Source organism: Streptomyces sp. NPDC107498 (assembly GCF_055582805.1).
The window spans coordinates 1-57671 of sequence record NZ_JBVJPE010000012.1; the positions used below are offsets into that span (position 1 = coordinate 1).

The 57671-nt window shown below is 73.2% G+C and carries 47 protein-coding genes, 1 tRNA gene and 1 rRNA gene (1 of these 49 running past the window's edge); 34 read left to right on the plus strand and 15 right to left on the minus strand.

Annotated features, from left to right (window positions below):
• Positions 1–94: ribosomal RNA gene (rrf, locus tag ACZ66Z_RS21575) — 5S ribosomal RNA — on the plus strand; the annotation flags it as partial.
• Between the two features lie 4 nt (positions 95–98).
• A tRNA-Thr gene (locus ACZ66Z_RS21580) sits at positions 99–171 on the plus strand.
• A 97-nt stretch (positions 172–268) separates the two neighbouring features.
• Here ACZ66Z_RS21580 and ACZ66Z_RS21585 read toward each other — a convergent pair.
• Complete coding sequence (locus ACZ66Z_RS21585) at positions 269–2914, minus strand: SpoIIE family protein phosphatase (RefSeq protein ID WP_469936264.1); 2646 nt, start codon at positions 2912–2914, stop codon at positions 269–271.
• Between the two features lie 270 nt (positions 2915–3184).
• Here ACZ66Z_RS21585 and ACZ66Z_RS21590 point away from each other — a divergent pair, with 270 nt between their 5' ends.
• The 9 genes from ACZ66Z_RS21590 (at position 3185) to ACZ66Z_RS21630 (ending at position 17521) form a co-directional block, all read left to right on the plus strand.
• Complete coding sequence (locus ACZ66Z_RS21590) at positions 3185–8668, plus strand: HAMP domain-containing protein (protein WP_469936266.1); 5484 nt, start codon at positions 3185–3187, stop codon at positions 8666–8668.
• Positions 8669–8972: 304 nt separating this feature from the next.
• Complete coding sequence (locus ACZ66Z_RS21595; RefSeq protein WP_469936268.1) at positions 8973–9647, plus strand: response regulator; 675 nt, start codon at positions 8973–8975, stop codon at positions 9645–9647.
• 139 nt (positions 9648–9786) lie between these two features.
• On the plus strand, positions 9787–12591 hold the full coding sequence (locus tag ACZ66Z_RS21600) for a DNA translocase FtsK (protein ID WP_469936270.1): 2805 nt from the start codon (positions 9787–9789) through the stop codon (positions 12589–12591).
• A 256-nt stretch (positions 12592–12847) separates the two neighbouring features.
• A complete protein-coding gene (locus ACZ66Z_RS21605) occupies positions 12848–13675 on the plus strand; it encodes a helix-turn-helix domain-containing protein (protein WP_469936272.1) in 828 nt (275 codons plus the stop codon).
• A 78-nt stretch (positions 13676–13753) separates the two neighbouring features.
• Positions 13754–15247 carry a 30S ribosomal protein S12 methylthiotransferase RimO gene (gene rimO, locus ACZ66Z_RS21610; RefSeq protein ID WP_469936274.1) on the plus strand — a complete coding sequence of 498 codons (1494 nt, stop codon included), beginning with the start codon at positions 13754–13756 and terminating at the stop codon, positions 15245–15247.
• Positions 15244–15921 (plus strand): CDP-diacylglycerol--glycerol-3-phosphate 3-phosphatidyltransferase, encoded by a 678-nt coding sequence (pgsA, locus tag ACZ66Z_RS21615; RefSeq protein ID WP_469936276.1) that lies wholly within the window; start codon positions 15244–15246, stop codon positions 15919–15921. The genes rimO and pgsA overlap by 4 nt, the downstream gene beginning before the upstream one ends.
• Positions 15918–16439: a CinA family protein gene (locus tag ACZ66Z_RS21620; protein ID WP_469936278.1), complete on the plus strand. Its 522-nt coding sequence runs from the start codon at positions 15918–15920 to the stop codon at positions 16437–16439. The genes pgsA and ACZ66Z_RS21620 overlap by 4 nt, the downstream gene beginning before the upstream one ends.
• Before the next feature lie 109 nt (positions 16440–16548).
• On the plus strand, positions 16549–16932 hold the full coding sequence (locus tag ACZ66Z_RS21625; protein ID WP_093873780.1) for a helix-turn-helix domain-containing protein: 384 nt from the start codon (positions 16549–16551) through the stop codon (positions 16930–16932).
• A 235-nt stretch (positions 16933–17167) separates the two neighbouring features.
• On the plus strand, positions 17168–17521 hold the full coding sequence (locus ACZ66Z_RS21630) for a hypothetical protein (protein ID WP_469936280.1): 354 nt from the start codon (positions 17168–17170) through the stop codon (positions 17519–17521).
• Here the strand turns inward: ACZ66Z_RS21630 and ACZ66Z_RS21635 are convergent.
• The 3 genes from ACZ66Z_RS21635 to ACZ66Z_RS21645 all read right to left on the minus strand — a co-directional run bounded on the left by ACZ66Z_RS21635 (position 17469) and on the right by ACZ66Z_RS21645 (position 23971).
• Complete coding sequence (locus tag ACZ66Z_RS21635) at positions 17469–18239, minus strand: SDR family NAD(P)-dependent oxidoreductase (RefSeq protein ID WP_469936282.1); 771 nt, start codon at positions 18237–18239, stop codon at positions 17469–17471. The genes ACZ66Z_RS21630 and ACZ66Z_RS21635 overlap by 53 nt on opposite strands.
• A 32-nt stretch (positions 18240–18271) precedes the next feature.
• Positions 18272–19099, minus strand: coding sequence for a DNA-formamidopyrimidine glycosylase family protein (locus tag ACZ66Z_RS21640; RefSeq protein ID WP_469936284.1), 828 nt, complete (start codon positions 19097–19099; stop codon positions 18272–18274).
• 222 nt (positions 19100–19321) lie between these two features.
• Positions 19322–23971 (minus strand): ATP-dependent helicase, encoded by a 4650-nt coding sequence (locus ACZ66Z_RS21645; RefSeq protein ID WP_469936286.1) that lies wholly within the window; start codon positions 23969–23971, stop codon positions 19322–19324.
• A 91-nt stretch (positions 23972–24062) separates the two neighbouring features.
• Here ACZ66Z_RS21645 and ACZ66Z_RS21650 point away from each other — a divergent pair, with 91 nt between their 5' ends.
• From ACZ66Z_RS21650 to ACZ66Z_RS21660, 3 genes are all read left to right on the plus strand, one after another.
• Positions 24063–24935, plus strand: coding sequence for an AraC family transcriptional regulator (locus ACZ66Z_RS21650; RefSeq protein ID WP_469936288.1), 873 nt, complete (start codon positions 24063–24065; stop codon positions 24933–24935).
• 178 nt (positions 24936–25113) lie between these two features.
• Positions 25114–25854 (plus strand): AzlC family ABC transporter permease, encoded by a 741-nt coding sequence (locus ACZ66Z_RS21655; protein WP_469936290.1) that lies wholly within the window; start codon positions 25114–25116, stop codon positions 25852–25854.
• Positions 25851–26159 carry an AzlD domain-containing protein gene (locus ACZ66Z_RS21660; protein ID WP_469936292.1) on the plus strand — a complete coding sequence of 103 codons (309 nt, stop codon included), beginning with the start codon at positions 25851–25853 and terminating at the stop codon, positions 26157–26159. Before ACZ66Z_RS21655 ends, ACZ66Z_RS21660 begins: the two co-directional genes overlap by 4 nt.
• Before the next feature lie 66 nt (positions 26160–26225).
• Here ACZ66Z_RS21660 and ACZ66Z_RS21665 read toward each other — a convergent pair whose 3' ends face one another.
• A complete protein-coding gene (locus ACZ66Z_RS21665; RefSeq protein ID WP_469936294.1) occupies positions 26226–27155 on the minus strand; it encodes a hypothetical protein in 930 nt (309 codons plus the stop codon).
• A 79-nt stretch (positions 27156–27234) separates the two neighbouring features.
• On the opposite strand from ACZ66Z_RS21665, the gene ACZ66Z_RS21670 reads away from it, so the two are divergent.
• From ACZ66Z_RS21670 to recX, 5 genes are all read left to right on the plus strand, one after another.
• Positions 27235–27429: a DUF3046 domain-containing protein gene (locus tag ACZ66Z_RS21670; RefSeq protein WP_041662943.1), complete on the plus strand. Its 195-nt coding sequence runs from the start codon at positions 27235–27237 to the stop codon at positions 27427–27429.
• Positions 27430–27726: 297 nt separating this feature from the next.
• Positions 27727–28842 (plus strand): AI-2E family transporter, encoded by a 1116-nt coding sequence (locus ACZ66Z_RS21675; RefSeq protein WP_469936603.1) that lies wholly within the window; start codon positions 27727–27729, stop codon positions 28840–28842.
• A 335-nt stretch (positions 28843–29177) separates the two neighbouring features.
• Entirely contained in the window at positions 29178–29984 is an 807-nt protein-coding gene (locus tag ACZ66Z_RS21680) for an SGNH/GDSL hydrolase family protein (RefSeq protein ID WP_469936296.1), read from the plus strand.
• Positions 29985–30256: 272 nt separating this feature from the next.
• Positions 30257–31393, plus strand: a complete 1137-nt coding sequence (gene recA / locus ACZ66Z_RS21685; RefSeq protein WP_469936298.1) for a recombinase RecA — start codon at positions 30257–30259, stop codon at positions 31391–31393.
• A gap of 4 nt (positions 31394–31397) precedes the next feature.
• A complete protein-coding gene (gene recX / locus ACZ66Z_RS21690; RefSeq protein WP_469936300.1) occupies positions 31398–31964 on the plus strand; it encodes a recombination regulator RecX in 567 nt (188 codons plus the stop codon).
• Positions 31965–32163: 199 nt separating this feature from the next.
• On the opposite strand, the gene ACZ66Z_RS21695 is transcribed toward recX, so the two are convergent.
• The 8 genes from ACZ66Z_RS21695 to ACZ66Z_RS21730 all read right to left on the minus strand — a co-directional run bounded on the left by ACZ66Z_RS21695 (position 32164) and on the right by ACZ66Z_RS21730 (position 38598).
• The gene (locus tag ACZ66Z_RS21695; RefSeq protein WP_469936302.1) at positions 32164–32571 is read right to left on the minus strand and encodes a rhodanese-like domain-containing protein; all 408 of its coding nucleotides are present in this window, start codon (positions 32569–32571) and stop codon (positions 32164–32166) included.
• Positions 32568–33128 carry a cupin domain-containing protein gene (locus ACZ66Z_RS21700; protein ID WP_469936304.1) on the minus strand — a complete coding sequence of 187 codons (561 nt, stop codon included), beginning with the start codon at positions 33126–33128 and terminating at the stop codon, positions 32568–32570. Before ACZ66Z_RS21700 ends, ACZ66Z_RS21695 begins: the two co-directional genes overlap by 4 nt.
• 107 nt (positions 33129–33235) lie before the next feature.
• Complete coding sequence (locus ACZ66Z_RS21705; RefSeq protein WP_311307652.1) at positions 33236–33322, minus strand: putative leader peptide; 87 nt, start codon at positions 33320–33322, stop codon at positions 33236–33238.
• A 32-nt stretch (positions 33323–33354) separates the two neighbouring features.
• A complete protein-coding gene (locus ACZ66Z_RS21710) occupies positions 33355–35031 on the minus strand; it encodes an FAD-dependent monooxygenase (protein ID WP_469936306.1) in 1677 nt (558 codons plus the stop codon).
• Positions 35032–35253: 222 nt separating this feature from the next.
• A complete protein-coding gene (locus ACZ66Z_RS21715) occupies positions 35254–36144 on the minus strand; it encodes an amino acid ABC transporter permease (RefSeq protein WP_469936308.1) in 891 nt (296 codons plus the stop codon).
• Entirely contained in the window at positions 36141–36815 is a 675-nt protein-coding gene (locus ACZ66Z_RS21720) for an amino acid ABC transporter permease (RefSeq protein WP_469936310.1), read from the minus strand. The genes ACZ66Z_RS21715 and ACZ66Z_RS21720 overlap by 4 nt, the downstream gene beginning before the upstream one ends.
• A 121-nt stretch (positions 36816–36936) precedes the next feature.
• The gene (locus tag ACZ66Z_RS21725) at positions 36937–37758 is read right to left on the minus strand and encodes a glutamate ABC transporter substrate-binding protein (protein WP_469936312.1); all 822 of its coding nucleotides are present in this window, start codon (positions 37756–37758) and stop codon (positions 36937–36939) included.
• A 54-nt stretch (positions 37759–37812) separates the two neighbouring features.
• The gene (locus ACZ66Z_RS21730; RefSeq protein WP_469936314.1) at positions 37813–38598 is read right to left on the minus strand and encodes an amino acid ABC transporter ATP-binding protein; all 786 of its coding nucleotides are present in this window, start codon (positions 38596–38598) and stop codon (positions 37813–37815) included.
• 283 nt (positions 38599–38881) lie between these two features.
• Between ACZ66Z_RS21730 and ACZ66Z_RS21735 the strand changes: the two genes are divergently transcribed.
• Together ACZ66Z_RS21735 and ACZ66Z_RS21740 are read left to right on the plus strand one after the other, a co-directional pair.
• The gene (locus tag ACZ66Z_RS21735) at positions 38882–39595 is read left to right on the plus strand and encodes a response regulator transcription factor (RefSeq protein ID WP_469936316.1); all 714 of its coding nucleotides are present in this window, start codon (positions 38882–38884) and stop codon (positions 39593–39595) included.
• Between the two features lie 21 nt (positions 39596–39616).
• On the plus strand, positions 39617–41023 hold the full coding sequence (locus ACZ66Z_RS21740; RefSeq protein WP_469936318.1) for a sensor histidine kinase: 1407 nt from the start codon (positions 39617–39619) through the stop codon (positions 41021–41023).
• A gap of 10 nt (positions 41024–41033) precedes the next feature.
• Here the strand turns inward: ACZ66Z_RS21740 and ACZ66Z_RS21745 are convergent, their stop codons facing one another.
• Positions 41034–42032 (minus strand): TAXI family TRAP transporter solute-binding subunit, encoded by a 999-nt coding sequence (locus ACZ66Z_RS21745; RefSeq protein ID WP_469936320.1) that lies wholly within the window; start codon positions 42030–42032, stop codon positions 41034–41036.
• A gap of 309 nt (positions 42033–42341) precedes the next feature.
• Complete coding sequence (locus ACZ66Z_RS21750; RefSeq protein WP_469936322.1) at positions 42342–43976, minus strand: glutamate--tRNA ligase; 1635 nt, start codon at positions 43974–43976, stop codon at positions 42342–42344.
• Positions 43977–44132: 156 nt separating this feature from the next.
• Here ACZ66Z_RS21750 and ACZ66Z_RS21755 point away from each other — a divergent pair, with 156 nt between their 5' ends.
• From ACZ66Z_RS21755 to hemL, 13 genes are all read left to right on the plus strand, one after another.
• Positions 44133–45467, plus strand: a complete 1335-nt coding sequence (locus tag ACZ66Z_RS21755; RefSeq protein WP_469936324.1) for an MFS transporter — start codon at positions 44133–44135, stop codon at positions 45465–45467.
• On the plus strand, positions 45464–46381 hold the full coding sequence (locus ACZ66Z_RS21760) for a TIGR03619 family F420-dependent LLM class oxidoreductase (protein ID WP_469936326.1): 918 nt from the start codon (positions 45464–45466) through the stop codon (positions 46379–46381). Before ACZ66Z_RS21755 ends, ACZ66Z_RS21760 begins: the two co-directional genes overlap by 4 nt.
• Before the next feature lie 37 nt (positions 46382–46418).
• Positions 46419–47351 carry a LysR family transcriptional regulator gene (locus ACZ66Z_RS21765; protein WP_469936328.1) on the plus strand — a complete coding sequence of 311 codons (933 nt, stop codon included), beginning with the start codon at positions 46419–46421 and terminating at the stop codon, positions 47349–47351.
• Between the two features lie 236 nt (positions 47352–47587).
• Positions 47588–48517, plus strand: coding sequence for a DMT family transporter (locus ACZ66Z_RS21770; RefSeq protein WP_469936330.1), 930 nt, complete (start codon positions 47588–47590; stop codon positions 48515–48517).
• A gap of 182 nt (positions 48518–48699) precedes the next feature.
• Positions 48700–49254 (plus strand): LuxR C-terminal-related transcriptional regulator, encoded by a 555-nt coding sequence (locus tag ACZ66Z_RS21775; protein WP_469936332.1) that lies wholly within the window; start codon positions 48700–48702, stop codon positions 49252–49254.
• Positions 49255–49290: 36 nt separating this feature from the next.
• A complete protein-coding gene (locus tag ACZ66Z_RS21780) occupies positions 49291–49710 on the plus strand; it encodes a tautomerase family protein (RefSeq protein ID WP_469936334.1) in 420 nt (139 codons plus the stop codon).
• A 163-nt stretch (positions 49711–49873) separates the two neighbouring features.
• Entirely contained in the window at positions 49874–50653 is a 780-nt protein-coding gene (locus ACZ66Z_RS21785) for a maleate cis-trans isomerase family protein (protein ID WP_469936336.1), read from the plus strand.
• Complete coding sequence (locus ACZ66Z_RS21790; protein WP_469936337.1) at positions 50650–51900, plus strand: FAD-dependent oxidoreductase; 1251 nt, start codon at positions 50650–50652, stop codon at positions 51898–51900. Before ACZ66Z_RS21785 ends, ACZ66Z_RS21790 begins: the two co-directional genes overlap by 4 nt.
• Positions 51869–52669 (plus strand): aspartate/glutamate racemase family protein, encoded by an 801-nt coding sequence (locus tag ACZ66Z_RS21795; protein ID WP_469936339.1) that lies wholly within the window; start codon positions 51869–51871, stop codon positions 52667–52669. The genes ACZ66Z_RS21790 and ACZ66Z_RS21795 overlap by 32 nt, the downstream gene beginning before the upstream one ends.
• 109 nt (positions 52670–52778) lie before the next feature.
• Positions 52779–53798: a porphobilinogen synthase gene (gene hemB / locus ACZ66Z_RS21800; protein ID WP_469936341.1), complete on the plus strand. Its 1020-nt coding sequence runs from the start codon at positions 52779–52781 to the stop codon at positions 53796–53798.
• A gap of 4 nt (positions 53799–53802) precedes the next feature.
• On the plus strand, positions 53803–55143 hold the full coding sequence (gene hemA, locus ACZ66Z_RS21805) for a glutamyl-tRNA reductase (protein ID WP_469936343.1): 1341 nt from the start codon (positions 53803–53805) through the stop codon (positions 55141–55143).
• Positions 55140–57185, plus strand: coding sequence for an acetate--CoA ligase family protein (locus tag ACZ66Z_RS21810; protein ID WP_469936345.1), 2046 nt, complete (start codon positions 55140–55142; stop codon positions 57183–57185). The genes hemA and ACZ66Z_RS21810 overlap by 4 nt, the downstream gene beginning before the upstream one ends.
• Positions 57182–57671 carry the start of a glutamate-1-semialdehyde 2,1-aminomutase gene (hemL, locus tag ACZ66Z_RS21815; protein ID WP_469936346.1) on the plus strand. Its footprint extends 809 nt past the window's final position, so 490 of the gene's 1299 nt are visible here — the first part of the coding sequence; it begins with the start codon at positions 57182–57184; its stop codon lies beyond the right edge, outside the window. The genes ACZ66Z_RS21810 and hemL overlap by 4 nt, the downstream gene beginning before the upstream one ends.

A 57671-nucleotide genomic window follows, 5' to 3' on the forward strand; every position in this document is an offset into this window, starting at 1 on the left:
AACGCCCGGTTACATTCCGAACCCGGAAGCTAAGCCTTTCAGCGCCGATGGTACTGCAGGGGGGACCCTGTGGGAGAGTAGGACACCGCCGAACACCTGCCCTTTTAGCTCAGTCGGTAGAGCGTCTCCATGGTAAGGAGAAGGTCAACGGTTCGATTCCGTTAAAGGGCTCCGAGTAAGAAGGCCCCCGCCTTGTGGCGGGGGCCTTCTTGCGTTTCCGAGGGACGGAGTGCTGCCGGTGATCCCCTTTCGGAGATCGCCGGCAGGCTCAGTCGTCGTGCGGTTCGTGCAGGCGCATCGCCAGGATGGCCATGTCGTCGGAGGCGGGGGCCTGGGCGAAGCGCTCGACGGCGCGGAGGATACGGGCGGCGACCGCGCCGGCCGTCAGGCCCGTACAGGTCTTGAGGACCTCGGCCAGGCCGTCGTCGCCCAGCATCCGGGAGCCCTCGCGGCGTTCCGTCACGCCGTCCGTGACGCACAGGAGGACGTCGCCCGGGTCGAGCGTGACCGTCTGCTCGTACAGCTCCAGGTCCTCCATGACGCCCAGGAGCGGCTGCGGTTCGGCCGCGGGCTCGACCGTGCCGTCCGGGCGGAGGCGCAGCGGGAGGGGGTGGCCGGCGCAGACGACCTTGAGGATCGCCGAGCCGTCCTCCTGCGGGCGCATCTCGCCGTACAGCAGCGTCAGGAAGCGGCTGCGGGCGCCCTCGTCGAGGATCGCCGCGTTCAGCCGCTCCAGGACGGCGGGGCCGCCGAAGCCCTCGCGGGCCAGGAGGCGCAGGGCGTGGCGGGCCAGGCCGGTGACGGCGGCCGCCTCCGGTCCCGTACCGCAGACGTCGCCGATGGCGAATCCGTACACGCCGTCCCGGATGGGGAACAGGTCGTAGAAGTCGCCTCCGACCTCGTTGCCCTCGCCGGCCGCGCGGTAGATGACGTCGACCTCGACGCCCGGGATCATGGGGAGGCCGGGCGGGAGCAGGCTGCGCTGGAGGGACTGGCTGATCGCCACGCGCTCCGAGTACAGACGGGCGTTGTCCAGGGCCAGGGCGGCCCGGCGCGAGAGGTCCTCGGCGAGCTCCAGGATCTCCTGGCGGAAGTGGTCCTCCGAGGGCCTGCCGAGGGTCAGCATGCCGATGACCCGGTTGCGGGCGACCAGCGGCAGGACGACCGTCTCGCCGGCGACCGCGCTCGCGGTGGCCAGGGTGGTGTCGATGCCGGAGGAGAGCGGGCTCGCGGGGTGGTCGAGGGCGCGGACCGACGCGGACAGCGCGGCGCGGTGGGCGGCTTCGCCGGGGGCGGACCAGACGCGGGCGCCGGGGGTCGGCACCGGGTCCGGCGGGGCGATGGAGGAGAGCAGGGCCTTGAGGCCGTCGATGCGGTCCTCGTCCTCGTGGAGCACGTACGAGAGGTACGGGTCGGAGGCCTGGTCGGCGATCGTGTAGACCGCGCACCAGGTGGCGAGGGTGGGGACCGTCATCTGGGCCATGAGGGCCAGGGTCTGGTCGCGGTCGAGGGTGCCGGCCAGGAGGTCGGAGGCCTCGACGAGGAAGCTGAGGGAGCCGCGGCGCAGGCGCTCCAGTTCGCCGAGGCGGGCGGACTCGACGGCCAGGGCGATGCGGTCGGCGGCGAACTGGAGGCGGAGCGCCTCCTCGTTGGAGTAGCGGTTGGCTCCCTCGGCGGCCACCCCGAGGGAGCCGGTGAGCCGGCCCTCGACCTTGAGCGGGACGGTGACGACCGAGCGCATGCCGGTGCCTTCGAGGAGGGGGACGGCGCCGGGGACGGCGGCCAGGTCCTCGTGGACGGCGGGCATGCGGGCGGAGCCGTAGCGGCTGGCGCCGGTCTCCACGGGGACGCGGGCGAAGCGCTGGCGGGCGGCCGGGAGGCCCGTGGTCGCCCGTACCTCCAGTTCCGTCTCGTCGTCGGTGGCGAGCAGGAGGAAGGCGGCGTCGCCGTCGAGCATGTCGCGGGCGCGCTCGACCGTGCGCTGGAGGAGGCCGTCGAGGTCGTCGGGGGCCGGGGAGCCGATGAAGACCTCGAAGGGGTCGACGGCGCGGCTCTCGGTGCCCGGCTCGACGGCGGGTCGCTGGGGGGTCTGGAGGACGGCCCGCTCGTGCTCCCGTACGAGGAGACAGACGGTGGAGGGCTCGCCCTGGGCGTCGCGGACCCGGAGGTGCGAGGCGTAGACGGGGACCACGCGGCCGTCGGCGCAGCGGACGCCGTAGCTGCCCTCCCAGCGGGAGAGGCGGAGGGCCTCGGCGAGGCCGGTGCCGATGCCGGGGGTGTGGGGCCAGGCGGCGAGGTCGCCGAGGGGCTTGCCGGTGACCTGCTCGGCCTCGTAGCCGAAGAGCTCCTCGGCGTCCTCGTTCCACGCGGTGATCGTGCCGACGCGGTCGATCTGGGCGACGGCGACGCGGACGCGGCTCTCGGCGACCGGGAGGAGGGCGTCGGGGAGGACGGGGCCGGCGGAGCGGGTGCCGACGGGGCGCTGGGGGAGGTCGAGGTGGAACCAGACGTGCTTGCGGGTGGGGGAGTAGTCGACGCCCCAGCGGTGGGCGAGGGCGGCGCAGAGGAGCAGGCCGCGGCCGTTCTCGCGGTCCGGGCTGCCGAGGGTGCGGCCGTTCTGGACGGGGATCTCGCGCTCGGGGTAGCGGTCGGCGACCTCGACGCGGATGCTGTCGTCGGAGCGGAGGCAGAGGACCTCGGCGGAGGTGCCGGCATGGATGACGGCGTTGGTGACGAGTTCGCTGGTGAGGACGACGGCGTCGTCGACGAGTTCGGGGTGTCCCCAGCCCTGGAGGGTGTCCCGGACGAAGGCGCGGGCGGCCGCGACGGACCGCCCGACGGGCTCGAAGCTGGCAGTCGCCCGCGCGGTGATCACGGCTCTCCTCGTACGCGTCTCGACGCCCGGCTCTGCCATGCTCGGTCTGTCCCTCCCGCTGCCCGATGGTCGTGCGCACGCCACGCCGCCCCCGCCGGGCGGACCGGGGCGGTTGGACAGCCGGATGCCAGGTTACTTACCTTCGCTGTCCGAGCGGATGCCGGTCACCGTTGATTCCGTCCCTCGGGGGTAGGGACGCTGTGCGAAGCTGCCGAACTGTTATCGCCAGGTTCGGGCACGGTGAAACACTGAGCAGGCTGACGGCGAGAGCCGGAGCGGTACAGGTCGACCCCTTTCGGGAGGGACACGGTGGAGTCTGGCACGGCGGCGCGGCGCGGCGGAGGCAGTGGCACGCGCGCGAGGGGCGGACGTTCCCGTGGGGGGACGGTCCAGGTGGACGCGGCGGCGCTGGAGCGGTTGCTGGCCGCGCTGGTGTCGATGCGGGACGGGAACTTCCGCAAGCGGCTGACGGTGTCCGGCGACGGGGTCATGGCGGAGATCTCCGCCGTGTTCAACGAGGTCGCCGACCGGCAGATGCACGTGACGGGGGAGCTGTCGCGGGTCCGGCGGGTGGTCGGCCGTGAGGGCAAGCTGTCCGAGCGGCTGGAGGCGGGGGCCAGCGAGGGGGCGTGGGCGGCGGCGATCGAGGCCGCGAACGCGCTCGTCGACGACCTGGCCCGGCCGGTGTCCGAGGTGGGGCGGGTCCTGTCGGCGGTGGCCGAGGGTGATCTGGACCAGCGGATGGACCTGCGTTCGGAGGGTGCGGACGGGACCGTGCGGCCGTTGCGCGGGGAGTTCCTGAAGGTCGCCCGTACCGCCAACAACCTGGTCGACCAGCTGTCGGTGTTCGCCTCCGAGGTGACCCGGGTCGCCGTCGAGGTGGGGACGGACGGCAAGCTGGGCGGGCAGGCGCAGGTGCGCGGGGTGTCCGGTTCGTGGAAGGACCTCACGGACTCGGTCAACACCATGGCGAACCGGCTGACGGCGCAGGTGCGGGACATCGCGCTCGTGACGACGGCGGTCGCGGACGGCGATCTGTCGCAGAAGGTCACGGCGAACGTGGCCGGCGAGATGCTGGAGCTGAAGAAGACCGTCAACCGGATGGTCGACCAGCTGTCGTCGTTCTCCTCCGAGGTGACCCGCGTCGCGCGCGAGGTGGGTACGGAGGGCGAGCTGGGCGGTCAGGCCGAGGTGGCCGGGGTCGCCGGCGTGTGGAAGGACCTCACCGACTCCGTCAACACGATGGCGGGCAACCTCACCAATCAGGTGAGGGGGATCGCGGAGGTGACGACGGCGGTCGCCAACGGTGACCTGTCGCAGAAGGTGCGGGTCTCCGCGCGCGGTGAGATCGCCCAACTCGCCGACACCATCAACCAGATGACGGAGACGCTGCGGACGTTCGCCGACGAGGTGACCCGGGTGTCGGGCGAGGTCGGCGCGCAGGGTCTGCTGGGCGGCCAGGCGCAGGTGCCGGGTGCGGCGGGGACGTGGAAGGACCTCACGGACTCGGTCAACACGGTCTTCCGGAACATCACCACGCAGGTGCGGGACATCGCGCAGGTGACGACGGCGGTGGCCAACGGCGACCTGTCGCAGAAGGTCACGGTGGACGTGGCCGGCGAGATGCTGGAGCTGAAGAACACCGTCAACACGATGGTGGACCAGCTCTCCGCCTTCGGTTCCGAGGTGACCCGGGTGGCCCGGGAGGTCGGCGTCGAGGGTCTGCTGGGCGGCCAGGCCGAGGTGCCGGGCGCGGCGGGGACGTGGAAGGACCTCACCGACTCGGTGAACACGGCCTTCCGCAACCTGACCGGTCAGGTGCGGGACATCGCGCAGGTGACGACGGCGGTGGCCAACGGCGACCTGTCGCAGAAGGTCACGGTGGACGTGGCCGGCGAGATGCTGGAGCTGAAGAACACCGTCAACACGATGGTGTCGCAGCTGTCGTCCTTCGCGGACCAGGTGACCCGGATGGCCCGGGACGTGGGCACCGAGGGCCGGCTGGGCGGTCAGGCGCGGGTGGACGGGGTGTCCGGGCGCTGGCGGGAGCTCACGGACTCCGTGAACTTCATGGCCGGGAACCTGACCTCGCAGGTGCGGCAGATCGCGCAGGTGACGACGGCCGTGGCCCGTGGCGACCTGTCGCAGAAGATCGACGTGGACGCGCGGGGCGAGATCCTGGAGCTGAAGAACACCATCAACACGATGGTGGACCAGCTGTCCGCCTTCGCGGACCAGGTGACCCGGGTGGCCCGCGAGGTGGGCACGGACGGGCGGCTGGGCGGTCAGGCGCAGGTGCCGGGCGTGGCCGGTGTGTGGCGTGATCTGACGGACTCGGTGAACGGCATGGCCGGCAACCTCACCACCCAGGTCCGCAACATCGCGCAGGTCGCCACCGCGGTGGCGCGCGGCGACCTGTCGCAGAAGATCGACGTGGACGCGCGGGGCGAGATCCTGGAGCTGAAGAACACCCTCAACACGATGGTCGACCAGCTCTCGAGCTTCGCGGACCAGGTGACGAGGGTGGCCCGTGAGGTGGGCACCGAGGGCATCCTGGGCGGTCAGGCCGAGGTGCAGGGGGTCTCCGGCACCTGGAAGGACCTCACCCAGTCGGTGAACATGATGGCGAACAACCTGACCTTCCAGGTCCGGAACATCGCCGAGGTCACGACGGCGGTGGCCATGGGCGACCTGTCGAAGAAGATCACGGTCGACGCCAAGGGCGAGATCCTGGAGCTGGTGACGACCGTCAACACGATGGTGGACCAGCTGTCGAACTTCGCCGACGAGGTGACGAGGGTGGCCCGCGAGGTGGGCACGGAGGGCATCCTCGGAGGCCAGGCCCGGGTGCGCGGGGTGACCGGCATCTGGAAGGACCTCAGCGACAACGTGAACCTGATGGCCAACAACCTGACCAGCCAGGTGCGCAACATCTCCCGGGTCTCCGCGGCCGTCGCCAACGGCGATCTGACGAAGAAGGTCACCGTCGAGGCGCGCGGCGAGGTCGCGGAGCTCGCCGACACCGTCAACACCATGGTGACGACGCTCTCGTCGTTCGCCGACGAGGTGACCCGCGTCGCGCGCGAGGTGGGTACGGACGGCATCCTGGGCGGTCAGGCGCGGGTGCCCGGAGTGTCGGGCACGTGGCGCGACCTCACGGACTCGGTGAACGGCATGGCCGACAACCTGACCGGTCAGGTGCGCCAGATCGCCGCCGTCACCACCGCCATCGCCAAGGGCGACCTGACCAAGAAGATCGACATCGACGCGCGCGGTGAGATCCAGGAGCTGAAGAGCACCATCAACACGATGGTCGACCAGCTGTCGAACTTCGCCGAGGAGGTGACCCGGGTCGCCCGCGAGGTGGGTACGGACGGGCAGCTGGGCGGTCAGGCCCGGGTCCGTGACGTGGACGGCACCTGGCGGGACCTGACGGAGTCCGTGAACGAGATGGCCGGGAACCTGACCCGGCAGGTGCGGGCGATCGCGGCCGTCGCCACGGCGGTGACCCGGGGCGACCTCAACCTCAAGATCGACGGTGTCGACGCGGCGGGCGAGATCCAGGCCCTCCAGGAGAACATCAACACCATGATCGCCAACCTGCGCGACACCACCCTCGCCAACGAGGAGCAGGACTGGCTCAAGGGCAACCTGGCCCGCATCTCCGGCCTCATGCAGGGCAGGCGGGACCTGGACGACGTGGCCTCGCTCATCATGAGCGAGCTGACGCCGGTGGTCTCGGCCCAGCACGGCGCCTTCTTCGTGGCCATGCCGACGGGCTCCGCGCACAGCGACGCCGAGCTCGTGGGCGAGGGCGACGGCTCGTACGAGCTGCGGATGCGCGGGAGCTACGGATACTCCGCCGGGTCCATGCCGACCTCCTTCCGGCCCGGGGAGACCCTCATCGGGACGGCGGCGGAGGAGAAGCGGACGATCCAGGTCAACGTGCCGCCGGGCTATCTGAAGATCTCGTCGGGGCTCGGCGAGGCCGCGCCCGCGCACGTGATCGTGCTGCCGGTCCTCTTCGAGGGGAAGGTCCTCGGTGTGATCGAGCTGGCGTCCTTCCAGCCGTTCACGCAGATCCAGCGGGACTTCCTGAACCAGCTCGCCGAGCTGATCGCGACCACGGTCAACACCATCAGCGTCAACACCAAGACCGAGGTGCTGCTCCAGCAGTCGCAGAAGCTCACCGAGCAGCTCAAGGAGCGGTCGGCGGAGCTGGAGCACCGGCAGAAGGAGCTCCAGGGCTCCAACCTGGAGCTGGAGGAGAAGGCCGAGCTGCTCGCCCGGCAGAACCGCGACATCGAGGTGAAGAACACCGAGATCGAGGAGGCCCGGCAGGTCCTGGAGGAGCGGGCGGAACAGCTCGCCGTCTCCATGCGGTACAAGTCGGAGTTCCTCGCCAACATGTCGCACGAGCTGCGCACGCCGCTCAACTCGCTGCTGATCCTGGCCAAGTTGCTCGCGGACAACGCCGAGACCAACCTGACGCCGAAGCAGGTCGAGTTCGCGGAGACCATCCACGGGGCGGGCTCGGACCTGCTCCAGCTGATCAACGACATCCTCGACCTGTCGAAGGTCGAGGCGGGCAAGATGGACGTCTCGCCGACCCGCATCGCGCTCGTCCAGCTCGTCGACTACGTGGAGGCGACGTTCCGGCCGCTCACGGCGGAGAAGGGGCTCGACTTCTCGGTGCGGGTCTCGCCCGAGCTGCCGGCCACGCTCCACACCGACGAGCAGCGGCTGCTCCAGGTCCTGCGCAACCTGCTGTCCAACGCGGTGAAGTTCACCGACACGGGCGCGGTGGAGCTGGTGATCCGGCCGGCCGGTGCGGACGTGCCGCAGTCGATCCGGGAGCAGCTCCTGGAGGCGGGTTCGCTGCGCGACCCGGAGGCCGACCTGATCGCCTTCTCGGTCACCGACACCGGGATCGGGATCGCGGCGAGCAAGATGCGGGTCATCTTCGAGGCGTTCAAGCAGGCCGACGGCACGACCAGCCGGAAGTACGGCGGCACGGGTCTGGGCCTGTCGATCAGCCGGGAGATCGCGCGGCTGCTCGGCGGCGAGATCTTCGCGGCGAGCGAGCCCGGCCGCGGGTCGACGTTCACGCTCTACCTGCCGCTGAGCCCGACGGAGCTGCCGTCGGGCGGCTACGGGCAGGGCGCGCAGGACGCCGACGATCCGCAGCAGGGGGCCGAGGAGGAGGCGGCCGGGACCGTCGACCCGTTCCCGCAGTTCCCGCCGACGCCCGTGCGGACGGAGGCGCGGTCCGGGGCCGGGGCGCTGTTCCGGCACCGGCGGAAGGCCGCAGCGGAGGCGACGGGGGCGCGGGGCGCGGTTCCCGGGCAGGCCGGGCAGCAGAGCGCGGCGGACCGGGAGGAGCAGGAGGTCGAGCAGCCGCGCCGTACGTTCGGCTTCTCCGGCGAGAAGGTGCTGATCGTCGACGACGACATCCGCAACGTCTTCGCGCTCACCAGCGTCCTAGAGCAGCACGGGCTCGCGGTGCTCTACGCCGAGAACGGGCGGGAGGGCATCGAGGTCCTGGAGCAGCACGACGACGTCACGGTCGTGCTGATGGACATCATGATGCCGGAGATGGACGGGTACGCGACGACGACCGCGATCCGGCGCATGCCGCAGTTCGCGGGGCTGCCGATCATCGCGCTGACGGCGAAGGCGATGAAGGGCGACCGGGAGAAGGCGATCGAGTCGGGTGCCTCGGACTACGTGACGAAGCCGGTCGACCCCGATCACCTGCTGTCGGTCATGGAGCAGTGGATGCGGGGCGAGTGACTCCGCGCCGGGGGCCCGCGCCGTGCGCGGCGCGGACCCCCGGGCTCCGCCGGCCCCTGCCGGCCTGCTGCCGCCAGGGGTGTGTGAGAGGGCGGGATACGGGGAACCTTCTGGTCTCCCACCGCGTTTCCGCTACGTGCACAGTGACATCGCGGTGACAGGGTGTGGCGACGGGCGGGGTGCGGCTACGATGACCGGCACAAGGACGGACGGCGCTAGGGAGTCGTCTTCTGGGGCGGCGCCCGGTGCTTCCCCCGGTTCGGGGGTCCGGGGAGAGCCGTTGCCGGGACGAGGAGGACGGGGCATGGTGCAGAAGGCCAAGATCCTCCTGGTCGATGACCGGCCGGAGAATCTGCTGGCGCTGGAGGCCATTCTCTCCGCGCTCGATCAGACGCTGGTGCGGGCATCGTCCGGGGAGGAAGCGCTCAAGGCGCTGTTGACGGACGACTTCGCGGTCATCCTGCTCGACGTCCAGATGCCGGGAATGGACGGTTTCGAGACCGCCGCCCACATCAAGCGGCGCGAGCGGACCCGGGACATCCCGATCATCTTCCTCACCGCGATCAACCACGGCCCCCACCACACCTTCCGGGGGTACGCGGCCGGGGCGGTCGACTACATCTCCAAGCCCTTCGACCCGTGGGTGCTGCGGGCCAAGGTCTCCGTCTTCGTCGAGCTCTACATGAAGAACTGCAAGCTGCGCGAGCAGGCCGCCCTGCTGCGGCTGCAGTTGGAGGGCGGCGGCGAGGGCGGCCAGGGCAAGGAGGCCGCCGGGCTGCTCGCCGAGCTCTCCGCCCGGCTCGCGGCCGTCGAGGAGCAGGCCGAGGCCCTGTCGAAGCAGTTGGACGACGACTCCGCCGACGCGGCGGCCGTCGCCACCGCGGCGCATCTGGAGCGCAAGCTCACCGGGCTGCGCCGGGCCCTGGACGCGCTGGAGCCGGGCACGGGCGCCGCGCCGTCCCTGCCCGCCCAGAGCTGACCCGCCGTCACCCGTCTTTCCCGTCCGGCACGGATCGCCGTGATGCGGTGTCAGCACCGGGCTCCGGCACGGACGACACGAACGGGTGAGGGGGACGGGCGCTCCCCACACCCCTCTCCACACCGGTAACCTCGGCATCATGGCTTCACGTACGTCCGGCAAGGGTTCCCAGGGCACGGCGAAACCGCGCGCCGGCCGGACGACGGGTGCCGCGAAGAAGGCGGCGCCCGCGAAGTCCCCCGCGAAGAAGGCTCCGGCCAAGAAGGCTCCGGCCAAGAGGGCCGCGCCCGCCAAGCGCGCGCCCGCGCGGAAGACCGCCACGAAGAGGGCGGCCCCGCGCCCCGCCCCGTCCCCGACCGGGGGCGTCTACCGGCTCGCGCGCGGCGCCTGGCTCGGCCTCGCCCACGGGATCGGGGCGATGTTCCGGAGCATAGGACGCGGCGCCAAGGGGCTCGATCCCGCACACCGCAAGGACGGGCTCGCGCTGCTCCTCCTCGGCCTCGCGCTGATCGTCGCCGCCGGCACCTGGTCCAACCTGCGCGGACCGGTCGGCGACCTCGTCGAGATGCTCGTGACCGGATCCTTCGGCCGGCTCGACCTGCTCGTGCCCCTGCTCCTCGGCGCGATCGCCATCCGGCTCATCCTGTATCCGGAGAGGCCCGAGGCCAACGGCCGGATCAGCATCGGCCTCTCCGCACTCGTCATCGGCATCCTCGGACAGGTGCACATCGCCTGCGGTTCGCCGGGGCGCGGCGACGGCAGCGCGGCCATGCAGGACGCCGGCGGGCTCATCGGCTGGGCCGCGTCCCAGCCCCTCGTCTTCATGATGGGCGAGGTCCTCGCCGTACCGATGCTGGTGCTGCTCACCGTCTTCGGGCTGCTCGTGGTCACCGCCACCCCGGTCAACGCGATCCCGCAGCGGCTGCGTGCGCTCGGCGCCCGACTGGGCGTCGTCGAGCTCCCGTACGACCCGGCGGAGGCCGAGGAGTACGGGCACCCGGCCCACGAGGCGTACGACGAGGAGTGGCGGGACGCCGGACCGCGACCCGCACGGCCCGTACGGCGCCGCCCGGCCGGGCCCGCGGAGCCGTACGACGTCGACCGGGCCGAGGCGGAGGCGCCGGAGCGGCGCGGTCGCCCGGCCCGCCGGGGCACCGGGCGGAACGGCTCCGGCTCCGGCCTGGACCCCGTGGACGTCGCCGCGGCGGCCGCCGCCGCGCTCGACGGCGCCGTGCTGAACGGCATGCCGCCCTCGCCGATCGTCGCCGACCTGACCAAGGACGTCACCGCCGAGCGGAACGCCGCCGTGGCCGCCTCCCCGGCCCCGGTCGCGGAAGCCGCCGAGAAGGCCGCGCCCGTACCGCCGGCTCGCGGGGGAGAGCGCACCGGCGGCGTACCCGATCTGACCAAGCCGGCGCCCGAGCCGACCGACCTGCCGGCCCGGGCCGAGCAGCTCCAGCTCGCGGGCGACATCACGTACTCCCTGCCCTCGCTCGACCTGCTGGAGCGCGGCGGGCCGGGCAAGACCCGCAGCGCCGCCAACGACGCGGTCGTCGACGCGCTCTCCAACGTCTTCGCCGAGTTCAAGGTCGACGCGACCGTCACCGGCTTCACGCGCGGTCCGACGGTCACGCGGTACGAGGTCGAGCTCGGCCCGGCCGTGAAGGTCGAGAAGATCACGGCCCTGACCAAGAACATCGCCTACGCCGTGGCCTCGCCCGACGTGCGGATCATCTCGCCCATCCCCGGGAAGTCCGCCGTCGGCATCGAGATCCCGAACAGCGACCGCGAGATGGTCAACCTGGGGGACGTGCTGCGGCTCGCGGACGCGGCCGGGGACGAGCACCCGATGCTGGTCGCGCTCGGCAAGGACGTCGAGGGCGGCTACGTGATGGCCAACCTGGCGAAGATGCCGCACGTCCTGGTCGCCGGTGCCACGGGCTCCGGAAAGTCCTCGTGCATCAACTGCCTGATCACGTCGATCATGATAAGAGCGACCCCGGAGGACGTCCGGATGGTGCTGGTCGACCCCAAGCGGGTCGAGCTCACCGCCTACGAGGGCATCCCGCACCTGATCACCCCGATCATCACCAACCCCAAGCGGGCCGCCGAGGCGCTCCAGTGGGTCGTGCGCGAGATGGACCTGCGCTACGACGACCTGGCCGCCTTCGGCTACCGGCACATCGACGACTTCAACCAGGCCGTCCGGGACGGCAAGATCAAGCTGCCCGAGGGCAGCGAGCGCGAGCTCAACCCGTACCCGTACCTCCTGGTGATCGTCGACGAGCTGGCCGACCTGATGATGGTCGCCCCGCGCGACGTCGAGGACTCGATCGTCCGGATCACCCAGTTGGCGCGCGCCGCCGGCATCCACCTCGTGCTCGCCACCCAGCGGCCGTCCGTGGACGTCGTCACCGGTCTGATCAAGGCGAACGTGCCCTCGCGGCTCGCCTTCGCCACCTCCTCGCTCGCCGACAGCCGGGTCATCCTGGACCAGCCCGGCGCCGAGAAGCTGATCGGCAAGGGCGACGGGCTCTTCCTGCCCATGGGCGCCAACAAGCCCGTCCGCATGCAGGGCGCGTTCGTCACCGAGGACGAGGTCGCGGCCGTCGTGCAGCACTGCAAGGACCAGATGACGCCCGTCTTCCGGGACGACGTCACCGTCGGCACCAAGCAGAAGAAGGAGATCGACGAGGACATCGGCGACGACCTCGACCTGCTGTGCCAGGCGGCCGAGCTGGTCGTCTCGACGCAGTTCGGCTCCACCTCGATGCTCCAGCGGAAGCTGCGCGTGGGCTTCGCGAAGGCCGGCCGGCTGATGGACCTGATGGAGTCCCGGAACATCGTCGGACCGAGCGAGGGGTCGAAGGCGCGGGACGTGCTCGTCAAGCCGGACGAGCTGGACGGGGTCCTCGCCGTGATCCGGGGGGAGTCGGGGGAGTAGCCCGACCCGGGCCGCTCCCCCCCCGGTGGGTGTGGCCCCTCCGGGGCCGGGTACCCGATCGAGATCAGCCCGAGACTCACTCGTAAGGGAACGGTGGGCAACCGTTTCCCCTGGCCGTACGTCAAGTTGGAGGAAGGGACAGCAGGATGTCCCAGCCTCATGGCGTACAAACAGCACCCGCCCGGTTGCCCCACCCTTTCGTACCACCCATAGACTGAACGTCCAGCAGGTGGCTACACGCTCGAAAGGCGCTCTCGTGTCCATCGGCAACTCCCCCGAAGACGACCGGACCTTCCCGGCAGACGACCGGGACTCGATCGGTCGTGCCCTCCAGCAGGCCCGAATCGCCGCCGGTCTCACCGTCGAAGAGGTCAGTGCCTCCACCCGTGTCCGGATTCCGATCGTGCACGCGATCGAGGAGGACGACTTCTCGCGCTGTGGCGGCGACGTCTACGCCCGCGGCCACATCCGTACCCTCGCGCGTGCCGTCGGCCTCGATCCGGCTCAGCTGATCGAGCAGTACGACGCCGAGCACGGTGGTCGTCCCGCGCCCACCCCCGCCGCCCCGCTCTTCGAGGCGGAACGCATCCGCCCCGAGCCGCGCCGGCCCAACTGGACCGCCGCGATGGTCGCGGCCATCGTCGCCGTCGTCGGTTTCGTCGGCTTCACGATGTTCAACGGCAACGGTGCCTCGAACGGGACCACCGTGGCCGACGGCGGCCCGGCGCCCGCCCCGGAGAAGGCCACCTCCGCGGCCAAGCCGAAGCCGGTCAGGCCCGCCGCGCCCAAGCCCACCGAGAGCGCGATCGCCGCGGTCCCGCGGGACAAGGTCACGGTCAAGCTCTCCGCGATCGACGACAAGAGCTGGATCTCGGCCAAGGCGCACGACGGCAAGCTCCTCTTCGACGGGCTCCTCCTCAAGGGCGAGTCCAAGACCTTCCAGGACGACGAGCGCGTGGACCTGGTCCTCGGCAACGCCGGTGCGATCGAGCTCTACGTGAACGGCAAGAAGCTCGCCGACAAGTTCGAATCCGGCCAGGTCGAGCGGCTCAGCTACACCAAGGGCGACCCCGAGGCCGGCTGAGCCCCGTGATGTGACCTCCGTCGCGCAGGTGAACCCTGCGCGACGGGGGAACGGCCGGGACGAAGTAGTCTTGAGTCCATGCCCGAACGCCGTACCGTCGCCCTTGTCACTCTTGGCTGCGCCCGTAACGAGGTGGACTCGGAGGAGCTCGCAGGCCGCTTGGCAGCGGACGGCTGGGAGCTCGTCGAGAACGCCGAGGAAGCGGACGTCGCCGTCGTCAACACCTGCGGATTCGTCGAGGCCGCCAAGAAGGACTCCGTCGACGCCCTCCTCGAAGCCAATGATCTGAAGGACCACGGCAGGACCCAGGCCGTCGTCGCCGTCGGCTGCATGGCCGAGCGGTACGGCAAGGAGCTCGCCGAAGCCCTCCCGGAGGCCGACGGCGTCCTCGGCTTCGACGACTACGCCGACATCTCCGACCGCCTCCGGACCATCCTCAGCGGCGGCAGCGTCGAGGCGCACGCCCCGCGCGACCGGCGCAAGCTGCTGCCGCTGTCCCCCGTGGAGCGCCAGGAGGCCGCCGCGGCCGTGGCCCTGCCGGGACACGGCGACACCGCCGAGGCGCCCGCCGAGGCCCCGGCCGACCTGCCCGAGGGGATCGCGCCCGCCTCCGGGCCCCGCGCCCCCCTCCGCCGCCGTCTGGACACCAGCCCCGTCGCCTCCGTGAAGCTGGCCTCCGGCTGCGACCGCCGCTGCTCCTTCTGCGCCATCCCCTCCTTCCGGGGCTCCTTCGTCTCGCGCCGTCCCTCGGACGTGCTGAACGAGACGCGCTGGCTCGCCGAGCAGGGCGTCAAGGAGGTCATGCTGGTCTCCGAGAACAACACCTCCTACGGCAAGGACCTCGGCGACATCCGACTCCTGGAGAGCCTGCTGCCCGAGCTGGCCTCGGTGGACGGCATCGAGCGCGTCCGCGTGAGCTACCTCCAGCCCGCCGAGATGCGCCCGGGCCTGATCGACGTCCTCACGTCGACCGAGAAGGTCGTGCCCTACTTCGACCTGTCCTTCCAGCACAGCGCCCCGGACGTGCTGCGGGCCATGCGCCGCTTCGGCGACACCGACCGCTTCCTGGAGCTCCTGGAGACCATCCGCTCCAAGGCCCCCACGGCCGGTGCCCGGTCCAACTTCATCGTCGGCTTCCCCGGCGAGACCGAGGCGGACTTCGCCGAGCTGGAACGCTTCGTCACCCACGCGCGCCTCGACGCCATCGGTGTCTTCGGCTACTCCGACGAGGACGGCACCGAGGCCGCCACGTACGAGCACAAGCTCGACCAGGACGTCGTCGACGAGCGGCTCGCCCACCTCTCCCGGCTCGCCGAGGAGCTCACCGCACAGCGCGCGGAGGAGCGACTCGGAGAGACCCTGGAAGTACTCGTCGAATCCTTCGACGAGGAGGACGGCTGGATCGGCCGCGCCGCCCACCAGGCGCCCGAGACCGACGGGCAGGTGGTCCTCACCACGGCCGACGGTACGAGCCCCGACCTGGCCCCTGGCCGTATGGTCAGTGCGAAGGTCGTCGGCACGGAGGGCGTCGACCTGGTGGCCGAGTGTCTTTTCGAGGAGGCGGGCAGATGACCGGAGTCCCGGCATCCGCGACGGGCGGGACCGGTAGGCCGGCGGCGCCCCGCGGCAAGCTGGGCGCGGCGGCCGTCAACCAGGCCAGCCTGTGGAACATCGCGAACATCCTCACCATGATCCGGCTCGTCCTCGTGCCGGGCTTCGTGGTGCTGCTGCTCCAGGACGGCGGGCACGACCCGGTGTGGCGGGCCTGGGCCTGGGCGGCGTTCGCGGTGGCCATGATCACGGACGTCTTCGACGGGCACCTCGCCCGCACGTACAACCTGGTCACCGACTTCGGGAAGATCGCCGACCCGATCGCCGACAAGGCGATCATGGCCGCCGGACTCGTCTCGCTCTCCGCGCTCGGGGACCTTCCCTGGTGGGTGACCTCGGTCATCCTGGCCCGTGAGCTCGGCATCACCCTGATGCGGTTCTGGGTCATCCGGCACGGGGTCATCCCCGCCAGCCGCGGCGGCAAGATGAAGACGCTCGCCCAGGGCACCGCCGTCGGCATGTACGTCCTCGTGCTCACCGGGCCGCTGGCCACCCTCCGCTTCTGGGTGATGGCGCTGGCCGTCGTGCTGACGGTCGTCACCGGTCTGGACTACGTACGGCAGGCGGTCGTCCTGCGCCGCAAGGGGCTCGCGGCGGAGCGGACGGCCGCGCGGTCGGAGACGGCGGCGCGATGAGCGAGGCCGCCCGGGTCCTGGAGCTGCTCGCGGAGCGTGAGCAGACGGTGGCCGCCGCGGAGTCCCTCACGGGCGGTCTCGTGGCCGCCGAGCTCACCGGGGCGCCCGGCTCCTCGGTGTCCTTCCTGGGCTCGGTCGTCGCCTACGCCACCGCCCTCAAGCACGAGCTCCTGGGCGTCGACGCGGCCCTGCTCGCGGAGCGCGGAGCGGTGGATCCCGAGGTCGCGCTGCAGATGGCGGCCGGTGTGCGGGACCGGCTCGGCGCCGACTGGGGCATCTCGACGACCGGGGTCGCGGGGCCCGCCGAGCAGGACGGACAGCCCGTCGGAACGGTCTACGTGGCGGTCGCGGGACCGGCCGCGACGAGCGCCCGCGCCGGGAAAGTGGTCTCGTTGAGGTTGAACGGCGGCCGTAAGGACATCCGTAGAGAGAGCGTACGGAGCGTGCTGGAACTGCTCCGTGAGGAACTCTCGGGAAATGCGCGGGCACAGGATACGGAACACAACGGGGGGAATTGATGTTTGCAGCCCTGAGTGAACACGACATCGCTCCCCGCACGGCCGCAGCGCGAGGCGGTACGGTGGGGCGTGAAGGATGCGGCTACGCGGTCCGAGGAGGGAGCCACCGATGATCCTGCTCCGTCGCCTGCTGGGTGACGTGCTGCGTCGGCAGCGCCAGCGCCAGGGCCGTACTCTGCGCGAAGTCTCCTCGTCCGCCCGAGTCTCGCTCGGCTATCTCTCCGAGGTGGAGCGGGGGCAGAAGGAGGCTTCCTCCGAACTGCTCTCCGCGATCTGCGACGCGCTGGACGTACGGATGTCCGAGCTCATGCGCGAAGTGAGCGACGAGCTGTCGCTGGCCGAACTGGCCGAGTCGGCAGCGTCGAGCGAACCGGTACCGACGCCGGTGCGCCCGATGCTCAATTCGGTGTCGGTGACGTCGGTGGCCGGTGTGCCCACCGAGCGGGTGACCATCAAGGCGCCCGCGGAAGCGGTGGACGTCGTCGCTGCCTGAACCGAAGTGGGGCGAAGCCCCGGTCGGTGCCCTGTTCACGGGGTGCTGACCGGGGCTTTTCTCATTTTCGGTCGCGTTCGCCGGGGTTCGGACCGGTCTTCCTGAGATGCCGGGTTCCGGGATGGCGTGCCATGGTGGAAGGACGTCCGACTGGGCCGTGTGCGCCGGGTCTGCCACCGGTGCGCCCTCCCGCAGGGTGATCCTGCCGGTCTAGCGTCGACCGCAGGAGGCGGCCATGGTACGGCGACGGGTTCCGCTGGTGACGCTCGCTCTGTTCGCGTGCGGCCTTGCGGCCGGAGGGCTCTGGTGGTGGGCGGTGCTGCGTCTGCTGCTCGCGCCGGGCGAGTCCGGGTCGGTCGAGGGGGCGATGGCCGCGGGCGGCTGGGGACTGAGCCTGCTGCCGGTGCACGTGGCGTCCTCATCGGGACGGCGCGGTGCGGCCACCCCTGCCGGACGGGCCGCGGGGTTCTTCGCGTCGGGGCTTCCCGGTGCCGTCGCCCGGCGGGTCGCCGGCCGGGGGATCGTCGGCCGGGCGGTCACCAGGGCATCGCGACGCCGCCGTTGGGGCGGAGGATCTGACCGGTCGTGAACGCGGAGGCGTCGGAGGCGAGGTGCAGGACCGCGTGCGCGACGTCCTCGGCCTCGCCGACCCGCCCCAGCGGCGAGTGGCGGACCATCGCGGCCTCGGCCTGCAGTTGGGCGGCCGGCTCGTGGCGGTCCGTCATGGGGGTGCGGATCCAGCCCGGGGCGACCGCGTTGACCCGGATGCCGTGCGGGCCCGCCTCCGTCGCCAGGGTCTTCGTCAGTTGGACGACGGCCGCCTTGGTGACGCTGTAGCAGAGCAGGCCCGGGCTCGCGGTGTCCATCGCGCCCGAGGCCATCGTCACGATCGAGCCGGGAACGCCCGAGGCGATCATCGAACGGGCCGCCTCCTGGCAGGCGTAGAGCACGCCCTTGAAGTTGACGGCGAGGACGCGGTCGAGGTCCTCGTCCCGGGTGTCCAGGACCGTGCTCGTGTGCATGATCCCGGCGATGGCGGCCATGACGTGGAGCGGGCCGGCGGCGCGGACGGCCGACGCCAGGGCGGTCCTGTCGGTGACGTCCAGGGGGTGGGTGTGCGCGGTGCCGCCCTGCCGGGCGATCAGGGACGCGGTCTCCCCGAGGCCGTCCTCGTCGCGGTCGGCGCAGTGGACGGTGGCGCCGGCCCGCGCGAGGAGGGCAGCGGTGGCGCGGCCGATGCCGCTCGCGGCGCCCGTGACGAACGCGGTGCGGCCGGTCAGGTCGTACGCCGGGAGGGTCGTCGTCATGTCCGGACCGTACGACCGGATCTGACGACCCGTCAATCGGTGTGACCGCTCCTGCCGGGCTTTCCGTCCCGGCCTCCGTCGGGTCCCCGCTGACAGCCGGGGCACCAGTACGTGACCCGGTCGCCGAGCTCCGCCTTGCGGATCGGGGTGCCGCAGCGGAGGCAGGGCCGGCCCTCGCGGCCGTAGACGTGGAGCGGCGTGCCCGGGCGGCGCACGGTGGTGGTGCGCCGGTCCGGACGGTCCTTGTTCGCGTCGAGCAGGCGATGGGCCGTGGCGACCAGACGGGCCGGGACCTCCGGGGCGAGTTCGCCCACCGGGAGCCAGGGGGTGACGGCGGCCAGGAAGGCCAGCTCCGACTTGTACACGTTGCCGATGCCGGCCAGGTTGCGCTGGTCGAGCAGGGCCTCGCCGAGGGAGCGTTCCGGATCGGCGCCCAGCCGCCGGACGGCCTCCTCCGGATCCCAGTCCGGGCCGAGCAGGTCCGGGCCCAGGTGGCCGACGACACGGGACTCCTCGGCGGTACGGACGAGCTCCAGGACGGGGAGGCGGTAGCCGTACGCGGTGGACTCGGCGTTCCCGAGGATCGCCCGGATCTGGTGCTCGGGGCCGCCGCGCGGGCGCTCCCCGGTGGCGTACACCCGCCAGGCGCCGTCCATCCGCAGATGCGAGTGGAGGGTGAGCCCGCCCTCGATCCGGGCCAGCAGGTGCTTGCCGCGCGGGGTGACGTCGAGGAGCGTGCGGTCGGTGAGGTCGGCGGTCGCGAACCGGGGCACGCGGAGGTCCGCGCGGGTCAGGACCCGCCCGGCGAGCGCGGCGTGCAGGCGGTGGGCGGCCTGCCAGACGGTGTCTCCTTCGGGCACGGGTCCATTGTGGGGCAGGGGCGCCTTGCGGCGCCTCGGGGTCCGTCGTGGGTCCGTCGTGGGCGGTCGGTTCCGGTGAGGCGGGGTCCCGGTGGGCGGCGCCCTCGCTGGGGCACCGCAGGGGCGGGGGCGCCTGTGTGGGCGGAGGCCGCCCGCACGGGTGGGGGTGCCTGTGCGGGTGCGGGCCGTCTGTGCGGTTGGGGGGGGCGCCCGTGCGGTGGGTCAGGGGCGGAGGCGGAGGCCTCTGGGGGTGGCCAGGAAGCCGGCCGCTTCCAGGGGGCGGGCCAGGGGGGACGTCAGGGACGTGGCGCCGTTGATCCGCTCCACCGTGACCGAGCCCAGAACGCCCGCCCTCGCCGACTCGGCCAGCGCCTCCGCCGCCGCCCCCAGGGCCGGGTCGTCCGGGTCCGTCGGCCAGGAGAGGAGCGTCTTGCCGCCGCGCTCCATGTAGAGCGCGAGCTCGCCGTCCACCAGGACCACCAGTGCGCCCGCCTTGCGGCCCGGCTTGTGCCCGGCGCCCGTCGGCGGCTCGGGCCAGGACAGCGCCGCGCCGTACGCGTTCGCCGGATCGGCGGCGGCGAGGACCAGGGCGCGCGGTCCCGTCGCCGCCTCGGCGCCCCGGTCGCGGGCGGTCGCCGCCGCCCGCAGCCGGTCCACGGCCCCGTCCATCGCGAACTGGGCCGCGCCGAGCCCCTCCACGACGTAACCGCGCCGGGCCTGCCCGCTGTCCTCGAAGGCGGCCAGGATCCGGTACGTGGCCGAGAAACCGCCCTCCACGCCCTCGGCGGCCACCGCGCCCCGGGTGACCACGCCGTGCCGGTCCAGGAGGGTGCGGGCCAGGGCGTGCGCCCGGTGCGTCGGCTCCGGCTCGGGGGGAGGCAGGAGGGACCAGCGGCCGGAGACCGTCGGCGGACCCGTACGCGAGGCGGGACGGGCCGCGGCGGCCGGCGTGCCGTACCGGCCGCGCGGGACCGTGCGCCGCGCGCGGTGGGCGGTGGAACCGGCCGTGCGGCCCGAACCGAGGAGCGCGCGCAGCGGGGCCAGGGTGTCGTTGGTGAGCCGGCCCGACCAGGCCAGGTCCCAGAGGGCGTCGGCGAGCTGCGGATCGGTGGCGTCCGGGTGGGTGGTGGCCCGGATCTGGTCGGCGATCTGCCGGAAGAACAGGCCGTACCCGCCGGAGAGGGCGGTGAGCACCGACTCGTGCAGGGCGGACGTCTCCAGCGGGTGCGGCGGCGGGAGGAGCAGGGGCGCCGCGTCCGCGAGGTAGAGCGAGACCCAGCCGTCCTTGCCGGGCAGCGAACCGGCGCCCGCCCAGACGACCTCGCCGGTGGTCGTCAGCTCGTCGAGCAGCGCGGGGACGTAGCCCCGGACCCGGGACGGCAGGATCAGCTTCTCCAGGGCCGAGGCCGGGACCGGCGCGCCCTGGAGCTGCTCGATCGCGCGCGCCAGGCCGTCGATGCCGCGCAGGCTGTTGCTCCCCAGGTGCTGCCACTGCGGCAGGAAGGTGGCGAGGGCCGCCGGGGGCACCGGCTCCAGCTCCTGGCGCAGGGCCGCCAGGGAACGGCGCCGCAGCCGCCGCAGCACGGTCGCGTCGCACCATTCCTGGCCGATCCCGGAGGGGTGGAACTCACCCTGCACGACCCTGCCCGAGGCGGCGAGGCGCTGGAGGGCGCCGTCGGTGACGGCCGCGCCGAGGCCGAAGCGGGCGGCGGCCCCGGAGGAGGTGAACGGGCCGTGCGTGCGCGCGTGACGCGCGAGCAGGTCGCCCAGCGGGTCCTTGACCGGCTCCGTGAAGGCCTCGGGCACGCCGACCGGCAGGGCCGTGCCCAGGGCGTCCCGGAGCCGGCCCGCGTCCTCGATCGCCGCCCAGTGGTCACGGCCGCCGATCCGCACCCGGATCGCACGCCGGGCCGCCTCGAGCTCGGACGGCCAGCCCGCCTCGGCGCCGCGCTCGGCCAGCTCCTCGTCCGTCAGCGGCCCGAGGACCCGCAGCAGGTCGGCGACGCCCTCCACGTCCTTGATCCGCCGGTCCTCGGTCAGCCACTGGAGCTCCCGCTCCAGTTCCGCCAGGACCTCGGGGTCGAGCAGCTCCCGCAGCTCCGCCTGGCCCAGGAGCTCCGCGAGCAACCGGGAGTCCAGCGAGAGCGCTGCCGCCCGCCGCTCGGCGAGCGGTGAGTCGCCCTCGTACAGGAACTGCGCCACGTACCCGAAGAGGAGCGAGCGGGCGAAGGGCGAGGGCTCGGGGGTGGTGACCTCGACGAGCCGCACCCGGCGGGCCTCGATGTCCCCCATCAGTTCCGTCAGGCCGGGGAGGTCGAAGACGTCCTGGAGGCACTCGCGGACGGCCTCCAGGACGATCGGGAACGAGCCGAACTCGCTCGCCACCTGGAGGAGCTGGGAGGCCCGCTGCCGCTGCTGCCAGAGCGGGGTGCGCTTGCCCGGGTTGCGCTTGGGCAGCAGCAGGGCGCGGGCCGCGCACTCGCGGAAGCGGGAGGCGAACAGCGCGGAGCCGCCCACCTGGTCGGTGACGATCTGCCCGATCTCGCCCCGGTCGAAGAGGGCGTCGGCCGCGCCGACGGGCGCCTTGTCCGCGTCGTACGCCGCGTCCGGGTGCCGGCCCGGATCGACCGGCTCGGAGTCGAGCAGGTCCAGGCCCATGTCCAGGCCCATCAGGTCGGCGTCCGGCAGGCGCAGCACGATGCCGTCGTCCGCGTGCATCACCTGCGCGTCCATGCCGTACCGCTCGGCGAGCCGCGCGCCGAGCGCCAGCGCCCACGGGGCGTGCACCTGCGCCCCGAAGGGGGAGTGGATGACGACCCGCCAGTCCCCGAGCTCGTCGCGGAAGCGCTCGACCAGGATCGTCCGGTCGTCCGGCACGTGGCCGCAGGCCTCGCGCTGCTCCCTGAGGTACGCGAGGACGTTCGCCGCGGCCCAGCCGTCCAGGCCCGCGGCGAGCAGCCGCAGGCGCGCGTCCTCGTCCCCGAGGGCGCCGACCTCGCGGAGGAACGCGCCCACCGCACGCCCCAGTTCGAGCGGGCGGCCCAGCTGGTCGCCCTTCCAGAAGGGCAGCCGGCCCGGCACGCCCGGCGCGGGGGAGACGAGCACCCGGTCCCGGGTGATGTCCTCGATCCGCCAAGAGGTGGTGCCCAGCGTGAAGACGTCGCCGACCCGCGACTCGTACACCATCTCCTCGTCGAGCTCGCCGACCCGGCCCCCGCCCTTCTTGGGGTCCGCGCCCGCCAGGAAGACGCCGAACAGGCCCCGGTCGGGGATCGTGCCGCCCGAGGTGACCGCGAGCCGCTGCGCGCCGGGCCGCCCCGTGACCGTCCCGGCCACCCGGTCCCAGACCACGCGCGGGCGCAGCTCGGCGAAGGCGTCCGAGGGATAGCGGCCGGCCAGCATGTCGAGGACGCCCGTGAACGCCGACTCGGGCAGGGACGAGAAGGGCGCCGCCCTGCGCACCACCGCGAGCAGGTCGTCCACCTGCCAGGTGTCGAGCGCGACCATCGCGACTAGCTGCTGCGCGAGGACGTCCAGCGGATTGGCGGGGATCCGCATCGACTCGATCCCGCCGGAACGCATCCGCTCGGTGACCACGGCCGCCTGCACCAGGTCGCCCCGGTACTTGGGGAAGACCACGCCCGTCGACACGGCGCCGACCTGGTGCCCGGCCCGGCCCACGCGCTGGAGCCCGGAGGCGACCGAGGGCGGCGACTCGACCTGCACCACCAGGTCGACCGCGCCCATGTCGATGCCCAGCTCCAGGCTGGAGGTGGCCACCACGGCGGGCAGCCGGCCCGCCTTCAGGTCCTCCTCCACCTGGGCGCGCTGCTCCTTCGACACCGAGCCGTGGTGGGCCCGGGCGAGCAGCGGCGGGGCGCCCTGCGCCGCCCCCGACTGGGCCATCACCTGGGCCGGGGACGCCCCCTCGGGGAGCGGCTCGCCGGTCGCCCGCTCGTACGCGATCTCGTTGAGCCGGTTGCACAGGCGCTCGGCGAGCCGGCGGGAGTTCGCGAAGACGATCGTGGAGCGGTGGGACTGGACGAGGTCGGCGATCCGCTCCTCGACCTGCGGCCAGATCGACGGCTTGTCCCCGCCGTCCTTGCCCTCCGAGGCGGGAGAACCCCCCAGCTCGCCCATGTCCTCGACGGGGACGACGACGGAGAGGTCGAACTCCTTGCCCGACGGCGGCTGCACGATCTCCACGGCGCGCCCCGGGGAGAGGTAGCGGGCCACCTCGTCGACCGGGCGGACCGTGGCCGACAGCCCGATCCGGCGCGCCGGGCGGGGCAGCAGCTCGTCGAGCCGCTCCAGGGAGAGGGCCAGGTGCGCGCCCCGCTTCGTGCCCGCCACCGCGTGGACCTCGTCCAGGATGACCGTCTCCACGCCCGCCAGCGCCTCGCGCGCGGCGGACGTCAGCATCAGGAACAGGGACTCGGGGGTGGTGATCAGGATGTCCGGCGGCCGGGTCGCGAGCGCCCGGCGCTCGGCCGCCGGGGTGTCCCCGGACCGGATCCCGACCCGGACGTCCGGCTCGGGCAGGCCCAGTCGCACCGACTCCTGGCGGATGCCGGTCAGCGGCGAGCGCAGGTTCCGCTCGACGTCCACGGCGAGGGCCTTCAGCGGCGACACGTACAGCACGCGGCACCGCTTCCTCGCCTCGGCGGGCGGCGGGGAGGAGGCGAGCCGGTCCAGGGAGGCGAGGAACGCCGCCAGCGTCTTGCCCGAGCCGGTCGGCGCGACGACGAGGACGTCGGAACCCGCGCCGATGGCCCGCCAGGCGCCCTCCTGCGCCGCCGTGGGCGCGGTGAAGGCCCCGGTGAACCAACCACGGGTCGCGGGGGAGAACGAGTCGAGCGCGGACCTGACCATGCCCCCCATCGTGCACCCGGCCACTGACAACCGCCCGGACCTGGGGGAATCCCCGTCGTCGCGTGGCGTCGGAGGGGCGCAGAATGGGGGAATGGCCAGGGGCACGGAGAAGGACGGCGCGAGCGGGGAGCGGGCACGGTACTGGCAGTACGCCGAACTGCCCGGGGTCGACCTGCTGCACGCCCACTACGTCCGCAAGGCCTTCGCCCGGCACACCCACGAGTCCTTCGTCTTCGCCGCCGTCACCGAGGGCGTCGAGGCCTTCCACTACCGTGACGAGCTCGTCCACGCGGGCCCCGGGCAGATCGCCCTGGTCAACCCGGACACCCCGCACACCGGGCACGCGGCCGTGCCCGAGGGCTGGACCTACCGGACGATCTACCCGGACGCGGAGATCGTCCGGTCGATCGCCGCCGACACCGTCGCCCTGCGCGGCGAGGCCGGCTTCACCTCGCCCGTCGTCGACGACCCGTACGCCGCACAGCTCGTCGTCGGCGTCCACCGGGCCGCGGAGGAGGGCAACGCGCTCGCCGCGGACAGCCTCCTGCGGCTGGTCACCGCCCGGCTGCTGCGCAGCCACGGCGGGATCGTCACCCCGCTCCCGCCCCGCTCGGCGGGCGCCCGGAACGCGGCACGCGCGCGTGACGTCCTGGAGGCCGGGATGGTCGAGCCGCCGACCCTGGAGCGGCTCGCCTCCGACCTCGGCACCAGCCCGTTCGCCCTGCTCCGGGCCTTCCGCGAGGCGTACGGGATGCCTCCGCACACCTGGCTCACCGACGCGCGCGTACGCCGGGCCAGACAGCTCCTCGACGCGGGGACGCCCCCGGCGGAGGCGGCCGCAGCCGTCGGCTTCACCGACCAGTCGCACCTCAGCCGGCACTTCACCCGCAGCGTCGGGGTGCCGCCGGGCGCCTACCGGCGCGCGCGGGGCACGGGGCGACACACCCCGCGGACCGGCACGTGAGCGCCGGCGGGCGGCTCCGCAGGCCGGCATGAGGGGCGGCGGGCGGCTCCGCAGGCCGGCGCGTGAGCGTCGGGGGCCGGGCCCCGCAGGTCGGCGCGCGAGGATCGGTGGGCGGCTCCGCAGGGCGGTGCAAGAACGTACAAGACCGGGCCGGCACCGGCCCCGTAACGTCCCTGACGTGGCAGAACAGACAGCACCCCCCGTCATACGCGACGACGTCCCGGACAAGCCCGACGCGGCCGTCGTCCGTGACGCGCTCGGTGTCGGCGTCGCCGTCGGGCTCTCCGGCTTCGCCTTCGGCGTGACCTCGGCGGGCTCCGGCCTCAGCGTCCTCCAGACCTGCGTCCTCAGCCTGCTCGTCTTCACCGGCGCCTCGCAGTTCGCGCTGGTCGGAGCGCTCGCCGCCGGCGGCAACCCCTTCACGGCCGCCGCCGGCGCCTTCTTCCTGGGCACCCGCAACGCCTTCTACGGGCTGCGGCTCTCCCAGCTCCTCGCCCTGCCGAAGGCCGTCAGGCCCTTCGCGGCGCACTGGGTGATCGACGAGACCACGGCCGTCGCGCTCCCCCAGCCGACCCGCCGGGCCGCCCGGATCGGCTTCACCGTCACCGGCCTCGCCCTGTACGTCCTGTGGAACCTGACCACGCTCCTCGGGGCCCTCGGCGCCGAGGCGATCGGCGACACCGCGGCCTGGGGCCTCGACGCCGCCGGCCCCGCCGTCTTCCTGGCCCTGCTCGCCCCCATGCTGAAGTCCGCCACCGAGCGCGCCACCGCCGGGATCGCCGTCCTGCTCGGCCTCGGGCTGCTGCCCGTCCTGCCCGCGGGCGTCCCGGTCCTCGCCGCCGCCCTCGCCGCGCCCGCCGTGCTCTGGGCCCGGGGTCGGCGCACCGCCCCCACCGGACGAGAGGAGGACCCCCGATGAACGTCTGGATCGCGATCGCCCTCACCGCCGCCGGGTGCTACCTCGTCAAGCTCCTCGGCCTGCTCGTGCCCGCGGGAGCGCTGGAACGCCCGCTCGTCCGGCGGCTCGCCGCCCTGCTCCCCGTCGCGCTCCTGGCCGCGCTCACCGCCCAGCAGACCTTCAGCGCGGGCGGCGACCTCGTCCTGGACGCCCGGGCCGCCGGGCTCGCCGCGGCCGCCGTCGCACTCGTCCTGCGCGCGCCCTTCCTGGTCGTCGTGGGCGCGGCCGTCGCCGTCACGGCGGGGGTCCGGGCCCTGGGCTGGTGACGGCGACGGCCGCGCCCCTCCGCCCCGCGGCGGGCCCGCCGCAGGGCCGGGCCCGGCCGTCCCGCCTCAGTTGATGGCGCGGCCGTGCGCCCGGAGGGTCCGCAACGCCTCCACGGTGGCGATCGGGCGCCACTCCAGGGCCGAGCCGGGCGCCCAGGCGTCCCGGCGGGACGGCCAGCCGCCGTCCTCCCGCTGGTCGGCTTCGAGCCGGTCGAGCGAGCGGGCCATCTCCGCGTCCGTGAACCAGCGCCCGGCGAGCGAGTCCGGCACGCGCGCGTAGTCGTGCGGATGGAGGACCTCGCCGGGCGCGTACCCGTCCGCGACCGAGTGGTCCTCGGGCTGGTCGGGGTCCAGGACGACGAGCCGCCGTTCACGGACGAGCCGTCCGAGCCGGTCGGCGGCGGCCTCCGCGCGCGGGCGGTCGGGAGCCCCGTCCAGGAAGGCGACGGCGGCCTGGATCTCGTACGGATGCGACTTCTCGAGCGACTCCACGGCCGACCAGCAGAACTCGGTGGCCCGGAACAGCCACGCGTGCCACACCTGGTTGCGGTGCAGCACGCCGACCACCGGGCCGGTCGAGAGCAGCGCGCTCGGCGGGGAGTCGACGACCGGGAGGAAGGGCGCCGAGGGGTAGCCGCGCTGGGAGGGGTGGATCGCCGGAAGCGCCCCGTCGTGCGTGGACACCTCCGTGAGGTAGCGGCAGATCCGCTCCACGCGCAGTCCGCCGCAGCGGCCGATGCTGTCCAGGACCCGCAGCCCGTGCGCGGTGTGCAGGGGCTGGCTCACCGGGCCGCGCAGATCCGGTTCGAGGGCGTGTCCGTAGCCGCCGTCCTCGTTGAGGTACGCCGTGAGGGCCGTTTCGACCTGGTCCGGGCCACCGCGCAGGAAGTGGTAGGCGAACCGGCGCTGTTCGAGGACGCGGGCCGTCAGCCAGACGAAGCGCTCGGCGCGGGCCAGGGGAGTCGAGGGCGGGGCAGGGAGGGGTTTTTCGGCCATGCTCCGACCGTAGGGCGGAAAGGCGCGGTGACAAGGCCTGCGGAGCGGGCTGCACTCTTCGGAGCGGGATACTGGATTCATGCGGTTGACGATTTTCTGGGAACGGATGGCCGACCACTTCGGCGCGTCCTACGCCGAGTCCTTCGCGCGCGACCACGTGATGGCGGAGCTCGGGGGCAGGACGGTACGGGAGGCGCTGGACGCCGGCTGGGAGGCGAAGGACGTGTGGCGCGCCGTCTGCGCGGCCGTCGACGTGCCGGCCGACAAGCGGTGACCGGAAGACGAACCGCCGGGTGACCGCGGGGGATCTCGCGGGGGTCCCGGGTGGAATGTCCGCGCGGTGCGCGAGACTGGCGGGGTGGCCCCGACTGACGACACCGACAAGACCGAACCGAACGACGTGCCCGACGTGCCGGAAGCCTCGGGCGCGACGGCTTCCCCGGAGCCGGTGGCCGGCGGGACGACTCCCCCCGCCCCGGAGCCCGTCGCGGGCGGAACGGCCTCCCCGGGCCCGGCTCCGGCCCCCGCGCCGTCGGAGGCGACGGCCGGGCCGACCGCCGGGTCCGCGCGGATGCCGCGCTGGCTGCCCCGCGCGCTCGTGCTCGCCCTCGCGCTCTACGCCGTCTTCCAGCTGGGCAACTGGGCCTTCCACCAACTCGTCGGCCTGCTCGTCAACATCCTGCTGGCCTTCTTCCTCGCCCTCGCCATCGAGCCGGCCGTCGGACGCATGGCGGCGCGCGGCATGCGCCGCGGGCTCGCCACCTTCTTCGTCTTCTTCGCCGTCGCGGTCTTCGGCCTCGGCTTCGTCGTCCTCCTCGGCTCGATGCTGGCCGGCCAGATCGTGGACATGGTCGAGAACTTCCCGAAGTACCTCGACTCGCTGATCAACTGGATCAACCAGAACTTCCACACGGACCTCTCGCGCGTCGAGGTCCAGGACAGCGTCCTGAGCTCCGCCTGGCTGCAGAAGTACGTGCAGAACAGCGCGGCCGGCGTCCTCGACGTCTCCGCCACCGTCCTCGGCGGCCTGTTCCGGCTCCTGACGATCTTCCTCTTCGCGTTCTACTTCGCGGCCGACGGGCCCCGGCTGCGCCGCGCGCTCTGTTCCGTCCTGCCGCCCGCCCGGCAGGCCGAGGTGCTGCGGGCGTGGGAGATCGCGGTCGACAAGACCGGCGGCTACCTCTACTCGCGCGGGCTGATGGCCCTGATCTCGGGCGTCGCGCACTTCGTGCTCTTCGAGATCCTGGGCGTGCCGTACGCCCCGGCGCTCGCCGTGTGGGTCGGCCTCGTCTCGCAGTTCATCCCGACCATCGGCACCTATCTCGCCGGCGCCCTGCCGATGCTGATCGCCTTCACGGTCAACCCCTGGTACGCGCTGTGGGTGCTCGGCTTCGTCGTGGTCTACCAGCAGTTCGAGAACTACATGCTCCAGCCGAAGCTCACCTCGAAGACCGTGGACATCCACCCGGCGGTGGCCTTCGGCTCGGTCATCGCGGGGACGGCCCTGCTCGGAGCCGTCGGCGCGCTGATCGCCATCCCGGCCGTCGCCACCCTCCAGGCCTTCCTCGGCGCTTACGTGAAGCGGTACGACGTCACGGACGATCCGCGCGTCCACGGCCACCGGAGGTACGGCGAGGCGGTCGTGGCCCGGCTGCAGAAGGCCCTGCACCACAAGAAGGAGTCCTGAGGCGACGGCGGGGACCGCGGGCCCAGAGGTACGAGGGGCCCGCCACCCGGTGCCGGGAGGTACGAGGGGCCCGCCACCCGGTGCCGGGAGGCGGGCCGGATCCATCGGGCCGACGGGCCCGCCCGTACGGCACGCCCGTGAGGCGCGGCACGGCGGACTCGCGCCCGTGCGCGGTGAACAGCGCGGCCACGGCCATGGCGAGCAGGACGGCTCCCGCCGTGAGGGGGCGCTTTCCGATGTTCTTCACCGAGTTGGTTAGTAAAAAAAGCGACTATGGTGGCGGGATCCGCGCAGGGCCCGGGCGGCGCTCGGGCGGTCGAGGGAGGGCGGGATCCATGTCGGACGGTACGGGGTTCACGGCGGACGGCGCGTTTCTGCGGTACGTCGCGCTGGGGGACAGCCAGACGGAGGGGCTCGGGGACGGCGACGACACCGTGGGACTGCGCGGATGGGCGGACCGGCTCGCGGAGCTGCTCGCCCGCGAGCGGTCCGACGTGCTCTACGCCAACCTGGCCGTACGGGGCCGTCTCTCCGGTCAGGTCCGCGCCGAGCAGCTCGGCCCCGCCCTCGCGCTCCGGCCGGACCTCGCCACGGTCGTCGCCGGCGTCAACGACCTGCTGCGACCGCGCTTCGACGTGGACGCGACGGCCGGGCACCTGGAGGCGATGTTCGCCGCGCTGACCGCGCAGGGGGCCCGCGTCGCCACCCTCACCTTCCCCGACGTCGGCCGGATCACCCCGCTCGCCCGCCCCCTCGGGCCCCGCGTCGAGGCCCTCAACGAGCGGATCCGCGCGGCCTCGCGCCGGCACGGCGTCGCCGTCGTCGAGGCCTCCCAGCACCCCGTCGTCACCGACCCCCGGCTGTGGAGCCCCGACCGGCTGCACGCGGGCCCGATCGGTCACGCGCGCATCGCCGCCGCCGTCGCCCACGCGCTCGCGCTGCCCGGCTCCGACGACTCCTGGACCCGCCCCCTGCCCCCACAGGCCCTTCCCGCGGGCCTCGGCGCGGTGGCCGCCGAGCTCCGCTGGGCCGGGTCCTTCCTCGGCCCCTGGCTCGGCCGGCGCCTGCGCGGCCGCTCGTCCGGCGACGAGCGCCGTGCCAAGCGTCCGGAGCTGCTGCCGGTGACGGCCGGCCCCCGGTAGCCTCGCGCCGCCGGGTGCGAGGGACGTGCGGGGCGGGTCGCTGGAGGGGGTGGCGGGAAGGGGCGCGGCCCTCCCGGGGGCTCCTCCGGAGACCGCGTGGCACGCTTGACACTAAAATCGAACATCCATTCTCATGGAAGCCCGACCCTTGGAATCACGGGCTTGTCGCCGGGTTGTCCACAGGGCGGAGGGGACGTCGGGGCCCATTGTCAGTGGCAGGGGTTAGCGTCTTTCACATGAAGCGATCGACTCAAGCAAACCGGGTGGAACCCATGGCAGGAACCGACCGCGAGAAGGCGCTCGACGCCGCGCTCGCACAGATTGAACGCCAATTCGGCAAGGGCGCCGTGATGCGTATGGGTGACCGCACCCAGGAGCCGATCGAGGTGATCTCGACCGGATCCACCGCCCTCGACGTCGCCCTCGGCGTCGGCGGCCTGCCGCGCGGCCGTGTCGTGGAGATCTACGGACCGGAGTCCTCCGGCAAGACGACCCTGACCCTGCACGCCGTGGCCAACGCCCAGAAGGCCGGCGGCCAGGTCGCCTTCGTGGACGCCGAGCACGCCCTCGACCCCGAGTACGCCAAGAAGCTCGGCGTCGACATCGACAACCTCATCCTGTCCCAGCCGGACAACGGCGAGCAGGCCCTCGAGATCGTGGACATGCTCGTCCGCTCCGGCGCTCTCGACCTGATCGTCATCGACTCCGTCGCCGCGCTCGTCCCGCGTGCGGAGATCGAGGGCGAGATGGGCGACTCGCACGTGGGTCTCCAGGCCCGTCTGATGAGCCAGGCCCTCCGGAAGATCACCAGCGCCCTCAACCAGTCCAAGACCACCGCGATCTTCATCAACCAGCTCCGCGAGAAGATCGGCGTGATGTTCGGCTCGCCGGAGACCACGACCGGTGGCCGCGCCCTGAAGTTCTACGCCTCGGTGCGCCTCGACATCCGCCGCATCGAGACCCTCAAGGACGGCACGGACGCGGTCGGCAACCGCACCCGCGTCAAGGTCGTCAAGAACAAGGTCGCGCCCCCCTTCAAGCAGGCCGAGTTCGACATCCTCTACGGCCAGGGCATCAGCCGCGAGGGCGGCCTGATCGACATGGGCGTGGAGCACGGCTTCGTGCGCAAGGCCGGCGCCTGGTACACGTACGAGGGCGACCAGCTCGGCCAGGGCAAGGAGAACGCCCGCAACTTCCTGAAGGACAACCCCGACCTCGCCAACGAGATCGAGAAGAAGATCAAGGAGAAGCTGGGCGTCGGCGTCCGGCCCGAGGCTCCCTCGGCCGAGCCGGGTGCGGACGCGGCGGGCGCCGCCGACGCGGCCGGTGCGGACGACGCGGCCAAGAGCGTCCCGGCCACCGCCGGCAAGACCGCGAAGGCGACCAAGGCCACCGCGGTCAAGAGCTGAACCGGTGACCGGTCGCACCGAATGGCCGGGTGACAGCCCCGACTCGTCGAGGGCCGAGAAGGAGCTGTCACCCCAGGATCCGGCTGAGCGGGCGCGCGCGATCTGCCTGCGCCTGCTCACCGGGACCCCCCGCACGCGCAAGCAGCTCGCCGACGCGCTGCGCAAGCGGGAGATCCCCGACGAGGTGGCGGAGGAGGTCCTCTCCCGCTTCGAGGACGTCGGTCTCATCGACGACGCCGCCTTCGCGGGGGCCTGGGTGGAGTCCCGTCACCACGGCCGGGGCCTCGCCCGCCGGGCGCTCGCCCGGGAGTTGCGCACCAAGGGGGTCGAACCGACCCTCATCCAGGAGGCGGTGGACCAGCTCGACTCCGAGCGGGAGGAGACCACGGCGCGCGAGCTCGTGGACCGCAAGCTGCGCGCCACCCGCGGCCTCGACCGCGACCGGCGCCTGAGACGGCTCGCGGGGATGCTCGCCCGCAAGGGATACCCCGAGGGCATGGCCCTCCGTGTCGTCCGCCAGGCGCTGGAGGCCGAGGGCGAGGACACGGACGGCCTGGACGAGACCTTCTGAGACGAGACCTTCCGAGACGAGTGCTTCTGAGGCGGGTCCTTCTGACGCGGGGGGACAGAAGGACCCGTCAGGACGTGCGCGAGCGACGGAAGGCTCCTCGGCCGGTGGTCGGCCGGCCGATCGACCCGCTGGCTGATCGGCCGACCCGCCGGCCGATCGACCGACCTGCCGGCCGAGGAGCAGCGGGTCGAGGCGGGGCTCAGGTGGGGGTGGTCGGGGGGAGGACCGGGAGGCCGGCGGACTTCCAGGCCTGGAAGCCGCCGATGAGGTCCGTCGCCCGGTGCAGGCCCAGGCGGCGGAGGGAGTCGACCGCGAGGGAGGAGGCGTAGCCCTCGTTGCAGAGGACCACCACCCGCAGGTCGTGGCTGTCGGCCTCCGCCGCGCGGTGGCTGCCCAGTGGGTCGAGCCGCCACTCCAGCTCGTTGCGCTCCACGACCAGCGCGCCCGGGATCAGGCCGTCCCGTTCCCGCAGGGCCGCGTAGCGCGTGTCCACCAGGAGTGCGTCGCCCGCCTCGTGCGCCTCGTGGGCGGCCCGGGGCTCGATCCGGTCGATGTTCGACCTGACCCGCTCCAGGAGTTCGTCGATGCCCACCCGTTCCTCGCTCACTGCCAGTCCTCCGGACGCTCGACCTGCTCCAGACGGAGCACCGCGCCCGTCCGGCTGAACCGCCGGATCAGCGGGAGCGGCGGATAGTAGGCGTGCACCGACACCGCGTGGGCGTCCGGGGACTCGTTGAGCACCTCGTGCACATGGTGGCGGCCGAAGGCCCGGCCGGTGCCCTCCGACAGCCGCCGGGAGCGGTCGAGGCCGTCGGCGAGCTCCAGGGTCTTCCAGCCGCTCGCCGGCAGCCGGACCGCGAGCGCGTTCTCGGTCAGCGCCCCGCGGGCGGTCGCGAAGGCGCCCAGCGACTCGGCGTGGTCGTGCCAGCCGGTGCCGGTGCCGGGCGGCCAGCCGATGAGCCAGGCCTCGCTGCCGCCGGGGCCGTCGAGCCGTACCCAGGTACGGCCCCCGGGGTCGAGCGGCAGGGAGTCGACGAGTTCCCGGTCGGCGGCCGTGCGCCGGACGAAGTCGAGGAGTTCGGCCGAGGTCGGGGCGGAGGCGGAAGAGGGCGAGAGGGAGGGGGAGGGGAGGGCAGGGGGAAGGGGGGAGACGTGCTGGGGCACGGATGACCGTCCTGGGGTTCGCGGAAGAACGCGCGACGGCACACGGCACAGGCACACGGCACGGGGACGTCCGTCGCCGGCGGGGCGCGCGCGGGGAAGGGGCGAGGTCAGCAGGACGGGCGACACACGCAGCCCGCATAGCGGAGGAGGTCCATATGGACCCTCCGCCACAGGCGCACATCGGTGTCGGTCACGCTCCGGAGTACACCATGCGCGCCTGCGGGAATCAATGCATGTCCGCCGTGCGGTCGCTCTCCACGGACACGGCCGCGGCCTCCTCGGCGGGAGTCCCCTCGTCGGCCGGGCCGCCCCGGGTCGCGTCGGCCGCCGCGTACAGCTCCTCCGGACGGACCCCGGAGAAGGAGGCGACGAGGTGCCCGTCGGGCCGTACGAGCAGGACGGTGTGGGCGGCGGCCCCCGGATAGCCCTCCGTCACCAGGACCTCGGCCTTCACCGGCAGTGCCTGGACGGCCTCTTCGAGCCGGGGCATCACCCCCGCGGTCCGCCAGTGGCGCCGGTCCCAGACCCCGGTGCCGGGCGCGACCAGGAGGACCAGGAGGCGGCCCCGGCCGAGCCGGTCCCGGAGCCGTACGGTCGTGCCGTCGGGGGCGGTCACGCGGACGTCCTCGACCGGGGCGCCCGCCGGCGTGCCGACGGGCGCCTGCCCCTCGGTGTACGGGGGCGCGAGGGGGGAGTGGGGGTACGCCGGGGGCGCGCCGAGCGGGCCGCGCCCCACGTGGCCGTCGGTCAGCAGGGCGTCGTGGCCGCGCGCGGTCCCGGGGAGGTACGTGCGCAGGCCCCCGCCGCCGCGCAGCACCGGCAGCGACTGGTCGGCGGCGCGCAGCCGGGTCGCGACGGCCGTCCGCCGCTCGCTCTGGTAGCTGTCGAGCAGCCGGTCGGAGCCGCCGTGGTGCCAGGTGTGGGCGAGCTTCCAGGCGAGGTTGTCCACGTCCCTCAACCCCTCGTCGAGGCCCTGGGTGCCGACCGCGCCGAGCAGGTGCGCCGCGTCCCCGGCGAGGAGGACCCGGTCCACCCGCCAGCGACGGGCGAGCCGATGGTGGAGGGTGTGGACGCCGGTGTCGATCAGTTCGTACGGGGGCGTCACGCCGTCGCACCAGCCGGCGAGGGTCTCGCGGATGCGGGCGATCAACGCGTCCGGGGTGACCAGGTCGCCGCGGGGCGGCAGCAGCCAGTCGATCCGCCACACCCCGTCGGGCAGCGGACGCGCGGTGATCTCCTCGGCCGCGCCGCGCCACGGGGGCTGACGGTGCAGCAGGGCCTCGCCGGGCCAGGGGAGTTCGGTGCGGAGCGCGGCCACGGCGTGCCGCTCCACCGCGGTGCGGCCGGGGAAACGGATCCCGAGCAGCTTGCGCACGGTCGAACGGGCTCCGTCGCAGCCGACGAGATGGCTGCCGCGCCACCAGGTGCCCTCCGGGCCGCGCGTGTGGGCGACGACCCCGTCCCGGTCCTGTTCGACGGTGTCGAGCCGGGAGTCGGTGACGATCCGGATCAGCTTCTGCCGGGAGACGGCGTCGCGCAGTCCGCGGGCCAGGGCGTGCTGGGGGATGTGCAGCGGGGCGGCCGGGGAGGCGGGCGCGTCGGGGTCCTCGGACCACTCCTCCGTGCCGCCGAGTCCCAGGTCGAGCGCGATCCGGCGCACCTCCTGGCGGCGGCGCACGCCGCGCCAGCCGATCCAGCGGACGCCCTCGTCACGGAGGGTCGTGCAGCCGAGCCGCTCGACCGTCGCGGCCATGTCGGCGCGCAGGACGACGCTCCGTGCCGGGCGGGACTCCTCCTTGCCGGTGCCCTCGTCGAGGACGACGCTGGGCACGTCCTGCGCGGCGAGCGCGAGGGAGAGCGCGAGGCCGACCGGCCCCGCACCCACGATGATCACCGGGTCCACGGCGCGGCTCCTGAAGGCCGGACGGTCATGAGGGCAGCACAGCTGAGTGTGGCACGAGCCCGGTGGTTGATCACAGACCGTATGCAACCCACTGAGGATGCCCGCGTCAAGCGACGGGGTGGGCGCGGTGCGGACGACCTCGGATCGGTGCCGCTCCGGCCCGTCCCGGACGGTCCACGGAGGCGCCCACGGGCCCCCACAGGCCCGGGGCGCCCTCCGGAGTCAGGCGCCGCTGACGGCGTCCGACTTCACCTCGGTGGCTCCCGCCTGGGCGGGGAGAGTCACGGAGGGGGACTTCCTGCCCCGCCTCAGTCGCTTCTCCAGACGGCCCGCGAGGCCGGTGAGGAGGGAGTTGAGGGCGATGTAGACCAGGGCGATGACCACGAGGGTGGCGATCGTGTTGGCGCCGTAGTTGGCCGTGATCTGCCGGTTCTGGCTGAGCAGCTCGCCGAAGCCGAGCAGGGCGCCGCCGAGCGCGGTGTCCTTGACGATCACGACGAGCTGGCTGACCAGGGCCGGGAGCATGACGGTCACGGCCTGCGGCAGCAGGACGTACAGCATGGTCTGGCCCTTGCGCATGCCGAGCGCGACGGCCGCGTCGCCCTGGCCCCGGGGCAGGGAGACCACGCCGGCGCGGACGACCTCGGCGATGACGGAGGCGTTGTAGAGCACCAGGCCGGTGACGACCGCGTACAGCGGGCGGAAGTCGGAGCTGACGGTCGTGAACTCCCGGTAGGCCTGGTTGGCGAACATCATCAGGAGGAGGACCGGGATGGCGCGGAAGAACTCCACGAGGGCGCCGACGGGCACCCGTACCCAGCGGTGGTCGGAGAGCCGGCCGATGCCGAGGGCGGCGCCGAGGGGCAGCGCGATCACGATGGAGAGCGCGGCGGCCTTGAGGGTCTCGGTCAGGCCGGGCAGCAGATACGTCGTCCAGACCTCGGAGTCGGTGACGAACGGGCTCCACTTGTCCGCGTCCAGCTGGTTCTTGTCGGCGAGGGCGGTGAGCACCCACCAGACCGCCAGGGCGAGGACCGCGAGGAAGACGATCGTGTAGACGACGTTGCGCCGCTTCGCGCGCGGGCCGGGAGTGTCGTACAGGACGGAGCTCATCGCTTCACCGCCAGTCGCTTGGCCGCCCAGCCGAGGACCAGGCCGGTGGGGAGGGTGAGGACGATGAAGCCGAAGGCGAAGATCGCGAAGACGGCGAAGAGCGCGTCGGTCTCGTTCTCCAGCATCGTCTTCATCAGGAGCGACGCCTCGGCGGCGCCGATCGCGGCCGCCACGGTGGTGTTCTTGGTGAGGGCGATCAGGACGTTCGCGAGCGGGGTCACCGCGGCGCGGAAGGCCTGCGGGAGGATCACGAGACCGAGGACCTGGGTGAAGCTCATGCCCAGCGCGCGGGCGGCCTCGGCCTGGCCCGGCGGCACGGTGTTGATGCCCGAGCGCAGCGCCTCGCAGACGAAGGTGCCGGTGTAGGCGACGAGTCCGAGGACGGCCAGCCGGAATCCGATGTCCTCGGAGCGGTCCGCGCCGAGCGAGATGAGCAGGGTCTGGTTGAGACCCAGCAGACAGGCGACGAGGACCACCGTCAGCGGAGTGTTCCGGACGATGTTGACGTACGCGGTGGCGAAGCCCCGCATCAGCGGGACCGGGCTGACCCGCATGGCGACCAGAGCGGTGCCCCAGACCAGCGAGCCGATCGCCGAGTAGAGGGCGAGCTGCGCCGTCACCCAGAAGGCGCCGAGCAGGTCGTACTGCCCGGAATCAAGAAAGTCGAACACGATGCCCCGCGCTCTCCCCTGGTGGTCGGTCGGTGTGGAGGCCGCCGCGTGGGCGGCGGCCGGTGCCGGTGCGACGGCCGCCCGTGCGCGGGGCGGCCGTCACGGCGTCAAGCGGGGTGGATCAGTTCTCGACCTTCGGCGCGGGCTCGTACTGGTAGCCGGAGGGGCCGAAGTGCTGCTTGACGAGCTTCTCCCAGGTGCCGTCGGAGACCATCTTCTCCAGCGCCTTGTTGATCTTGCCGCGCAGCTCGTCGTCGCCCTTCTTCAGGCCGATGCCGTAGTTCTCGTCGCTCATCTTCAGGCCGACGAGCTTGAACTTGCCCTGGTGCTCCTTCTGCGAGGCGTAGCCCGCGAGGATCGAGGCGTCCGTCGTCAGGGCGTCGACGGCCTTGTTCTCCAGGCCGGTGAGGCACTCGGAGTAGCCGCCGAGCTGCTGGAGGTCGGCCTTCGGGGCGAGCTTCTCCTTGACGTTCTGCGCGGAGGTCGAGCCGGTGACCGAGCAGAGCTTCTTGGAGTTGAGGTCCTCGACCTTGGTGATCGACTTGTCGTCGGCGCGGACGAGGAGGTCCTGGTGGGTCAGGAAGTACGGACCCGCGAAGTCGACCTCCTTCTTGCGCTTGTCGTTGATCGAGTAGCTGGCGACGACGAACTTCACGTCACCGTTCTTGATCAGGTTCTCGCGCTCGGCGCTGGGCGCCTGCTTGAAGTTGATCTTGTCCTCGGAGTAGCCGAGCTCCTTGGCGACGTAACGGGCGACGTCGACGTCGAAACCGGCGTACTTGCCGTCCGGGGTCTTCAGGCCGAGGCCCGGCTGGTCGAACTTGATGCCGACGTTGATCTCGTCGCCGTTGCTGCCGGAGTCGGAACCGCCGCCACAGGCGGTGGCGGTCAGGGCGAGGACGACGGCGGCCGCGGCGGCGGCGGAGGCGCTGCGAAGCTTCATGGTGGAAAGTCCCTTGAGTAGGCGTGAGTTGGGAAGACTAGGTCGTCCACCCGCTCAGTGGTGAAGGATTTTGGACAGGAAGTCCTTAGCCCGGTCGCTGCGCGGATTGCTGAAGAACTCCTCGGGCGTCGCCTGCTCGACGATCTTTCCGTCGGCCATGAAGACGACCCGGTTGGCGGCGGAGCGGGCGAAGCCCATCTCGTGGGTGACGACCACCATCGTCATGCCGTCCCGGGCCAGTTGCTGCATGACCTCCAGGACCTCGTTGATCATCTCCGGGTCGAGGGCCGAGGTCGGCTCGTCGAAGAGCATGACCTTCGGGTCCATCGCGAGCGCGCGGGCGATCGCCACGCGCTGCTGCTGACCGCCGGAGAGCTGAGCGGGGTACTTGTCCGCCTGGGTGCCGACGCCGACCCGGTCGAGCAGGGCCCGGGCCTTGGCCTCGGCGGCCTTCTTCTCCGTCCTGCGGACCTTGATCTGGCCCAGCATCACGTTCTCGAGCACCGTCTTGTGCGCGAAGAGGTTGAACGACTGGAAGACCATGCCGACGTCGGAACGCAGGCGGGCGAGCTCCCTGCCCTCCTGCGGCAGCGGCTTGCCGTCGATGGTGATGGTGCCGGAGTCGACGCTCTCCAGCCGGTTGATCGTGCGGCACAGCGTCGACTTGCCGGACCCGGACGGTCCGATGACGACCACGACCTCGCCGCGGGCGATCGTCAGATCGATGTCCTGGAGGACATGCAGCGCGCCGAAGTGCTTGTTCACGTCGGACAGTACGACCAGGTCGTCCGCGGCACGCGGGGTGGCCTCGGGACTCTTGGACACTGACTCTCCGCTCATCGGCCTCTTGCTCCGTCCTCCTCGGTTGGGGAGGACACTAGAGACCCGATGTGACGAGCGTCATCACATCTGAGCGGAAATTGAGGATAACGATCCGGCTGCGCACGGACACGGCGCGTGAAGGCGGCGCCCGTGCCGTACCGGCTGCATAACGGAAACGGCGGCGTCACCGGGGGACACTTGACTGTGACACCCGTGTTCGGTGTTCATGCCCTGGTGGCACCTGGTACACAGAGAGCCGCCATCGGCACATCACGACGGAATCTTCACGGAGGAGGTACGCATGCGACTGCTGCTCGTCGAGGACGACGACCACGTCGCCGCCGCCCTCTCCGCGATCCTCGCGAAGCACGGCTTCACGGTCACGCACGCCCGCAACGGCGAGGAGGCGCTCCAGGCCGTCCTGCCCACCGCCCAGGGCGAGCGGCCCTCCTACGGGGTGATCCTGCTCGACCTCGGCCTGCCCGACCAGGACGGCTACCAGGTCTGCGGCCGCATCCGGAAGCTCACCACCACCCCGGTGATCATGGTGACCGCGCGCGGAGACGTGCGCTCCCGGATCCACGGGCTCAACCTCGGCGCCGACGACTACGTCGTCAAGCCCTACGACCCCGGCGAGCTCCTCGCCCGCATCCACGCCGTCAGCCGGCGCAACACCGGGGCCGAGGAGACCGGCGGCACCACGGGCGCCGCCGAGGGGACCGTACTGCGGCTCGGCCCCGTCACCATCGAGCTGCCCACCCGCCGGGTCAGCGTCGACGGCGAGAGCGTCCCGCTCACCCGCAAGGAGTTCGACCTGCTCGCCCTCCTCGCCCAGCGGCCCGGCGTCGTCTTCCGCCGCGAGCAGATCATCAGCGAGGTCTGGCGCACCAGTTGGGAGGGGACCGGCCGCACCCTGGAGGTGCACGTCGCCTCCCTGCGCTCCAAACTGCGGATGCCCGCCCTGATCGAGACCGTGCGGGGCGTCGGCTACCGCCTCGTCGCCCCCGTCGCGTGACCCTTCCCGGACGGTCCTGACGTGCGCACCCGACTCCTCCCGCTGCTCATCGTGCTGATGGCCGGCGTGCTGCTGGCCCTGGGCTTCCCGCTCGCCGCCAGCCTCGCCGCGTCCGAGCAGCAGCGGGTCGTCGTCGACCGGCTCGACGACGCCGCACGCTTCGCCGCCCTCGCCCAGTTCGTCGGCGAGACCAGCCCCGGCACCGACGAGCGGCGCACCACGCTCAGCGGTGAACTCGCCAGCTACCACGACGTGTACGGCATCCGCGCCGGGATCTTCTACCGCGACAACCGCGCCATGGCCGCCGCCCCCGAGGACTGGGTCGTCCCGTACGAGGGGGAGGGCAGGCGCGCCTTCAACGAGGCGCTGCTCGGGCGCCGCAGCCACGACCCGCCCCAGGTCTGGCCCTGGCAGGGGGGCGCGCGGCTCACCATCGCCTCCCCCGTCGTCCGCGACGGGGACGTCGTCGCCGTCGTCGTCACCGACTCGCCCACCGGACAGCTCCGCTCCCGCATCCTGCGCGGCTGGCTGCTGATCTTCGCGGGCGAGGCCGCCGCGATGCTGCTCGCCGTCGGCGCCGCCTTCCGGCTCACCGGCTGGGTGCTGCGGCCGGTCCGCGTCCTCGACGCCGTCACCCACGACATCGCCACCGGGCGGATGAACTCGCGCGTCGCCGCCACCGGCGGACCGCCCGAACTGCGGCGCCTCGCGCGCTCGTTCAACGAGATGGCCGACAACGTCGAGGAGGCGCTCGAACAGCAGCGGGCCTTCGTCGCCGACGCCTCCCACCAGCTGCGCAACCCGCTGGCCGCGCTGCTCCTGCGGATCGAGCTCCTCGCCCTGGAGCTGCCCGAGGGCAACGAGGAGATCGCCTCCGTACGCACCGAGGGCAAGCGCCTCGCCCAGGTCCTCGACGACCTCCTCGACCTGGCGCTCGCCGAGCACGCGGCGGCCGAGCTGCGGCTCACCGACGTCGGCGCGCTCACCGCCGAGCGGGTCGCGTCCTGGCGTCCGGTCGCCGAGGACAAGGGCGTCACGCTGACCGGGGAGTGCGGGGCGGTCACCGCCTGGGCGGACCCGGTGGCCCTCTCCAGCGCCCTCGACGCGGTGATCGACAACGCGCTGAAGTTCACCCCCGCCGGGGAGGAGGTCGCGGTCACGGTCGTCCCCGACCGGTCGACCGTCGCCGTGGTCGTCGCCGACCACGGGCCGGGCCTCACCGAGGAGGAGCTCGGCCGGGTCGGCGACCGCTTCTGGCGCTCGGGCCGGCACCAGAACGTCAAGGGCTCGGGCCTCGGCCTCTCCATCGTGCGCGTCCTGCTGACGGCCGGCGGGGGAGACGTGGGCTTCGCCCCGAACGAACCGCACGGCCTGCGGGTGACGGTCACCGTTCCCCGGCACGCCCCCGCGGAACGGGACGCGCCCTAGGACCCCGGCGTCAGGGCTTCACCGACCGGTAGTAGCGGCGGGCGCCGTCGTGGAGATTCAGGGGGTCGGTGTAGACGGCGGTGCGCAGGTCCACCAGCTGGGCCGGGTGGACCCGGCGGCCGATCCCGTCCCGGCTCCTGATCACCGTGCGCGTGAAGCCCTCGACCAGGTCGTCGTCGGCGTCCACCGTGGTGACCAGCAGGTTCGCCACCGCCAGGGTCTCCACCGACAGCCCGTCCTGCGCCTTCGCGTACGCGTCCGCCGGGATCACCGCCGACCGGTAGTACCGGGTCGAATCGCCGACGTCGTGCAGCCGGTCGACCAGCTGCGCGTCCAGCGGGATCAGCCGGACCGGGAAGCGCTCGGACAGCGTCTGCACCGCCTGGGTGGGCAGCCCGCCCGACCAGAAGAAGGCGTCGAGCTCGTCCCGCTGCAGGAGCCCCGGCATCGTGTCGATGCCCGCCGAGACCGGCTCGACGTCCCGGTCGGGGGTCAGGCCCGAGGCCGCGAGGACCCGGTCGGCGATCAGCCGGACGCCGGACCCGTCCTGGCCCACCCCGACCCGGAGCCCGCGCAGGTCCTGGACCCTCTGCACCGGGGAGCCCTTGCGCACGACGAGCTGGACGTAGTCGTCGTAGAGCCGGGCGCAGCCGCGCAACCGCTCGAAACCGGGTCTGCGCTCGCGCTGGTACTGGGCCACCGCGTCGGCCGTCGCGATCGTGAAGTCGGCCTCGCCCGTGGCGACCCGGGCCAGGTTCTGCTGGGAGCCCTCGCTGTCCTTGAGCGTTATCGACACCTCGGGCAGGTCCTGCGCCAGGGCGTTCCTGAGGAGGTCCCCGTACCGCTGGTAGACGCCGGTGGGGACGCCCGTACTGAAGGTGACCGAGCCGCTCGGGGCCGGGGAACCGAAGGGGACGAGCCACCACACCAGCACCCCGCACAGCGCGAGCAGCGCGGCCGAGACCGCCAGGACACGGCGGCGGGCGGCACGGGAGAGCGAGGGGAGCATGCAGCGATCCTGCCAGCTCACCGCCGTCCCTGGCCAGGCTCGCCGGTGCGGGGGCCCGGACCCGGCCCCCCCGGCGGCCCCGAGTGCGCTCCGCCGAAGCGGTGAGGGGGTCCGTCGGCACGCGGTGCGCCGTGTGTCCTGCCGGGGTGCCGGGGCTCCGGCGGTTAGCGTCGGAGCACGCTCGGTGATCTTGAGGACAGTCCCCGTCCGCCCCTGGCCCCCCCGCCGAGCCGGCAGCCGGCCTCTCCCGCGGTGGTCCCGCGCCCGGACCGAGGGCACCGGTCGGCACGCCGTGTGCCGCCCGCCGCCTCACCCCGCCACGGCGGTGAGGCGGCGCGCCACCTCGTCCCGGCCCAGCGCGCGGGCCACGGCGAGGAGGTCCGGGCTGCGGGTGGCGCCCGTCAGTGCGACCCGGACCACGTTCGCGACCGTCCTCGGCGGTCCCGCCCAGCGGTCCGGGTCCCGGCGCCAGGAGGCCGTGTCCGGGGCGAAGCCGTGGCGCCCGGCGATCCCCCCGAGCTCCGCGAACCACTCGTCGGCGGGGACGGCGGCGAAGTCGGCGGCGATCCGCCGCACGAGGTCCGGGGCGAGACCGCCGTAGCGGTCGTCCCCGGGCGTCGGCACCGGGCCGAAGAGCTCCGCGAAGAAGAAGCCGTACCGGTCGCGGAAGCACGACCAGCGCTCCAGGTCCTTGCGGGCGGGCGCGCCCTCCGGCCGGCCCGTGGCCACGGCCGCCAGGGCGAGGCCCTCGTGGCGGGCGAGGACGGAGGCGAGCTCCGGGTCGTACTCCTCCGCCCAGGCGAGCAGCTGCCCGTACAGCTCCCGCGGGGTGAGCGAGGCGATGAACTCACGGCTCAGCGAGTGCAGCTTGGGCAGGTCGAGCAGCGGCCCCGAGGGGCGCATGCCGTCCAGCCGGACGTCGGCGGCGAGCGCCTCGGCGGTGGGCACGTCCATCAGCCGGATGTTGGCGAGGCCCCGCAGGTAGTGCTGGACCGCGGCGGGCGGGTAGCCGGCGGACAGGTAGTAGTCCACCGACGCCTCGGGGTCCTTGCGCTTGCTGAGCTTGCGGCGCGAGGGCCCCTCCGCCTTCATGAGCGGGGCGAGGTGCGCGTACGAGGGCGGCGCGAAGCCGAGCGCCGTGTGCAGTTGCAGGTGGACCGGGGTCGAGGAGAGCCACTCCTCGCCGCGCACCACCAGCGTCACCCGCATCAGGTGGTCGTCCACGACGTGCGCGAAGTGGTAGGTGGGCAGCGGAAGTTCCTCCTCGGAGGACTTCAGGAGGACGATGTCGTTGCCGTTGTCCTGCATGGTGACGGAGGCCCGGATGCGGTCCGTGAACCGGATCCGGCCGGGGAACTCGTACGGGCAGCGGAACCGCACCACGTACGGCTCGCCGGCCGCGAGCCGCCGCGCCGCCTCCTCCGGCGCCAGCGTCCGGCACGGCGCCCACCGCCCGTAGTAGCCCAGCGGGGAGCGGCCCGCGCGCTGCTCCCCGGCGCTCCGCGCGAGGAGGTCCCTGCCGCAGAAGCAGGGATAGGCGCGGTCGCGGCGGAGGAGGTCCCGCACATGGCTGAGGTAGACGTCCCGGCGCTCCGACTGGAGGTACGGTCCCCACGCCCCGTCCCCGTCGACACCCCCCTCGTCCGGGGCGAGCCCGAAGGCGCCGAGCAGCCGGGAGAACTCCTGCGCGGCGCCCGCCACCTGCCGGGACCGGTCGGTGTCCTCGACGCGCAGCACGTGCACCCCGCCCGACTGGCGGGCGAGCGCCCGGGCCACGGCCGCCGTGTAGAGGCCGCCGATGTGCAGGTGCCCGGTGGGGCTCGGGGCGAAGCGCGTGACCTCGGCGCCGTCCGGCAGGGCGCGCGGCCCGAACCGCCGCTCCCAGTCGGCCGGTTCCGGGAGATCGGGCGGGAACATCGCGTGGATGACGGACAGGTCGAGCACGGTGGACTCCCTCCTGGAGAACCAGGGTTCCTGGAGGGATCCACCGTAGGCCGGTGGCCGGCCGATCCGAGGGGAGCGGGGGTCGGAGGCTGCGGAACCCCGAACCCTCTTCGGTGTCGCGGGCTGCGGGAGGGGCGCCCGGTCAGTAGCGTCCCGATGACCGTTCCGTACGACGACCACGAGGAGGGCGTGATGGGCGGCACGCGCGCGGTGGGCCTGCTCGCACTCGGCTCCTTCGCCATGGGGACCGACGCCTACGCGATGGCCGGACTGCTCCCGGACATGGGCGCCGACCTGGACGTCTCCGTCTCCCTCGCGGGCCAGTCCGTCACCGCCTTCACCCTCTGCTACGCGCTGGCCGCGCCGCTCCTCTCGGCCGTCCTCGCCCGCCGGGGCACCCGGGCGCTCCTCGTCACCGCACTCGTCGTCTTCGTCCTCGCCAACGCCGGTACGGCGCTCGCCGGTTCGTACGCCGTGCTCCTCGGCACCCGAGCCCTCGCCGGTGCCGGGGCCGGCCTCTTCACCCCCGCGGCGGCCACCGCGGCCGTCGCGCTCGTCCCGCCCGAACGGCGCGGGCGCGCCCTCGGCCTGGTCCTCGGCGGGATGAGCGCGGGCACCGTGCTCGGCGTGCCGCTCGGGCTGCTGGTCGCGGCCGGCTCCGGCTGGCGGGCCGCCCTGTGGCTGATCACCGCGCTCGGCCTGGTCGCGCTGCTCGGCGTCGCGGCGGCGCTGCCGCCCGTGCGGGGAGCCGCCGCGCCCCCGCTGCGGGCCCGGATCGGCGCCCTCGCCCGGCCCCGGGTCGCGGTGGTCGTCACCGTCACCTTCACCCAGACCGTGGCCAGCCTCGGGCTCTACACCTACCTCGAACCGGTGCTGCGCCGCGTCGCCGACGTGGGCAGCGCGGTGCCGTACCTGTGGGTCTGGGGCATCGGCGGGGTCTGCGGCAGCCTCCTCGCCGGCACCCTCGTCGACCGGACGGGGCGGCCCGCCCGCCTCGCGGTCGCGCTCCTCGGCATCCTCGGCGGCGCCCTGGCGCTGCTGCCGTGGACCGGTGCCGTGCCCGGCCTCGTCCTGCTGCCGCTGCTCGTCTGGGGCGCGGTCGGCTGGGCCTTCGTCGTCCCGCAGCAGCACCGGCTCCTGGCGGGCGAGGCTTCCGGGACCGGCGCCGCGGACGGCCCCGGAGGCTCCGCCGAGGGCGGCGCCGCCGCCGTCGGCCTCAACAGCTCCGCCACCTACCTCGGCGGCGCCGTCGGCTCCGCGCTCGGCGGCCTCGCCCTCGCCCACGGGCTCGACGCCGGCCGGCTGCCGCTCCTGGCCGCCGCGGTCGCGCTCGCGGGAGTCCTCTTCCACCTCGCGGTGGCCCGGCGCGTCACCGGCCCACCCCCTCAGGACCACGCCCACGGGACCGGACCGCACGTCCCGGACCACGCCCACGGGGCCGGAGCCGCGGACGCGACCGCGGCCGGGGCCCCCGAAAGGAACGCCTCGTGAAGTTCGGCGTCAATCTGCCCAACTACGGCCCCGAAGCCACCCCCGACGCCCTCGCCGACTGGGCGCTGCGGGTCGAGGCGATGGGCTACCACTACGCCATGGTCTCCGACCACGTCGCGCTCACCCCGGACGTCCAGCACCTCTTCCCCGCCCCGTTCTACGACCCCTTCGCGACCCTCGCCTGGCTCGCCGGCGTCACCGGGACGGTGGGACTCGGCACGACGGTGACGATCCTCCCGTACCGCCACCCCGTGCACACCGCCCGCGTCGCCGCCAACATCGACCGGTTCAGCAACGGCCGGCTGGTGTTCGGCGCGGCGGCCGGCTGGGCCGCCCGGGAGTTCGCGGTCCTCGACGTCCCGTACCGCAGGCGCGGGGCCATCAGCGACGAGTACCTCGCCGCGATCAAGGCCTGCTGGGCCGACGAGGTCGCCTCCTTCGACGGCGTCCACGTCTCCTTCCGCGAGGTCCACACCGGGCCGCTGCCCGTCCAGCGGCCCGGGCCGCCCGTCTGGGTCGGCGGCCACAGCTACGGGGCGCTGCGCCGCGCCGTCCGCCTCGGCGACGCCTGGCACCCCACCTCCGTCTCCGGCGACTGGCTCCTCGGCGTGGGACTGCCCGCGCTCCGCCAGGTCGCAGAGGAGCAGGAACTCCCGGTGCCCGACCTCTGCCCCCGGATCAAGCTGCGGGTCACGCCCCGGCCGCTGGGCCCGGGCCGGCTGCTCGGCGAGGGCACCCCGGCGCAGATCGCCGACGACCTCGGACTCCTCCAGGACCTGGGCGCCCGGGCCGTCGTCCTCGACCCCACCTATCCGGGCGACCGGCGGGAGGCGGGCCGCACGGCGCGGGACCTGGACGTCCTGGAGACACTGGTCAAGGAGGTCATCGACGTGGACGCCGGCTGCGTACGATGAGAAAGCGCCGGCGGAGAGCGGGGGAGGGGTGCGGGACGTGACCGATCTGGACCTGCGGAAGCTGCGCGTGCTCAGGGAGCTCAGCGAGCGCGGCACCGTCAGCGCCGCCGCCCAGGCCCTCCACCTCACCCCGCAGGCCGTCTCGCAGCAGATCAGCGCCCTGGGACGGGAGTTGGGCGTCCCGCTCACCGAGCCGTCCGGGCGGCGGCTGCGCCTCACCGGCGCGGCGCGGATCGTGCTCCGGCACGCCGACGCCGTCTTCACCCAGGTCGAGCAGATGCGGGCGGAACTCGCCGCGCACGGCAGCGGCGAGCGCGGCGAGGTCGCGGTGGCCGGTTTCTCCACCACCCTCTCGGCGCTGATCCTGCCCGCCGTGGCCCGGCTGCGGGAGAGCCGGCCGCTCCTGCGGACCTCGCTCGCCGAGGTCGACCCGCCGGAGAGCTTCTCCATGCTGCACCGCGGCGAGACGGACGTCGTCATCTCCGCGGACACCGCCCGCCGCCCCGGAGCGGCGGGCGAGGACGGGCGCTTCGACGCGCGGTTCCACCGGGTCGCGCTCTGCGAGGACCCCTTCGACATCGCCCTGCCGGAGGGCCACCGGCTCCTGGACAGCCCTCGGTTGCTCCTCGCCGACCTCGCCGAGGAGACCTGGATCTTCGCGACGACGGGCCTGTGCCACGACATCGGCGTCGCCGCCTGTACCGCCGCGGGCTTCACCCCGCAGGCCTCCCACGCCATCGGCGACTGGGACGCCACGCTGGCGGCGGTGCGGTTCGGCCTCGGGGTCGCGCTCGTCCCGCGGATGGCCAAGCCGACTCCGCGGCCCGAGGTGACGATCCGCGCGTTCAGCGAGCAGGCCCCGTCCCGCACGGTCTTCGCGGCCGTGCGGGAGGGCAGCCAGACCTCCCCGGAGATCGCCGCCGTCCTGGACGCGCTCCGCACGGTGGCCCGGGCGGCCGTCGCCGCCTGACCCGACGGACGAACGCCCGGCCCGGTGGGAGAACGCCGGCCCGACGGACGAACGCCCGGCCCGGCGGGAGAACGCCCGACCAGGCGGAACGCGATCCGCCACGGCTCGTGGAAGGTACCGTCCACAAGCCGTTGCTGGACCCGTCCGGCCGCCGCTGCGAGGCTCGTTCCCGTACCGCGGGCCACTTCGCGCGCCCCTCCTCCTCCGCCTCCTCTCCTCCTGGATCGGGAACACCCATGTCCAAAGCCACGTACACGCGGCTGGCCGCGCTGAGCCTCATCTGGGGCTCCGTCTTCCTGTGGATCAAGATCGCCGGATACGGCTTCTCACCCGTGCAGATGGTGCTGATCCGGCTCGCCCTCGGCGCCGTCGTCATCCTCGCCATCGGCTACGCGAAGGGGCTCCGGTTGCCCAGGGAGCCCGCCGTCTGGGGCCACCTGACGGTCGCCGCGCTCCTCGGCAACGCCGTCCCCTGGACCCTCTACGCCGAGGGGGAGATCGCCGGCTCCAGCAGCGTGGCCGCCGTGGTCAACGGCAGCGCGCCGATCTGGACCCTGGCGGCCGCCCTGCTCCTCGGCCAGGAGAAGCGGGTCTCCGGCTTCAAGGCGGGCGGGGTGCTGCTCGGCCTCGGAGGCACCGCGCTCATCGCCTCGCCCTGGAACGCTGCCTCGGCGGGCACCGGTTGGAGCATCCTCTGCTTCGTCCTCGGCTCGATCAGCTTCGGCGCCAGCTTCGCGTACATGGGCAAGTTCCTCGTGGGCAGGGGCATTCCGCCGCTGATGCTGGCGGGCGGTCAGCTCGGCGCGGCGACCGTGCTGCTCCTCGCGGCCTTCCCGTTCCTCGGCCTCCAGGCCGTGACCTGGCGCGCCGACTCGGTGATCTCGGTCCTCGTCCTCGGCGTGGTCTGCACCGGCTTCGCCGCGCTGCTCAACTTCGAGCTGATCATCAAGGACGGGCCCACGGTGGCCTCCACCGTCACCTATCTGATGACCGCGGTGGCCGTCGTGCTCGGCGCCGTCGTGCTGCGCGAGCCGCTCGGCTGGACCGTGTGGCTCGGCGCGGTGGCCGTGCTCGCCGCCACCGGGCTGCTGCGGCGCAAGCCGAAGCCGACGGCCGAACCGGCCCCCGAGGCCGCCCCCGTACCGGCGCCGGCGACGGCCGATTAGCCGGACGCATTCAGCAGGACCGAGGAACCCAGAAATGCCGGGCCGCCATCCGCAATATTGTGTTCACCAATGGAGCGGGCGTCGGATGGTAGCGTCGCAAGCGGAAACACCCGGCCTTTATGGGGGAGTCGCACGTGGCTTTTGTGGTCGAACTCGTTTTCCGTGGCAATGAGACGGACCGGTTGAGTTTCGGAGAGGCGCACCGGGCCTACTGGAAAAGAATGGCCGCGCGCGGCATCCTGCTCGGCGGCGGACCCTGGCGGGACGGCACCGGGGAGTTCCTGGTCTGCGAGGCCCCCGACCGCCGCACGCTCTTACGGGTGCTGTACGCCGACCCGTACGCGCAGGCGCAGGTCATCGGCGAACTGCGGGTCCGGGAGTGGAACGCCCTCATGGGCCACGTGGTGCTGGCCGGCCTCGAACGGTCCACCGGAGGCGCCGGGACCCACGAGCGAATACGCGGGGGCGCGCCGGCATCCGTCGCGCCGTTCGCCCCACCGGCACCCACCGCGCCGCCCACCCCGCCGAGCGCCCGTGAGGAGCTGACCGCCCACGAGCGGCGCATCGCCACGATGATGCTCGACGGCCTGACCAACAAGCAGATCGCCGAGTCCTTCACGGTCTCCACCCGGGCCGTGGAGCTGCACATCACCCGGATCTACCGGAAGCTCGACATCCGCAGGCGCGCCCAACTGGCCGCTGCCATCGACCGGTTCGAAGCCGCGCTGGCCTGCTGACCGGTCCGTCCCACCCACCGACGAAGGGGAGTCACCATGCCGCTGGTCGAGATAACCGTTCCCGAGGGCACCCTCTCCGAAGCCGCCGCGGAGGTCCTGCAGCAGCAGGTCGCCGACTCCGTGCTGACGGCCATGGAGCTGCCCCGCACCGACTTCTTCGCCGCCGCCACCTGGGTGTACGTCCGCGAGGCCGCCAAGGGGCTCGCGGCCACCGGCACCGGCCGGCCCCCGGGCGTCCTGGTCGTCGTCACGCCCCTGGAGGGCTTCCTCACCCCCGAGCGGAACGAGGTGCTGGCCGCCGAGGTCACCCGGCACGTGCACGCGGCGACGGGGCCCGACGCCGTCGTCTGGCTCGTCGTGAACGAGATCCCGGAGGGGAACTGGGCCGTGAACGGCGGACTGACCCGCCGCGCGAAGATCGACGAACTCGTCGCCGAGGCGACCCGGGCGAACTGAATTCCACATTCCCGTCGGTGGACGGCGCCGCACCGTATTCACGGTGCGGCGCCGTCCGCATTTCCGGAGCTCCGCAAAGGGGTGCGGATTCCCGTATCGATGTGCGGGCCGCCCCGCCCGTACGGTGATGTCAATGGCACCGACGGATGGGAGAGAATCGCTCATGGCTCTGCAATCGGCGCCGCGGCTCGGTGTGGTGGTTCCGTCCGGAAACGCCGCCGCCGAACCCGAGATCGGCAGCCTCGTGGGCCCCGAATTCAATGTCCACACCTCGCGATTCCCGGTACTTCCCGGAAAAGACCTGCGCGGTCGTCTCGAGAAGTACAACGACGTGCTCCCCGAAGTGCTCGGGAATTTCGGCGGACTGCGTCTCGACGCGGCCGTCGTCTCCTGCACCGGTTCGCACTACCTCCTCACCCCCGAAGGGGACCGCGCCCTCTGCGCGGAACTCTCCGAGCGCGTCGGGGCTCCCGTACGGTCCGCCGCCCTGGCCATCCTCGACACCGCGCGGGCCGTGGGCGCCGAACGGCTCGTCCTCGTCTCGCCGTACGAGCCCTGGCTCACCGAACTCTCCCACGCCTACTGGGAGGCGGCCGGGCTCGCGGTCGACCGGATCGTCAAGGTCCGGGCCGGCGCGCGCTTCTCCCCGTACGACGTGACCACCGAGGAGCTCGTCGCCCAGGTCCGGGCGGCCGAACTCCCCGAGGAAGCGACCCTGTTGTTCACCGGCACCGGCATGTTCACCTTCGACGCGCTCGCCGAGCTCGGCCGGGACGGCGGGCGCACCCTGCTCACCTCCAACCTGGCGAGCGCCTGGTGGGCCCGCGACGTCCTCGGCCTCCCGGCCGACGGCCCCGACGCCCACCCGCTGCTGCGCCGGCTGGCCGAGAAGACCGGCGGCCGGGACGGTGCCCGCGGGCCCGCCGCCGCGGCCGTGTCGTGAGCGGCCACGGAACGCCCCACGGGCCCGTCGCCGTCGTCGGCGCCGGACCGGTGGGACTGACCGCCGCGCTCGTCCTGGCCCGCGCCGGGATCCCGGTGACCGTCCTGGAGTCCAGGAGCGAACTGGCCACCGAGTCCCGCGCCTCCACCTTCCACCCCGCCACCCTCGACCTCCTCGACGAACTCGGCGTCGCGGCCGCCCTGCGCGTCCGGGGCCGCACCGTCGACCGCGTTCAGTGGCGCGACCTGGACGGCGGCGTCCACGCCGAGCTGGACTACGCCCTGCTCGCCGGACACACCCGCCATCCGTACCGGCTCCACGTCGAACAGGCCCGGCTCACCCCCCTGCTGCTCGACGCGCTGACCGCGACCGGCCGCGCCGACGTGCGGTTCGGAGCCACCGTCACCGGAGCCGGCGAGACCGGCGACGGGGTGCGGCTGCGCACCGAGGACACGGCGGGGCGGACCACCGACACCCACCACCCGTACGTCCTGGCGGCCGACGGCAGCCGGAGCCGGCTGCGCGAGCTCGCCGGGCTGCCCGGCACGGCCGTGGAGTACCCGGACTACGCGCTGCGCGTGGTCACCGACGCCCCGCTCGACGCACTGGTCCCCGGGCTCGCCGCGCTGACGTACGTCCGCGACCCCCGCGGCTCGGTCAGCGTCCTCGGGATGCCCGACCACTGGCGGCTCATCTTCCGGATCCGGCGCGGGACGCCCCGCGACGAGGTGCTCGCGCCGGACGCCGTGCGCGCCCGGGTCGACCGGGCCCTGCCGGGCGGCGCCGGACGGGCCGTGCGCGTCACGGACGCGCACACCTACCGGCTCGCGCGGTTCCTGCTGCCCCGCTACCGGGCCGGCCGGATCCTGTTCGCCGGGGACGCGGCCCACCTCACCTCCACCGCCGGCGGACTGAACATGAACTGCGGGATCCACGACGCCGTGGAGACGGGCCGGGCCCTCGCCGCGGTCCTGGGCGACGGCACGGGCGACGAGACGCCGCTCGACACGGCCCTGGGCCGCCGCCGCTCCGTCGTCGAGACGGCCGTCATCCCGCGCAGCGAGGCCCGCACGGCCGGCCTGGAGAGCCCGGCCGGACTCTGCGCCCGGATCGCCGACCTGAGGCGCACCGCGGCGGACCCCCGCGCGGCCACCGACTACCTGCTCAAGGCATCACTTCTCGACGTCGCACCACGACCCCTGAAAGGTGACGCACATGCGGATCTGGTTTCACAAGCACACCGTTGAGGGGCGCCTGCCGCTGCTCGACCAGTGGTACCGCGCACACCTCGACGCGATCGCCGCGCCCGGCACCACCGTCGACATCAAGACCCTGCCGGCCGACACGTACCCCGACCGCACCCCCTTCGGCCTCGTCGGCCACCACTCCGCCCAGGTGCTCTTCAGCCGGCACTTCTCCGAGTCCGCGCTGGTCGCGGAGCGGGAGGGCTACGACGCCTGGGTGATCGCCGCCGGCCAGGACCCCGGCCTGCGCGACGCCCGCCACCTCGCCTCCATCCCGACCCTCGGCTACGGCGAGACGGCCTTCTTCCTCTCGGCGCTCACCGGCCAGCGCTTCGGCGTCCTCGGCTTCATGCCGCCGCTGGAGGAGCCCATCAGGGCCAACATCCGCCAGTACCGCCTGGAGTCCTCGCTCAGCTCGTACGAGGTCGTGCCCGGCGGCTGGGACTCCGTGCACCGCTCCCTGGAGGGCGACTTCGACGAGTTCGTCGAGGTGTACTCGGCGGCCGCCGAGCGCGCCGCCCGGGCCGGCGCCGAGGTCATCATCCCCGCCGAGGGCATCCCCAACGAGATCCTCTGGCACCTCGGCATCCACGAACTCCACGGCCTGCCCGTGATCGACCCCGCCGGGCTCGCCGTGAAGCTCGCGGAGACCCTCGTCCAGCTGGGCGAGCTGAAGCTCTTCCAGCGCAGCGGCCACGGCTACTGGTTCAGCCGCCCCGACGAGCCCGTCGCCAAGCACCTGGAGCAGGTCTTCCTCGGCTCGGCCCTCTAGGCCCTCCAGGAGATGCCGTGTCCGCAGGACCCGCCGGGGCCACCGCCCCGCGCCCGCACCCCCACCGCCCCGCCCCGCACGCCGCCACGCCTTCGAGGGAGTCACGCCCATGACGTACGACGCCTACGGTCGCAACACCGCGGCCACCGACCCCGCCGCCCCCTACTACCGCCCGCGCCGCCTCCGCCGCACCCCCGCGCTGCGCCGCTTCGCCGCCGAGACCCGCGTCGGCCCCGCCAACCTCGTCCAGCCCCTCTTCCTCCGCGAGGGCCTCACCGAAGCGCGTGAGATCCCCTCCATGCCGGGCGTCTTCCAGCACACCCGCGACACCCTCCGCAAGGCCGCCGCCGAGGCCGTCGCCAACGGGGTCGGCGGACTCATCCTCTTCGGCATCCCCGAGCACAAGGACCCCACCGGCACCGGCGCCGTCGACCCGGACGGCATCCTCCAGGTCGCCCTGCGCGACGTCGTCGCCGAGGTCGGCGACTCCACCGTCGTCATCGGCGACATCAACCTCGACGAGTACACCGACCACGGCCACACCGGCGTCCTCGACGCGAACGGCGACGTCGACAACGACGCCAGCATCGAGCTGTACGCGCGGGCCGCCGTCGTCCAGGCCGACGCCGGCGCCCAGATCGTCGCCCCCAGCGGCATGATGGACGGCCAGGTCCGCCGCATCCGCGAGGCCCTGGACCGGGCCGGACACCAGTCGGTCGCCATCCTCGGCTACTCCGCCAAGTACGCCTCGCACTTCTACGGCCCCTTCCGCGACGCCGTCGAGTCCACCCTGCGCGGCGACCGCAAGGGCTACCAGCAGTACCCCGGCAACATCCGCGAATCCCTCCTGGAGGTCTCCCTCGACGTCGCCGAGGGCGCCGACCTGGTCATGGTCAAGCCCGCCCTCGCCTACCTCGACATCGTCCGGCTCATCGCCGACCACGTGCAGGTGCCCGTCTCCGCCTACCAGGTCTCCGGCGAGTACTCCATGGTCGAGGCGGCCGCCGCCAAGGGCTGGATCGACCGCGACCAGGTCGTCCGGGAGAGCCTCGCCTCCATCCACCGCGCCGGCGCCACCCAGATCATCACCTACTGGGCCTCCGAGTTCGCCCAGAGCCTGGACCGGTGACCCGGTGACCCCGTCCTCCTCCATGCTGGTCCTCGGCATCAGCCACGCCAGCGCCCCGCTCGACCTCCTGGAGAGACTCGCCGGCACCGACCGGCCCGCCGAGGAACTCGTCTCCGACGTGACCTCCGTCGACGGCATCGACGCCGCCGTCGTCGTCTCCACCTGCAACCGCCTGGAGATCTACGCCGAGACCCGGGGCGGCACCTCCGGCCCCGGCGAACTGGACGACCTCGGCGAGCTGTTCGCCCAGCACACCGGCGTCGACCGCGCCGAGATCGCCCCGCACCTCTACAGCCACCACGCCGACGGGGCCGTGCGCCACCTCTTCGCCGTGGCCTCCGGGCTCGAATCGGTCGTGGTCGGCGAGGACCAGATCCTCGGCCAGGTGAAACTGGGCCTCGAACGGTCCCAGCGGCTCGACCGGACCGGCCGGGTCCTCGCCAAGGCCGTCCAGACCGCCCTCAGGGTCGGCAAGCGGGCCCGCAACGAGACCGGGCTCAACGAGGCCGGCCGCTCGCTCGCCACCGCCGGACTCGGCTTCTTCGAGCGCCGCGTCGGCTCCCTGCACGGCAAGACCGCCCTCGTCATCGGTGCCGGCGCCTTCGCCGGCGTCGTCGTCGCCGCCCTGCGCCGCTCCGGCCTCGACCGGGTCCACGTCGCCAACCGCACCCCCGAGAAGGCCCAGCGGCTCGCCGAGACCACCGGGGGAGCGGGCTACGACCTGGCCGACGTGCCCCGGCTGCTCACCGAGGTGGACGTCGTCGTCGGCGCCACCGCCGCCACCGGCCACCTCGTCACCGCCCGGCACGTCGAGGAGGCGCTCGCCGCCCGGGACGGCCGCGAGCTGTTCCTGCTCGACCTGTCGCTGCCGCACAACATCGCGCCCACGGCGGCGGAACTGCCCGGCGTCACCTTCGTCGACCTGCGCCGGATCGCGGAGGAGGGCCAGGAGGACGAGATCTCCGCCGCCAGCGTCCAGGCCGCGCACGAGCTGATCGACGCCGAGGTCGAGCAGTTCCGCACGGGCCTCCGGCTCGCCGGCGCCAAGCCCGTCCTCACCGCCCTGCGCACCGCCGCCACCGAGGCCGCCGAAGCCGAACTCGACCGGCTCGCCCGCCGCCTCGACGGGCTCGACGGCGCGGCCCGGCAGGAGATCGGCCGCAGCGTCCGCCGCATCGTCGACAAGGCCCTGCACCAGCCCACCGTCCTGGTGCGCGAGCTGGCGGCCGACCCGGACGGCGCCCGGCACATCGCCGCCTTCACCCGCCTCTTCGCCGCGGCGGAACCCACCGGCGCCGACGACACCGACACCACGAACGAGAAGAAGATCGAGGCCATCGCATGAGTGACATCTCGGCCCTCTGGGAAGCCGAATCCATCGCCGTCATCGGGGCCAGCGAGCGCCCCGGCGCCCTGGGCCGCAAGCCGCTCGACTACCTCCTCCGGTACGGCTACAAGGGCCGGATCCTGCCGGTCAACCCGCGCTCCCCGGAGATCCTCGGCGTCCCGGCGTACCCCAGCGTCAAGGACGCCCCGGGCCCCGTCGACCTGGCCCTGATCATGGTCTCCGCCGAGCGGGTGCCCGGCGCCGTCGACGACTGCGTCGCCGCCGGCGTCAAGCTCGCCGTCATCGCCTCCTCCGGCTTCGCCGAGACCGGCGAGGAGGGCGCCCGCCTCCAGGCCGAGGTCGTCGCCAGGGCCCGCGCCGGAGGCCTGCGGATCATCGGACCCAACTGCATCGGCGCCGTCGGCTACGAGAACCGCGTCCTCGCCACCTTCAGCCCGCTCTTCGGCGCCGAGTCCGTGCCCTTCGAGCCCGGCACCCTCGCCTTCGTCAGCCAGAGCGGAGCCCTCGGCTTCGGCGCCGCCAGCCTCGCCCTGGAGCGGGGCCTGCGCCCCGGCTGGGTGGTCAGCACCGGCAACGACGCCGACGTCACCGCCCTCGAAGTCCTCCGCGAGCTGGCCGCCGTCCCCGAGGTCACCGGCCTCCTCGGCTACCTGGAGGACACCCCGGACATCGGGACCCTCCGCGAACTGGCCGGCTCCGGCAAGCCCGTCGCCCTCCTCAAGTCCGGCCGCACCGAGGCGGGCGGCCGCGCCGCCGCCTCGCACACCGGCGCCCTCGCCACCGACGACCGGGTCCTGGACGCCGCCCTGCGCGGCCTCGGCATCGTCCGCGTCGAGGACATCGACGAACTCCTCGACGTGGCCCGGGTCTTCGAGTCCGAGCGGCGTCCCGCCGGCAACCGCGTCGCCGTCGTCACCACCTCCGGCGGCTCCGGCATCCTCGCCGCCGACGCCGTCGAGGCCCACGGCCTGGAGCTCAGCGCCCTGGAGCCGCGCAGCAAGGAGGCGCTCGCCGAGATCGTCCCCGCCTTCGGGGCCATCGACAACCCGGTCGACATCACGGCCACCGTCCTCAGCGACCCCTCCCTGTTCGACCGCTCCCTCGACGTCCTGATCGCCGACGACACCGTCGACATCATCGTCGCCGCCTTCTGCGTGATGGCCGGACCCGACGTCGAGAAGGCCGTCAACGCCCTCTCCCGCGCCGCCGCGAAGGGCGGCAAGCCCCTCCTCGTCGCCCGCACCGGCGCCGACTTCCTCGCCCCCAACGCCCCGCGCGACCTGCGCGAGGCCGGGCTGCCCGAGTACCCGACGCCGGCCCGCGCCCTGCGCGCCGCCGCCGCCCTCTGGGAGGTCAGCCGCCCCCGTGCGCTCCCGGACGCCCCCCGTCCCGGGACGGTCCCCGGCCCCGGCGCGGGGGCCACGGAGCCCGAGCTCAAGCGGCTCCTCGCCGAGGCGGGGATCGCCGTGCCGAAGGGCCGGATCGCGACGGACGCCGAGGACGCGGCGCGGGCCGTGACCGAGGTCGGCGGCACGGCGGTGCTCAAGGCCGTGGTGCCCGGACTGCTCCACAAGACGGAGGCGGGAGGCGTGGAGATCGGCGTCACCGCCGACACCGCGCCCGGGGCGTACGGACGGCTCGCCGCGCTCGGCGGCCAGGTGCTCGTCGAGGAACTCGTCGACGAGGGGGTCGAGTTGATCGTGGGCGTCCACACCACCGACCTGGGCCCGGTGCTCACCGCCGGCCTCGGCGGGATCTTCACCGAGGTCCTCGACGACGTCGGCCACCGCCTCCTGCCGCTGGCACCGGGCGAGGGCGTCGAGCTCCTCGCCGGGCTGCGCGGCGCGAAGATACTCGCCGGCACCCGGGGTCGGGCCGCCGTGGACGTCGAAGCCGCCGCCGAACTCCTCCACAAGGTCGGCGAACTGGTCCAGGACTGGCCGGCCGGCTTCGCCCTCGACCTCAACCCCGTACGGGTCCTCACGAAGGGCGCGGTCGTCCTGGACGCGGCGCTCGGCGACGAGGAGGCGGCCCGATGAGCGGCACGGACAACAGCAGGGCCCTCTTCGAGCGCGCCCGCGCGGTCACCCCCGGCGGCGTCAACTCACCGGTCCGCGCCTTCGGCGCCGTCGGGGGCACCCCGCGCTTCATCGCCTCCGCCCAGGGCCCGTACCTCACCGACAGCGACGGCAACGAGTACGTCGACCTCATCTGCTCCTGGGGCCCGATGATCCTGGGCCACCGCCACCCGGCCGTCGTCGAGGCGGTCGCCCGGGCCCTGGAGCGGGGCACCTCCTTCGGGGCGCCCTCCACCGGCGAGGTCGAACTCGCCGAGGAGATCGTCGACCGGGTCGCCCCCGTCGAGCAGGTGCGTCTGGTCAGCTCCGGCACCGAGGCGACGATGTCGGCGATCCGCCTGGCGCGCGGCTTCACCGGCCGCTCCAAGATCGTGAAGTTCGCGGGCTGCTACCACGGCCACGTGGACGCGCTCCTCGCCTCGGCCGGCTCCGGCCTCGCGACCTTCG

Coding starts and splice junctions, on each gene's coding strand:
- ACZ66Z_RS21585 (WP_469936264.1), bottom strand. CDS start 2,914: ATGGCAGAGCCGGGCGTCGAGACGCGTACGAGGAGAGCCGTGATCACC.
- ACZ66Z_RS21595 (WP_469936268.1), top strand. CDS start 8,973: ATGGTGCAGAAGGCCAAGATCCTCCTGGTCGATGACCGGCCGGAGAAT.
- ACZ66Z_RS21600 (WP_469936270.1), top strand. CDS start 9,787: ATGGCTTCACGTACGTCCGGCAAGGGTTCCCAGGGCACGGCGAAACCG.
- rimO (WP_469936274.1), top strand. CDS start 13,754: ATGCCCGAACGCCGTACCGTCGCCCTTGTCACTCTTGGCTGCGCCCGT.
- pgsA (WP_469936276.1), top strand. CDS start 15,244: ATGACCGGAGTCCCGGCATCCGCGACGGGCGGGACCGGTAGGCCGGCG.
- ACZ66Z_RS21620 (WP_469936278.1), top strand. CDS start 15,918: ATGAGCGAGGCCGCCCGGGTCCTGGAGCTGCTCGCGGAGCGTGAGCAG.
- ACZ66Z_RS21625 (WP_093873780.1), top strand. CDS start 16,549: ATGATCCTGCTCCGTCGCCTGCTGGGTGACGTGCTGCGTCGGCAGCGC.
- ACZ66Z_RS21630 (WP_469936280.1), top strand. CDS start 17,168: ATGGTACGGCGACGGGTTCCGCTGGTGACGCTCGCTCTGTTCGCGTGC.
- ACZ66Z_RS21635 (WP_469936282.1), bottom strand. CDS start 18,239: ATGACGACGACCCTCCCGGCGTACGACCTGACCGGCCGCACCGCGTTC.
- ACZ66Z_RS21645 (WP_469936286.1), bottom strand. CDS start 23,971: ATGGTCAGGTCCGCGCTCGACTCGTTCTCCCCCGCGACCCGTGGTTGG.
- ACZ66Z_RS21650 (WP_469936288.1), top strand. CDS start 24,063: ATGGCCAGGGGCACGGAGAAGGACGGCGCGAGCGGGGAGCGGGCACGG.
- ACZ66Z_RS21660 (WP_469936292.1), top strand. CDS start 25,851: ATGAACGTCTGGATCGCGATCGCCCTCACCGCCGCCGGGTGCTACCTC.
- ACZ66Z_RS21665 (WP_469936294.1), bottom strand. CDS start 27,155: ATGGCCGAAAAACCCCTCCCTGCCCCGCCCTCGACTCCCCTGGCCCGC.
- ACZ66Z_RS21670 (WP_041662943.1), top strand. CDS start 27,235: ATGCGGTTGACGATTTTCTGGGAACGGATGGCCGACCACTTCGGCGCG.
- ACZ66Z_RS21675 (WP_469936603.1), top strand. CDS start 27,727: ATGCCGCGCTGGCTGCCCCGCGCGCTCGTGCTCGCCCTCGCGCTCTAC.
- ACZ66Z_RS21680 (WP_469936296.1), top strand. CDS start 29,178: ATGTCGGACGGTACGGGGTTCACGGCGGACGGCGCGTTTCTGCGGTAC.
- recA (WP_469936298.1), top strand. CDS start 30,257: ATGGCAGGAACCGACCGCGAGAAGGCGCTCGACGCCGCGCTCGCACAG.
- ACZ66Z_RS21715 (WP_469936308.1), bottom strand. CDS start 36,144: ATGAGCTCCGTCCTGTACGACACTCCCGGCCCGCGCGCGAAGCGGCGC.
- ACZ66Z_RS21725 (WP_469936312.1), bottom strand. CDS start 37,758: ATGAAGCTTCGCAGCGCCTCCGCCGCCGCCGCGGCCGCCGTCGTCCTC.
- ACZ66Z_RS21730 (WP_469936314.1), bottom strand. CDS start 38,598: ATGAGCGGAGAGTCAGTGTCCAAGAGTCCCGAGGCCACCCCGCGTGCC.
- ACZ66Z_RS21735 (WP_469936316.1), top strand. CDS start 38,882: ATGCGACTGCTGCTCGTCGAGGACGACGACCACGTCGCCGCCGCCCTC.
- ACZ66Z_RS21745 (WP_469936320.1), bottom strand. CDS start 42,032: ATGCTCCCCTCGCTCTCCCGTGCCGCCCGCCGCCGTGTCCTGGCGGTC.
- ACZ66Z_RS21755 (WP_469936324.1), top strand. CDS start 44,133: ATGACCGTTCCGTACGACGACCACGAGGAGGGCGTGATGGGCGGCACG.
- ACZ66Z_RS21770 (WP_469936330.1), top strand. CDS start 47,588: ATGTCCAAAGCCACGTACACGCGGCTGGCCGCGCTGAGCCTCATCTGG.
- ACZ66Z_RS21780 (WP_469936334.1), top strand. CDS start 49,291: ATGCCGCTGGTCGAGATAACCGTTCCCGAGGGCACCCTCTCCGAAGCC.
- ACZ66Z_RS21785 (WP_469936336.1), top strand. CDS start 49,874: ATGGCTCTGCAATCGGCGCCGCGGCTCGGTGTGGTGGTTCCGTCCGGA.
- ACZ66Z_RS21795 (WP_469936339.1), top strand. CDS start 51,869: ATGCGGATCTGGTTTCACAAGCACACCGTTGAGGGGCGCCTGCCGCTG.
- hemB (WP_469936341.1), top strand. CDS start 52,779: ATGACGTACGACGCCTACGGTCGCAACACCGCGGCCACCGACCCCGCC.
- ACZ66Z_RS21810 (WP_469936345.1), top strand. CDS start 55,140: ATGAGTGACATCTCGGCCCTCTGGGAAGCCGAATCCATCGCCGTCATC.